Origin of the sequence: Clostridium sp. BJN0013, from assembly GCF_040939125.1 — a bacterium.
GTDB lineage: Bacteria > Bacillota > Clostridia > Clostridiales > Clostridiaceae > Clostridium_B.
The window spans coordinates 55,663-113,333 of sequence record NZ_CP162495.1; the positions used below are offsets into that span (position 1 = coordinate 55,663).

Annotated in this window: 63 protein-coding genes, 3 tRNA genes and 5 pseudogenes (2 of these 71 only partly in view); 49 read left to right on the forward strand and 22 right to left on the reverse strand. The window is 30.0% G+C overall.

Going from position 1 to position 57,671, the window contains the following annotated elements; translation table 11 throughout:
* From AB3K27_RS00385 to AB3K27_RS00415, 7 genes are all read left to right on the forward strand, one after another.
* A protein-coding gene (locus tag AB3K27_RS00385) for a DUF3383 family protein (protein ID WP_368489317.1) crosses the window boundary here: on the forward strand, nucleotides 1–86 show its 3' portion. The gene continues 1,390 nt to the left of window position 1, outside the view; the window shows 86 of its 1,476 coding nt (coding positions 1,391–1,476); the start codon falls outside the window, past its left edge; it ends in the stop codon at nucleotides 84–86.
* Between the two features lie 12 nt (nucleotides 87–98).
* Nucleotides 99–539, forward strand: a complete 441-nt coding sequence (locus AB3K27_RS00390; RefSeq protein ID WP_368489318.1) for a phage protein — start codon at nucleotides 99–101, stop codon at nucleotides 537–539.
* 11 nt (nucleotides 540–550) lie between these two features.
* Complete coding sequence (locus tag AB3K27_RS00395) at nucleotides 551–1,006, forward strand: phage tail assembly chaperone (RefSeq protein WP_368489319.1); 456 nt, start codon at nucleotides 551–553, stop codon at nucleotides 1,004–1,006.
* A gap of 184 nt (nucleotides 1,007–1,190) precedes the next feature.
* A complete protein-coding gene (locus AB3K27_RS00400; protein WP_368489320.1) occupies nucleotides 1,191–3,068 on the forward strand; it encodes a hypothetical protein in 1,878 nt (625 codons plus the stop codon).
* Nucleotides 3,068–3,640, forward strand: coding sequence for a phage baseplate protein (locus tag AB3K27_RS00405; protein WP_368489321.1), 573 nt, complete (start codon nucleotides 3,068–3,070; stop codon nucleotides 3,638–3,640). The genes AB3K27_RS00400 and AB3K27_RS00405 overlap by 1 nt, the downstream gene beginning before the upstream one ends.
* A gap of 53 nt (nucleotides 3,641–3,693) precedes the next feature.
* A complete protein-coding gene (locus tag AB3K27_RS00410; protein ID WP_368489322.1) occupies nucleotides 3,694–3,843 on the forward strand; it encodes a hypothetical protein in 150 nt (49 codons plus the stop codon).
* Between the two features lie 16 nt (nucleotides 3,844–3,859).
* Complete coding sequence (locus AB3K27_RS00415) at nucleotides 3,860–4,114, forward strand: hypothetical protein (protein WP_368489323.1); 255 nt, start codon at nucleotides 3,860–3,862, stop codon at nucleotides 4,112–4,114.
* Here the strand turns inward: AB3K27_RS00415 and AB3K27_RS00420 are convergent.
* The gene (locus AB3K27_RS00420) at nucleotides 4,095–4,394 is read right to left on the reverse strand and encodes a hypothetical protein (RefSeq protein WP_368489324.1); all 300 of its coding nucleotides are present in this window, start codon (nucleotides 4,392–4,394) and stop codon (nucleotides 4,095–4,097) included. The two genes, AB3K27_RS00415 and AB3K27_RS00420, sit on opposite strands and share 20 nt — an antisense overlap.
* Nucleotides 4,395–4,472: 78 nt before the next feature.
* On the opposite strand from AB3K27_RS00420, the gene AB3K27_RS00425 reads away from it, so the two are divergent.
* The 18 genes from AB3K27_RS00425 to AB3K27_RS00510 all read left to right on the forward strand — a co-directional run bounded on the left by AB3K27_RS00425 (nucleotide 4,473) and on the right by AB3K27_RS00510 (nucleotide 20,890).
* Nucleotides 4,473–5,957 (forward strand): cell wall-binding repeat-containing protein, encoded by a 1,485-nt coding sequence (locus AB3K27_RS00425; protein ID WP_368489325.1) that lies wholly within the window; start codon nucleotides 4,473–4,475, stop codon nucleotides 5,955–5,957.
* 589 nt (nucleotides 5,958–6,546) lie between these two features.
* A complete protein-coding gene (locus tag AB3K27_RS00430; protein WP_368489326.1) occupies nucleotides 6,547–7,413 on the forward strand; it encodes an ORF6N domain-containing protein in 867 nt (288 codons plus the stop codon).
* Nucleotides 7,410–7,565, forward strand: a complete 156-nt coding sequence (locus AB3K27_RS00435; RefSeq protein WP_368489327.1) for a hypothetical protein — start codon at nucleotides 7,410–7,412, stop codon at nucleotides 7,563–7,565. Before AB3K27_RS00430 ends, AB3K27_RS00435 begins: the two co-directional genes overlap by 4 nt.
* Nucleotides 7,562–7,897, forward strand: a complete 336-nt coding sequence (locus AB3K27_RS00440) for a hypothetical protein (RefSeq protein ID WP_368489328.1) — start codon at nucleotides 7,562–7,564, stop codon at nucleotides 7,895–7,897. Before AB3K27_RS00435 ends, AB3K27_RS00440 begins: the two co-directional genes overlap by 4 nt.
* 71 nt (nucleotides 7,898–7,968) lie before the next feature.
* The gene (locus AB3K27_RS00445) at nucleotides 7,969–8,295 is read left to right on the forward strand and encodes a hypothetical protein (protein WP_368489329.1); all 327 of its coding nucleotides are present in this window, start codon (nucleotides 7,969–7,971) and stop codon (nucleotides 8,293–8,295) included.
* Nucleotides 8,296–8,306: 11 nt separating this feature from the next.
* Nucleotides 8,307–10,274, forward strand: a complete 1,968-nt coding sequence (locus tag AB3K27_RS00450) for a phage tail tip lysozyme (protein ID WP_368489330.1) — start codon at nucleotides 8,307–8,309, stop codon at nucleotides 10,272–10,274.
* An 11-nt stretch (nucleotides 10,275–10,285) separates the two neighbouring features.
* The gene (locus AB3K27_RS00455; protein ID WP_368489331.1) at nucleotides 10,286–10,846 is read left to right on the forward strand and encodes a Gp138 family membrane-puncturing spike protein; all 561 of its coding nucleotides are present in this window, start codon (nucleotides 10,286–10,288) and stop codon (nucleotides 10,844–10,846) included.
* Between the two features lie 109 nt (nucleotides 10,847–10,955).
* Nucleotides 10,956–11,249, forward strand: a complete 294-nt coding sequence (locus AB3K27_RS00460) for a hypothetical protein (RefSeq protein ID WP_368489332.1) — start codon at nucleotides 10,956–10,958, stop codon at nucleotides 11,247–11,249.
* 15 nt (nucleotides 11,250–11,264) lie between these two features.
* Nucleotides 11,265–12,470 carry a baseplate J/gp47 family protein gene (locus AB3K27_RS00465; protein WP_368489333.1) on the forward strand — a complete coding sequence of 402 codons (1,206 nt, stop codon included), beginning with the start codon at nucleotides 11,265–11,267 and terminating at the stop codon, nucleotides 12,468–12,470.
* Nucleotides 12,471–12,480: 10 nt separating this feature from the next.
* Complete coding sequence (locus AB3K27_RS00470) at nucleotides 12,481–13,119, forward strand: DUF2612 domain-containing protein (RefSeq protein ID WP_368489334.1); 639 nt, start codon at nucleotides 12,481–12,483, stop codon at nucleotides 13,117–13,119.
* 13 nt (nucleotides 13,120–13,132) lie between these two features.
* Nucleotides 13,133–16,030: an SGNH/GDSL hydrolase family protein gene (locus tag AB3K27_RS00475; RefSeq protein WP_368489335.1), complete on the forward strand. Its 2,898-nt coding sequence runs from the start codon at nucleotides 13,133–13,135 to the stop codon at nucleotides 16,028–16,030.
* A gap of 574 nt (nucleotides 16,031–16,604) precedes the next feature.
* Complete coding sequence (locus AB3K27_RS00480) at nucleotides 16,605–17,408, forward strand: hypothetical protein (RefSeq protein WP_368489336.1); 804 nt, start codon at nucleotides 16,605–16,607, stop codon at nucleotides 17,406–17,408.
* A 116-nt stretch (nucleotides 17,409–17,524) separates the two neighbouring features.
* On the forward strand, nucleotides 17,525–18,211 hold the full coding sequence (locus AB3K27_RS00485; protein WP_368489337.1) for a hypothetical protein: 687 nt from the start codon (nucleotides 17,525–17,527) through the stop codon (nucleotides 18,209–18,211).
* Between the two features lie 15 nt (nucleotides 18,212–18,226).
* Complete coding sequence (locus AB3K27_RS00490) at nucleotides 18,227–18,364, forward strand: hypothetical protein (protein WP_368489338.1); 138 nt, start codon at nucleotides 18,227–18,229, stop codon at nucleotides 18,362–18,364.
* Between the two features lie 201 nt (nucleotides 18,365–18,565).
* A complete protein-coding gene (locus AB3K27_RS00495; protein WP_368491136.1) occupies nucleotides 18,566–18,937 on the forward strand; it encodes a holin family protein in 372 nt (123 codons plus the stop codon).
* Between the two features lie 16 nt (nucleotides 18,938–18,953).
* A complete protein-coding gene (locus AB3K27_RS00500; RefSeq protein WP_368489339.1) occupies nucleotides 18,954–19,724 on the forward strand; it encodes an N-acetylmuramoyl-L-alanine amidase in 771 nt (256 codons plus the stop codon).
* Nucleotides 19,725–19,737: 13 nt separating this feature from the next.
* Nucleotides 19,738–20,475, forward strand: a complete 738-nt coding sequence (locus tag AB3K27_RS00505) for a site-specific DNA-methyltransferase (protein ID WP_368489340.1) — start codon at nucleotides 19,738–19,740, stop codon at nucleotides 20,473–20,475.
* 1 nt (nucleotide 20,476) lies between these two features.
* Nucleotides 20,477–20,890: a hypothetical protein gene (locus AB3K27_RS00510; protein WP_368489341.1), complete on the forward strand. Its 414-nt coding sequence runs from the start codon at nucleotides 20,477–20,479 to the stop codon at nucleotides 20,888–20,890.
* Between the two features lie 30 nt (nucleotides 20,891–20,920).
* Here AB3K27_RS00510 and AB3K27_RS00515 read toward each other — a convergent pair whose 3' ends face one another.
* Nucleotides 20,921–21,349 (reverse strand): very short patch repair endonuclease, encoded by a 429-nt coding sequence (locus tag AB3K27_RS00515; RefSeq protein ID WP_368489342.1) that lies wholly within the window; start codon nucleotides 21,347–21,349, stop codon nucleotides 20,921–20,923.
* A gap of 110 nt (nucleotides 21,350–21,459) precedes the next feature.
* Between AB3K27_RS00515 and AB3K27_RS00520 the strand changes: the two genes are divergently transcribed.
* The 4 genes and pseudogenes from AB3K27_RS00520 (at nucleotide 21,460) to AB3K27_RS00535 (ending at nucleotide 26,514) form a co-directional block, all read left to right on the forward strand.
* Nucleotides 21,460–22,464 (forward strand): DNA cytosine methyltransferase, encoded by a 1,005-nt coding sequence (locus tag AB3K27_RS00520; protein ID WP_368489343.1) that lies wholly within the window; start codon nucleotides 21,460–21,462, stop codon nucleotides 22,462–22,464.
* Nucleotides 22,464–23,423, forward strand: coding sequence for a HaeIII family restriction endonuclease (locus AB3K27_RS00525; protein WP_368489344.1), 960 nt, complete (start codon nucleotides 22,464–22,466; stop codon nucleotides 23,421–23,423). The genes AB3K27_RS00520 and AB3K27_RS00525 overlap by 1 nt, the downstream gene beginning before the upstream one ends.
* 458 nt (nucleotides 23,424–23,881) lie before the next feature.
* Nucleotides 23,882–24,933, forward strand: a pseudogene (locus AB3K27_RS00530) (nucleoid-associated protein).
* Nucleotides 24,934–24,963: 30 nt separating this feature from the next.
* Nucleotides 24,964–26,514: a hypothetical protein gene (locus tag AB3K27_RS00535; protein WP_368489345.1), complete on the forward strand. Its 1,551-nt coding sequence runs from the start codon at nucleotides 24,964–24,966 to the stop codon at nucleotides 26,512–26,514.
* Between the two features lie 695 nt (nucleotides 26,515–27,209).
* Here the strand turns inward: AB3K27_RS00535 and AB3K27_RS00540 are convergent.
* From AB3K27_RS00540 to AB3K27_RS00550, 3 genes and pseudogenes are all read right to left on the reverse strand, one after another.
* Nucleotides 27,210–27,332, reverse strand: coding sequence for a hypothetical protein (locus tag AB3K27_RS00540; protein WP_368489346.1), 123 nt, complete (start codon nucleotides 27,330–27,332; stop codon nucleotides 27,210–27,212).
* A 277-nt stretch (nucleotides 27,333–27,609) separates the two neighbouring features.
* A pseudogene (locus AB3K27_RS00545) lies at nucleotides 27,610–27,714 on the reverse strand (IS3 family transposase); the annotation flags it as partial.
* 9 nt (nucleotides 27,715–27,723) lie between these two features.
* Nucleotides 27,724–27,864 (reverse strand): annotated as a pseudogene (locus AB3K27_RS00550) (IS3 family transposase); the annotation flags it as partial.
* A gap of 329 nt (nucleotides 27,865–28,193) precedes the next feature.
* Between AB3K27_RS00550 and AB3K27_RS00555 the strand changes: the two are divergent.
* From AB3K27_RS00555 to AB3K27_RS00565, 3 genes are all read left to right on the forward strand, one after another.
* On the forward strand, nucleotides 28,194–28,637 hold the full coding sequence (locus AB3K27_RS00555; protein WP_368489347.1) for a helix-turn-helix domain-containing protein: 444 nt from the start codon (nucleotides 28,194–28,196) through the stop codon (nucleotides 28,635–28,637).
* An 81-nt stretch (nucleotides 28,638–28,718) separates the two neighbouring features.
* Nucleotides 28,719–29,915 carry an MFS transporter gene (locus tag AB3K27_RS00560; protein WP_368489348.1) on the forward strand — a complete coding sequence of 399 codons (1,197 nt, stop codon included), beginning with the start codon at nucleotides 28,719–28,721 and terminating at the stop codon, nucleotides 29,913–29,915.
* Between the two features lie 236 nt (nucleotides 29,916–30,151).
* A complete protein-coding gene (locus tag AB3K27_RS00565; protein WP_368489349.1) occupies nucleotides 30,152–30,598 on the forward strand; it encodes a hypothetical protein in 447 nt (148 codons plus the stop codon).
* Between the two features lie 214 nt (nucleotides 30,599–30,812).
* Here AB3K27_RS00565 and AB3K27_RS00570 read toward each other — a convergent pair whose 3' ends face one another.
* Nucleotides 30,813–31,301: a DUF6803 family protein gene (locus AB3K27_RS00570; protein WP_368489350.1), complete on the reverse strand. Its 489-nt coding sequence runs from the start codon at nucleotides 31,299–31,301 to the stop codon at nucleotides 30,813–30,815.
* 309 nt (nucleotides 31,302–31,610) lie between these two features.
* Here AB3K27_RS00570 and AB3K27_RS00575 point away from each other — a divergent pair, with 309 nt between their 5' ends.
* The 10 genes and pseudogenes from AB3K27_RS00575 (at nucleotide 31,611) to AB3K27_RS00620 (ending at nucleotide 36,637) form a co-directional block, all read left to right on the forward strand.
* Nucleotides 31,611–31,853, forward strand: a complete 243-nt coding sequence (locus tag AB3K27_RS00575; protein ID WP_368489351.1) for a hypothetical protein — start codon at nucleotides 31,611–31,613, stop codon at nucleotides 31,851–31,853.
* Nucleotides 31,854–32,297: 444 nt separating this feature from the next.
* Nucleotides 32,298–32,429, forward strand: coding sequence for a transposase family protein (locus AB3K27_RS00580; RefSeq protein WP_368489352.1), 132 nt, complete (start codon nucleotides 32,298–32,300; stop codon nucleotides 32,427–32,429).
* 121 nt (nucleotides 32,430–32,550) lie between these two features.
* Nucleotides 32,551–32,712: pseudogene (locus tag AB3K27_RS00585) on the forward strand (ISAs1 family transposase); the annotation flags it as partial.
* A 214-nt stretch (nucleotides 32,713–32,926) separates the two neighbouring features.
* Nucleotides 32,927–33,121 carry a sulfur carrier protein ThiS gene (thiS, locus tag AB3K27_RS00590; protein WP_368489353.1) on the forward strand — a complete coding sequence of 65 codons (195 nt, stop codon included), beginning with the start codon at nucleotides 32,927–32,929 and terminating at the stop codon, nucleotides 33,119–33,121.
* A 23-nt stretch (nucleotides 33,122–33,144) separates the two neighbouring features.
* Nucleotides 33,145–33,297, forward strand: coding sequence for a ThiS-like ubiquitin domain-containing protein (locus AB3K27_RS00595; protein WP_368489354.1), 153 nt, complete (start codon nucleotides 33,145–33,147; stop codon nucleotides 33,295–33,297).
* Between the two features lie 49 nt (nucleotides 33,298–33,346).
* The gene (locus AB3K27_RS00600; RefSeq protein ID WP_368489355.1) at nucleotides 33,347–33,550 is read left to right on the forward strand and encodes a hypothetical protein; all 204 of its coding nucleotides are present in this window, start codon (nucleotides 33,347–33,349) and stop codon (nucleotides 33,548–33,550) included.
* 72 nt (nucleotides 33,551–33,622) lie between these two features.
* Nucleotides 33,623–34,399: a thiazole synthase gene (locus AB3K27_RS00605; RefSeq protein ID WP_368489356.1), complete on the forward strand. Its 777-nt coding sequence runs from the start codon at nucleotides 33,623–33,625 to the stop codon at nucleotides 34,397–34,399.
* A gap of 40 nt (nucleotides 34,400–34,439) precedes the next feature.
* Nucleotides 34,440–35,615 carry a 2-iminoacetate synthase ThiH gene (gene thiH / locus AB3K27_RS00610; protein WP_368489357.1) on the forward strand — a complete coding sequence of 392 codons (1,176 nt, stop codon included), beginning with the start codon at nucleotides 34,440–34,442 and terminating at the stop codon, nucleotides 35,613–35,615.
* A gap of 13 nt (nucleotides 35,616–35,628) precedes the next feature.
* Nucleotides 35,629–36,219: a thiamine phosphate synthase gene (locus tag AB3K27_RS00615; protein WP_368489358.1), complete on the forward strand. Its 591-nt coding sequence runs from the start codon at nucleotides 35,629–35,631 to the stop codon at nucleotides 36,217–36,219.
* Nucleotides 36,220–36,560: 341 nt separating this feature from the next.
* A tRNA-Arg gene (locus AB3K27_RS00620) sits at nucleotides 36,561–36,637 on the forward strand.
* Nucleotides 36,638–37,144: 507 nt separating this feature from the next.
* Here AB3K27_RS00620 and AB3K27_RS00625 read toward each other — a convergent pair.
* Both AB3K27_RS00625 and AB3K27_RS00630 read right to left on the reverse strand, forming a co-directional pair.
* Entirely contained in the window at nucleotides 37,145–37,840 is a 696-nt protein-coding gene (locus AB3K27_RS00625) for a LysR family transcriptional regulator substrate-binding protein (RefSeq protein WP_368489359.1), read from the reverse strand.
* Nucleotides 37,841–37,857: 17 nt separating this feature from the next.
* Nucleotides 37,858–38,049, reverse strand: a complete 192-nt coding sequence (locus tag AB3K27_RS00630) for a LysR family transcriptional regulator (RefSeq protein WP_368489360.1) — start codon at nucleotides 38,047–38,049, stop codon at nucleotides 37,858–37,860.
* Between the two features lie 836 nt (nucleotides 38,050–38,885).
* Here AB3K27_RS00630 and AB3K27_RS00635 point away from each other — a divergent pair.
* Together AB3K27_RS00635 and AB3K27_RS00640 are read left to right on the forward strand one after the other, a co-directional pair.
* Complete coding sequence (locus AB3K27_RS00635) at nucleotides 38,886–39,284, forward strand: GtrA family protein (RefSeq protein ID WP_368489361.1); 399 nt, start codon at nucleotides 38,886–38,888, stop codon at nucleotides 39,282–39,284.
* A gap of 36 nt (nucleotides 39,285–39,320) precedes the next feature.
* Nucleotides 39,321–40,187, forward strand: a complete 867-nt coding sequence (locus AB3K27_RS00640; protein ID WP_368489362.1) for an FRG domain-containing protein — start codon at nucleotides 39,321–39,323, stop codon at nucleotides 40,185–40,187.
* 126 nt (nucleotides 40,188–40,313) lie between these two features.
* Here the strand turns inward: AB3K27_RS00640 and AB3K27_RS00645 are convergent, their stop codons facing one another.
* The 6 genes from AB3K27_RS00645 to AB3K27_RS00670 form a co-directional block, all read right to left on the reverse strand.
* Entirely contained in the window at nucleotides 40,314–41,375 is a 1,062-nt protein-coding gene (locus AB3K27_RS00645; RefSeq protein ID WP_368489363.1) for a metallophosphoesterase, read from the reverse strand.
* 179 nt (nucleotides 41,376–41,554) lie between these two features.
* Nucleotides 41,555–42,244: a response regulator transcription factor gene (locus tag AB3K27_RS00650; RefSeq protein ID WP_368489364.1), complete on the reverse strand. Its 690-nt coding sequence runs from the start codon at nucleotides 42,242–42,244 to the stop codon at nucleotides 41,555–41,557.
* 86 nt (nucleotides 42,245–42,330) lie between these two features.
* Nucleotides 42,331–43,767: an ATP-binding protein gene (locus tag AB3K27_RS00655; RefSeq protein ID WP_368489365.1), complete on the reverse strand. Its 1,437-nt coding sequence runs from the start codon at nucleotides 43,765–43,767 to the stop codon at nucleotides 42,331–42,333.
* A 13-nt stretch (nucleotides 43,768–43,780) separates the two neighbouring features.
* Nucleotides 43,781–44,533, reverse strand: a complete 753-nt coding sequence (locus tag AB3K27_RS00660) for an ABC transporter permease (protein WP_368489366.1) — start codon at nucleotides 44,531–44,533, stop codon at nucleotides 43,781–43,783.
* A complete protein-coding gene (locus tag AB3K27_RS00665) occupies nucleotides 44,520–45,245 on the reverse strand; it encodes an ABC transporter ATP-binding protein (RefSeq protein WP_368489367.1) in 726 nt (241 codons plus the stop codon). Before AB3K27_RS00665 ends, AB3K27_RS00660 begins: the two co-directional genes overlap by 14 nt.
* 95 nt (nucleotides 45,246–45,340) lie before the next feature.
* Nucleotides 45,341–46,600 (reverse strand): hypothetical protein, encoded by a 1,260-nt coding sequence (locus AB3K27_RS00670; RefSeq protein ID WP_368489368.1) that lies wholly within the window; start codon nucleotides 46,598–46,600, stop codon nucleotides 45,341–45,343.
* Between the two features lie 320 nt (nucleotides 46,601–46,920).
* Here AB3K27_RS00670 and AB3K27_RS00675 point away from each other — a divergent pair, with 320 nt between their 5' ends.
* Complete coding sequence (locus AB3K27_RS00675; protein WP_368489369.1) at nucleotides 46,921–47,082, forward strand: hypothetical protein; 162 nt, start codon at nucleotides 46,921–46,923, stop codon at nucleotides 47,080–47,082.
* Nucleotide 47,083: 1 nt separating this feature from the next.
* On the opposite strand, the gene AB3K27_RS00680 is transcribed toward AB3K27_RS00675, so the two are convergent.
* The 6 genes from AB3K27_RS00680 to AB3K27_RS00705 all read right to left on the reverse strand — a co-directional run bounded on the left by AB3K27_RS00680 (nucleotide 47,084) and on the right by AB3K27_RS00705 (nucleotide 53,931).
* Nucleotides 47,084–48,172, reverse strand: coding sequence for an endospore germination permease (locus AB3K27_RS00680; protein ID WP_368489370.1), 1,089 nt, complete (start codon nucleotides 48,170–48,172; stop codon nucleotides 47,084–47,086).
* A gap of 281 nt (nucleotides 48,173–48,453) precedes the next feature.
* Nucleotides 48,454–48,606 carry a Ger(x)C family spore germination C-terminal domain-containing protein gene (locus AB3K27_RS00685; RefSeq protein WP_368491137.1) on the reverse strand — a complete coding sequence of 51 codons (153 nt, stop codon included), beginning with the start codon at nucleotides 48,604–48,606 and terminating at the stop codon, nucleotides 48,454–48,456.
* A gap of 75 nt (nucleotides 48,607–48,681) precedes the next feature.
* Nucleotides 48,682–49,953 (reverse strand): IS110 family transposase, encoded by a 1,272-nt coding sequence (locus AB3K27_RS00690; RefSeq protein WP_368487573.1) that lies wholly within the window; start codon nucleotides 49,951–49,953, stop codon nucleotides 48,682–48,684.
* A gap of 219 nt (nucleotides 49,954–50,172) precedes the next feature.
* Nucleotides 50,173–51,300, reverse strand: a complete 1,128-nt coding sequence (locus AB3K27_RS00695) for a Ger(x)C family spore germination protein (RefSeq protein WP_368489371.1) — start codon at nucleotides 51,298–51,300, stop codon at nucleotides 50,173–50,175.
* A 3-nt stretch (nucleotides 51,301–51,303) separates the two neighbouring features.
* A complete protein-coding gene (locus AB3K27_RS00700) occupies nucleotides 51,304–52,902 on the reverse strand; it encodes a spore germination protein (RefSeq protein ID WP_368489372.1) in 1,599 nt (532 codons plus the stop codon).
* A 138-nt stretch (nucleotides 52,903–53,040) separates the two neighbouring features.
* Nucleotides 53,041–53,931: a phosphatidylserine decarboxylase gene (locus AB3K27_RS00705; RefSeq protein ID WP_368489373.1), complete on the reverse strand. Its 891-nt coding sequence runs from the start codon at nucleotides 53,929–53,931 to the stop codon at nucleotides 53,041–53,043.
* Between the two features lie 203 nt (nucleotides 53,932–54,134).
* Here AB3K27_RS00705 and AB3K27_RS00710 point away from each other — a divergent pair.
* A pseudogene (locus AB3K27_RS00710) lies at nucleotides 54,135–54,707 on the forward strand (TetR/AcrR family transcriptional regulator).
* A gap of 11 nt (nucleotides 54,708–54,718) precedes the next feature.
* On the opposite strand, the gene AB3K27_RS00715 reads toward AB3K27_RS00710, so the two are convergent.
* Together AB3K27_RS00715 and AB3K27_RS00720 are read right to left on the reverse strand one after the other, a co-directional pair.
* Nucleotides 54,719–56,320 carry an ABC1 kinase family protein gene (locus tag AB3K27_RS00715; protein WP_368489374.1) on the reverse strand — a complete coding sequence of 534 codons (1,602 nt, stop codon included), beginning with the start codon at nucleotides 56,318–56,320 and terminating at the stop codon, nucleotides 54,719–54,721.
* Between the two features lie 32 nt (nucleotides 56,321–56,352).
* Complete coding sequence (locus tag AB3K27_RS00720) at nucleotides 56,353–56,655, reverse strand: phasin family protein (RefSeq protein WP_368489375.1); 303 nt, start codon at nucleotides 56,653–56,655, stop codon at nucleotides 56,353–56,355.
* 141 nt (nucleotides 56,656–56,796) lie between these two features.
* On the opposite strand from AB3K27_RS00720, the gene AB3K27_RS00725 reads away from it, so the two are divergent.
* From AB3K27_RS00725 to AB3K27_RS00735, 3 genes are all read left to right on the forward strand, one after another.
* A tRNA-Arg gene (locus tag AB3K27_RS00725) sits at nucleotides 56,797–56,873 on the forward strand.
* 176 nt (nucleotides 56,874–57,049) lie between these two features.
* On the forward strand, nucleotides 57,050–57,487 hold the full coding sequence (locus AB3K27_RS00730) for a nucleoside deaminase (protein ID WP_368489376.1): 438 nt from the start codon (nucleotides 57,050–57,052) through the stop codon (nucleotides 57,485–57,487).
* Between the two features lie 117 nt (nucleotides 57,488–57,604).
* Nucleotides 57,605–57,671 (forward strand) — tRNA-Ser (locus AB3K27_RS00735) (it continues 22 nt past the right edge of the window).

Sequence of the window (57,671 nt, forward strand, 5' to 3'; positions counted from 1 at the left end):
CAAGAAAAGCCCCACCGGTATACGTGCTTGCTAAACTTGCAGGAGCTTTTCATAACGCACAAATTGGCGTATATATCAATAGATAAGGAGGGGTAGAAATGGCATTAACTTTCAATACCTATAGTTTTCAAGATGTTACTGTAACATTTGACCATACGTATGGAAAAAGAAGTTCTGTTGGGGCAGGATTAGGGAGTATTACAGTCGGAATGACACAAACAAAAACTGTGCAAGAAGTCGGAGCCGATGGAGTTGTTATGGTAAGTAAAGTTTTAGGAGAAAATGGAACTATTACAATTACTGTACAACAAACTAGCCAATTACACAAATATTTGATTAACTGGTATAACTATATAAATGATTCATCAATTCCTACAAACGAATGGGCTTCTATGACAATAACCATTATGTCTCCAACAATGGGGGATGTAATTACAGCATACGGAGTATCCCCTCAAAAATTAGCAGATAGAGTATATCAATCTCAAGGGCAAATGTATTCGTGGTCATTGATGGCAGCTAAAATTATTCATGAATAGAGGGTGGTTAAATGGAAGATGTAAATAAAAGAATAACATATAAAGATATAAAAATAGGAACCAGAACATTTAAACTTAATAAGTTTGATGCGCTTACAGGTTCCTATATGCTTTTTAAATTAATTGGATTAATTGCACCTTTGTTTAAAAATGCCGAATCTAAAAATAGCAAAGATGCAAATATAGATGATATTGATATTTCAGAAGCATTAAAAACTTTAACGAGTTTGCCTAAGGAAGATTTTGAATATATACAACAAAATTGTCTTAGAGTAGTAAATGAAGTTCATCCAAATGGCATGTTGTCTCCATCCGTTTTGGATGAAAATAATAATTTTGGAATAGCAGACTATGATTTGCCACTTATATTGAATTTAACTGTACAGTCTTTGATATTTAATGTTAGTGGTTTTTTCAACGAACCCCTCTCGGGATTGAACCTAGAGGGGTTGAATATATTCCAGTAGAATTTCAAAATATAAATGCTTTCGTATATGCTCCGGTAGTAGCTAAGATATGGAAACAACATGAGGTTTGGGACGGAACATATACATTGGATGATCTTTTGGATGCACATGAAATATTGGCTATAAAGTCAGAAAATGAAGCAAGAGCTATGGAAGCATCACAACAGGAGGGGGGAGTATATTAATGGATCTTAATGTAATAAAAGAGTATTTGATCGGAATTGGTTTTAAGCTCAATGAGGATTCTTACAATCAATTCCAACAGACAATGAAAAATGCAGAAGGAAACATAAAAAACTTTGCTAATAACAACAAAGACAATATGTCTTCTTTACAGAAATTCTTTCAATTATTTAATGGTTCTTTAAAAGACAATATGGGAATAATAGCTAAAATTCTTCCAGAAACCAAAGCCCCTTTCCTGCAATTAATTGCTTTCATAGAATTATTACATAAGGGTGTCAATAAAGTTTCGACGGGATTCAAGGGCATAAAAACAGATACCATAAAAGGTGACAATGTTAAAAAAGCTTCTGAAACCATGGAGGAACTTTCAAAAAAAACAAAAGAAACTCAATCGCCCTTTGTTCAATTAATAGAACTAGTTAAGATATTAAATATAGAAATAAATAAACTTTCTTATAATTTACAAAATATAAAAACTCCTGATATGTCAGAAGTTGGCTTAAAACAAATGGAATCTGGATATTCTGTTCCTCAGAATGGTGCTGATTCGGGAAAAGAAACTCTTAATAAAATGCCAACTGAATTAAATAAAACTTCTCAAGCTTTAGAAAGTGTATCTAATAAAAGTAATGATGCTAAAACATCTTTATTATTGTTGAAAGAAAATGGAGGAAAAGCTATAGAAGATTTAGCAAAGACCTCAAAAATATCTTTAGGATTAATCGCAGGGGCATTTGCGGGTATTGCGGCTATAGCAATAGCATCATGGAAAACACTCACAAGTTTAGCCAGTCAGGATTTAGGATATCAGAAATTAGCCATGCGGTTATGGACTACAACAGAAAATGCCAAGGAAGTAGATATGGCTCTGAAAACTATGAAAATATCCATGCAGGATCTTTGGCTAAGTCCAGAATTATTACAGCAATTTAACCAGCTAAGGCAGGATTCGGCACAGTTAAAGCTTCCGTCTGATGCAGAGGATAAATTGAAACTCGTAAGGAGTATAGTTTTTGAATTTAAAAGATTAAAGCAGGCAGGAAGTTTGGCCTTTCAATGGATAGGGTATTATATTTCAAAATATGCCGGTGGACCTTTGGCTGATATTCATCAAGCATTAAATGGATTTGTTGATTGGGTGCTCAAAAATATTCCAGAGGCAGCAAAAATTATTGGAACAATTCTGGGTGTTCTATTTAGATTGATTTTAGATGCAATACAAACAATAGGAATTGTGTTGAAACCTATTATTAATACAATAAGTTTAATTATAGAAGTTATTGGGAAAATACCAGCGCCAATCAAGGCCATAATTGCTTTAGTAGTAGCCTTGCAAATAGCCTTAGCAACGGGACCTTTGGGAGTTTTGTTTCTTATAATAGCAGCTTTAGATGATATATATACTTATTTTAGGGGAGGAAAATCGGTTATAGGAGGCTTCTTTGATAAATTTAAAGAGGGAGCTAATGCAATAAAAGATATCAAAGATGGATGGAATGGCTTTTGGAGAGGTATAGAAAATTTTGTAGATAGAATTAGAGCAAAAATTAAGAACTTAATTAATGATATTAAAAATATCCCATTAGTTAAAGGTATAAACGAAATTAAAAATATCCCAGATGATATAAAATCAAAAATAAAAGGATTTGCAGGGAGTGTAAAGAAAGGTGTATCTTCTGTAACCTCGTATATATTACCTCGAAGTAGTACTACAAATAATAAAAATTCTACCATGAATAATACTAATCACAATAATACTACTAATAATTTTAATATTTACGGAACTACGCCTACAGGTACAGCCAATGCAATAGATAGTAAATTAAATAAGACTAAAACTAGCATTTTAACACGTAATCTAGGGGGGATCTATTGATGGCTACAGAAAAAGCTACAACATATATAGATACTAACCCTGGAAGTTCCACAGAAGGCAAATATATATTTGATGCTTTCTTTAATATACAACATGATACTACATTAACTATAACTGAAAGCCCTGTACAAACAGGAGCAAGTATTTCAGATCATGCTTACATGGAACCTAAAGAATTAACATTTGAAATAGGCATGAGTGATGTAATGACAAGATCTAGAGATTGGCAATTTGAAGCTGAAAATGGAAGTACAAGATCCATAACAGCTTATCTTTTTCTAAGACAACTACAGGAAGACAGAATACCTTGTACAATTGTCACAAGATTAGGAACATATAATAATATGCTTGTAGAAACCATAAGTGCTCCAGACGACAATACAACAGCTTTCGGACTTAAAGCTACGGTTACAATGAGAGAAATACTTGTCGTAGCTGTAACTACTGTTAAAATATCTGCTAGGCCTCAAACTAGTACTACAACTAACAGCGGAGATCAAAAAGCAGAGAAAGCAGATGAGAGTATATTGAAAAAAATAGAGGGTTTATGGGATCAGGTAACTGGAAAATAAGCAATATAAGAAAATTAGCACATTGAAAAGGTACTTTTATATTTAAAAGGGAAGTGATAACTTTGAATAAAGAAACAGAAGAAAGATTGAAATCACTAGAAAAAAGAGTAGCTGTACTTGAAGATAAAATGCAAGTACAGCCATCAGAAAAAATGATCAACAACATTCCTAGAATTGATGAAAGGGTTGCAATAAGAGGTTAATTAATGAGGTGGAAATATGATAAATGAAACAACATATAATAAATGTATTGATATAAAAGAAATGATTGCTCCCGAAGTACCAATTCAGGAACAACCCAAAGCAAAAAAATATGATTTTAAACAAATCGCTAGTGAATTGCAAGAAATTTTGGTTAAGCATGATATATATTTAGATCAATTCGATCCGTTAATACAATATTTAAAATCAAAAATCATGCATGAAACTAAAGCTCAAAAAAGAAATAACGAGACTAGGATTCAAATTCTTTGATGAACGCTAATCCTTTATAAGATAATCTTATTTCACGTTGAATACTTGGAAATAAGTTTCCGCAAGCATCTTTTTGAAAAGATAGACCTTCTATTAATCCAATATCAACGCATCTAAGTATTGCATCATCAAAATTTATATCACCGAGTTTTGACAATACACTTTTAGGATCTTCATTATCACGAATTTGAATTAGGATTTCATATATTAGTTTGTCAAATTCTTCTATGCTTTTGAACATAGTTATCACCTCCATGGTGATAATTCTACAAAATAACACAAAATCCTCTTATGTCAAAAATAGTTTAAATCCTCTTTGAAATGTTGTATTATGGAATTAAAAAGGGGGATTTTAACTATGAAAAGAAAACTCATAGAATTTATTTGTGTAGTTGCTGTTACTTTACTTTTTGGAATTAGTGTTAAGGCTGATTCTTTGCAAGTTAATAGGTTGGGTGGATATAGCAGATATGAGACAAATATTAATGTTGTACAACAAGGCTGGCAAAAATCAGATTATGCAATTGTGGTAGGAGGAGAAAATTTTCCAGATGCTTTAAGCGCTACAGTTTTAGCTAAAAAGTATAATGCACCTATATTTTTAACATTACCTACTGGAATAGATTATACCATAGAAAATGAATTTGATAGATTAGGAGTAAAAAAAGTTTTTATAATTGGTGGTCCTGGTGTAATATCCACTTTAACAGAAGATACTCTTGATCAAAAAGGAATAGAATACGAAAGAATATATGGAACAAATAGATATCAGACATCAATAGCTATAGCTAATAAAATAGGTACTCAAAATGGTGTGGTTGTTGCTACAGGAGATGATTTTGCAGATGCTTTATCAGTAGCACCTATAGCAGGAAAATTACAGATGCCTATAATACTTTCTCAACAAGGTGTTTTGGATTCTATACAAAAGAAGTTTATTTCAGAAAATACTATTTCTAAAACTTATATAATAGGTAATACAGATATAATAAGTGATAATGTAGCTTCTAAATTTCCGAATGTCCAGAGGATAGCTACGGAAAGCGATAGATTTTCTAGAAATTTAGATATAATAGCTACTTTCGGCAATGATATTGATTTTAGTACAGCAATATTAGCTTATGGTGGAGATTTTGCAGATGCATTAAGCGCATCTGCCTTGGGAGCCTTAAATGGAAATCCAATAGTTTTAACAGGTGAATATTCATTATTCAAATATACAGAAAAGGCAAATAATAATCTTATAGAAACTTTATTAGGAAATGTCGGTGTTAAAAACATATATAAGCTATCATTTAAAGGAAGTATAATTGATAGTGGCTTAGATAATATAATAAATGGAACTAATGCTTTAAGTACTATAAAATCTAAAGTAACACTTGGATCAAATTTAGTATTTGGTTCTACGGGAACTTATAGTTATGATGGTAGTAATTATTATCGTATATCTTTATATCACGAAGTGAATAATAAACCAGTAAATAATTTTTATCAATATGACTTTCTCGTAGATGCTCTAACAGGGGATACTTATAAAATAGATAATACTACGAATGAAATAACGCCATTAAATATTACTAATATAGAAGATACAACTTCTGCCAGTATTTTAACTCCTGAACAAGCATTAGATTTAGTTAAATCAAAAGTAAAATTAGATGATGGATATAGTCTTGATATTTCGTCAGATGAATCGTATAGAATAGCTAATTATAATGATGAAAACTATTATCGTGTGGTTGAAAATTATAAAGATTATTATGAAGTATGCGAATATCTAGTTAATATGAAAACAGGACAAATTATAAAACATACTCAAGAAGGATATGCTCCAATGGACTGATTTAGAAAAATAAAAATATATAAATTAGAGAATCACTTAAATGTGGTTCTTTTTTACTATGTAAAGAAGTGAAGTATCATCCAATATGAAAAGATGTCAATAGCATTTAGTACCCTTTAAAAAATTTTTAAAATAAAATTTATCCTTGTAACCATTGATATTACAAGGTTTAACGTAATATCATGTAAAGAACACTTTTAGAAATAGTAGAGGTATTAAAAAAATCTATGATACAATATTTTTTGTGAAGAGAATTAAAAATACTCCTTAACTTCTTGACTTTATAGTTTCATGAAACTATAATAATAATAGGAGGTGAGGAAAATTAAACAAATAAGTGTAAGATTTGATGATGAACTCCATAAAAAGGTAAAATATTTATTGGTAGATATAGAAAAAAGTTTTAACGAATATATATTGGGGTTAATCAGAGAAGACTTACTGAAAAGAGAAAAGCAAAAAAAATAAAGATAATCTTAATTCTTTCCACGGAGCAAGATTATCTTTACGCAGAGACTATTCTCTGTGAAATATTGTATCATAAAGGATAGTCTCTTTCAAGATTGAAAAAAGAAGGAGAAGATGCAATGTGAATGAAGTTATAATTGTTAATAGTAATCAATTGAGGATTAAAGAATATAAAAATCAAAGAGTTGTTACAACGTGGGATATTGCCAGATTGCATAATATAGATTCTAAAATAATAAGAGATAATTTTAGAAATAACAAGTCGAAGCTTATAGAAAATGAAGATTATTTTCTAATTCCGAAGCAAAGTAATTTTGCTAGCGATTTAATCGTCAGCAAAGAAGTTGATTACCATGCTTTAAATGCAGCTAAAGAAATAGTAGCATTCACAGAAAGTGGATATTTGATGATAACAAAGCCAATGCAAGATGAACTATCTTGGCAAGTACAAAGGCAATTAGTTAAGGGGTATTTTAAATTGCAGGAAATCAAACAAAAGGTTGAAGAAAATTTTAATGAAACGTCAAATAAATCCCCAAATAATCAATTGGAAAAACTTGAAAACGTAAATAAGTCATTAGAGTTTCTAACACCATTATTAGATTATGCCGGAGTAGACAATACTATTAAATTATTAGTAGCTAAATCCTTTTTCTCAAAAGCTGGAATTGATATACCTGTAGACATACAAGCAGATCAAAAATATTACGATACTAAACAAATAGGTAATATGATAGGGATGTATTCTAAATCAGGTAAGCCAGCATATATGGCAGTAAATGAGATATTAAAATTATTAGACATTGAAGAAAGCGAAAAAACAGCAGTATGGGAAACTAATGGAGCGTGGCAAGGAACAGTTACTAAGTATAGTGATTCGGTGGTAAATAAAGTAAAGGAATGGCTAGAAGAAAATGATCATCCCGCAGATATACCAAGTAAGAATAAAACTTTCCACGTATCATATAGTGGAGGTGTGCAATTATGAACACAGCCATCAAACAAACTAAAAGCTTCAAATTTGCTTCTAATGTTATCGGAAGAGATATTTGCAGCACAGATGAATTGACAAGCAAAGACTATTACGCGCTTATACGATTCTTTTTTAAAGATAAATTGGGTGAGGTAATGGAAGCATGAATAAAGAATTTGATAAAAAGAATAGAGTCCCAATGTGGGGCAGAACTGACTATCACTGTGAATATTGTGGTTGCCCTATTAATTTATGGACACCAATGGAAACATATAAAAGTGATAGATGTTGTGAGTTATATAGTGACTTTTATGATGTAATAGATGAACTAGAAGAAAGAAAAATACCATATAGATATAGAGATATTTTAAAAGAATGTTTGAAATTTAAACATGAATATCCTGATATTCCAGATTTTGAAGCAAGTTTGCATGAAATGATTGAGGAAGATGTAGACACAGGTGTTATTTCAGAATTATATATACAAGAACCCAATTAAAAGTAATTAAATAAAACATTTTAAAATACTCAAGTCCACTTTTTAGTGGGCTTTTTTAGTGTGGTGATTATATGGCAAATCAAGTAATACCTTTAACAACAAGCCCCAACAATACATTTACATGTACTGTAGCTGTAAATGGTGAAAAGAAGAAATTCTATTTTTTCTTAAGATACAATACAGAAGCCAGATATTGGGTTATGGATTTATCGGATGAAAATAAAGTTCCTATAGTTTCATCAATACCTCTTATAAGTGGAATAAATATTTTAGAACAATATGAGTATTTACAAATAGGTAGAGCTTATATAGTTAAAACAGATGATAGTTTACTTGCAGATATACCAGATACTACTAATTTAGGTACAGATTTTAAACTTTTATGGATTGACAATTGAGGTGATTAAATGTGAGTATACAACAAACGGTTTGGAGTTTTTTAAGAGGCAAAGGCCTTCCTGAGAAAAGCTGCAGTGCGGTTCTTGGCAATATACAAGCGGAATCCGACTTTGATGAAACAAAAATCGAGGTAGGTAGCGGGAATGGCTTTGGATTATGCCAATGGACTGGCGAAAGGCGAATTCAATTAAAAGCTTACGGAATAGATTTAACACATCAATTAAATTTCTTATGGGCTGAATTATCAGGAGATGTTGGAAATACAGGAGCATCATTACAATGGATAGATAGAAGTGGATACTTGTCTCATAGTGCTTTTATGAGTGGAAATGGGAGTATAGCAGATTTAACAGCGGCAATGTGTTACTGTTGGGAACGCCCTGGGATAGCTCGCTTAGCTATAAGGCAACAGTCAGCACAGGATTACTTTAATCAATTTACAGGCGCAACAGGTACCCCTAGTGCTAATAACCAACAAACTATGGCCATAGAATCTACAAATTACGAGGTAGTATCAGGAAGTCAAAAACAAGGTCAAATTTTATATGGTAGAAGATATAGAGTTACAGTAACCGATGCACAAGGGAATGGAATAGATGTATCACAGTTAAGATGTGTATTTCAGGTTAAAAAGACTATTCAAATGGAACCTAATTTTTCTCAAATAACTATTTATAATTTAAATGCCCAGACTGAAAATGCAATAATGCTATCTGCTACCAGGGTAACACTTGAAGCAGGATATGAGGGAAAACAATATGGCTTAATCTTTGATGGAGACATATTGCAAACAATAAGAGATAAAGAAGATAGTACAACATATAGGCTTACAATAATAGCCTTGGATTCAGATAGAGCCATTAATTATGATATAGCAAATTATTCTGTCTTAAGAGGACAGACCGCTAGAACACTTGTGGATCACATAATAAATAAAGCTCAATATCCCGTAGCTTTAGGAAGCATTTCAAGTCAATTAGATAATGCACCAAAGTTAACCAGGGGTAAAGTATTCTTTGGAAAATCCAGCGATTATTTAAGACAAATAGCTGAAAGCAATAAATGTAAGTATTACATGGAAGATGGAAAATTAAATATTATAAATGTAGCAGACTTGCCAGAAGGAGAAATATTTGATTTAAGTCCTTCATCTGGATTAATAGGTACTCCCGAACAAAGTGAATATGGAATAACAGGAAAATGCTTATTAAATCCTAAAATAAAGGTAAATACACTTATACACATAGATAATAGTTTAGTTAGAGCAAGACAAATAGACACAACAAATAGTTCAAATACTGTGCCAGCTTCATCTAATAATGCTAGTAGTGGAACAAGGCAGACAATTATAGCTAAAGCCGCAGAGATAGTACAAAAATGTCAAGAAGGTAAAGCTATATACGTACTTGGTGGAAGAGGTACCAATTCAGCAGGTCAAGAGATGTATGATTGTTCTATATTTGCAGAAACTTGTTATGCGGCAGCAGGAATAACAATGACTGCTCCGAGCGGAAGTCAATATTCTAAGTGTTCAGGGAGTGGAGGTTTTGTATCTACAGATTTTAATAGATTAAGGACAGAAGGAAAAGCTGGAGATTTATTGTTTGTAGGTGCTGGAGGTAATACTCATGTTGCTATTTATGATGGAAACGGCGGCCAATATGCAGCACATAGCCATTACCCTAATGATACTACAAAAGATATAAGGCATGATAGCACTATCGAAGGATACCATTTTACTTCTTGGGGACGTCTTGCAGAATTAGCTAACTCAGATAATGGTATAGCTCCTAGTGCAAATGGAAATACAACAGGAACTAATGCTGTTCAAACTTCACCATTCAGATCGCTTGATCAGGACGGTATTTACAGATGTATAGCTTGTACCTATTCAGGAGACACACGGGGTGATCAGTGGGAATGCGAATTTATCACTATAGATCAATTAGGGGGAGCGATCCCTATCGTTACTAATTAGGTGGTGTTTAAATGGAATACACGAGAAATATACCAGAATTAATAGGGTCAAATGATGAATTTTATAGGAAATTTAAAGAAAATATACAAAGCACCTTGAAAGTTTGTTCGCCTGGCATAATACAATCTTTTAATAAAGATGAACAGACCGTTACTGTGCAAATAGCGTTAAGAGAATTAATTACACAACCAAATCAAACTAAAGTGTGGAGTAATGTACCATTACTTTTAGATGTGCCTATACAATTACCTCGAGGCTCGAATACTGTCTTGACAATGCCAATAAAAGAGGGCGATGAATGTTTGGTGATTTTTAGCGATAGATGCATAGATTCATGGTTTAGTTATGGTGGAGTGCAGAATCAAATAGAAAAAAGATCTCATGATTACTCGGATGGATTTGCCCTGGTTGGAGTGTGGTCGCAACCTAATGTAATTCCTGATTATTCTACAGAAGCCACAGAATTACGTACTATAGATGGAAACACCAAAATTTCTCTAAAAGAAGAAGAAATTAATATAAATGCTGCAACAATAAAAATGAATGGAATTGATGTAACCCCTAAAGAATAGGGGATTTCTTATTTCCAAAATTAAGGTGGTGATAGAACATGAGGTATAGGGTGCTTGATGAAAACTCTGATTACTCATTCGGGAGATCACAGCAAAACATTACCTATGGTTGAAAGGAGCTTATGCATGCGGTCAGGCAATTAAGACTAATTTTTTATTACTTAAGGGCGAGTGGTGGGAGTCGATCGATAAGGGTTTTTCTTTATTCCAAGATATTGTAGGAAAATTTACTTCTCAAACAAGTGTAACGTTAGTGGATTCTTTAGTAAAATCTTATCTCTTAGGCATAGAGAATGTAACAGCAATAAAATCTTTTGAAAGTAAATTAGAAAACAGAACTTATAGTTTCACAGCAACTGTTATAACACCTTTTGGAAATGTAACAGTTGCAAAAACTTTTTAGAAAGGAGTGGCATATATGGCTTACTTTTCCCCTTTCGTTGATCAAAGCGGATTAAACCTCACGACCTATGTAGATATCAGAGATAACTTAATTGCTATGTGTAAAAATATCTTTGGCCAAGATCTTTATCTAGGCGAAGATACGCAGGATTATCAATGGATAGCAACAGTTGTGGAGAAAATCTATGATACTTTACTTGCGTCACAATTGAGTTATAACAATAGAAGCCCAGCCACAGCAGTAAGTACAGGATTAGATGGTATTGTAAAAATAAATGGAATAAAAAGAAAAGAAGCTACATATAGTACCTGCCCTGCAAGAATAACAGGGAACCCAGGATCTATAATAACAGGTGCTATTGCAGTAGATAAAGGTAACATCAAATGGGATTTGCCATCATCTATAATTATCCCAGAATCAGGGGTAGTTGAAGGACTAATATTAACATGCGAACTACCTGGACCTATTGCCGCTTCACCTGGAGATATAATTCAAATGTTCAATCCTCAATATGGCTGGACTGGAATAACAAATACAGATTCAGCAGAGTTGGGTTCATACGTGGAGACAGATGCAGAATTAAGGCTTAGGCAGCAAATAAGTACAGCATTACCTTCACTTACAGTACTAGATGGGATAAAAGGTGCTATAGCAGGACTTACAGGAGTAACAAGAAGTGAAGTATATGAAAATGATACCAATTTAGTTGATTCAAGAGGATTACCGCCTCATTCAATTACAGTGGTTGTAGAAGGTGGAGTAGATCAAGAAATAGGCAATGCTATTTATATTAAAAAAACTCCAGGATGCTATACCAACGGAACCACAGAAGTACAAATTATAGATTCAAATAATAATTTGATGTGGGATGCCTTTAACGAACCGGTGATACGTAGATTTTATAGACCCACATATATCGATATAGATGTAACTATAAATGTAAAAGCGTTAAATTCTACTTATACAACACAAAATACAGCAGATATAAAAAGCACAGTGGAATTATATTTAAATAGTTTAAAAATAGGGTCAGATCTTTCGTTATCAGCTATATGGGGTTCTGCTCTTTCTTCAATGTCGGATTTAAAAAATCCGGCTTTTTCTATTGTTTCTGTTACTGCGGCACGACATGGGCAATTCCAAGGCACTTCTGATATAGATATAGCTTTTAATGAGGTTACTAGAGGAAACGTGAATTATATAACTGTCAATTTAAGTTAGAGGTGATGTAATGGCTATAGATGCTTATTTAAATCATATAACAAGTCAACATAGAGATAAACCTAAATTTATTGCATGGTTAACAGCTTTCTTAAATAAAGTTGATGATGCCTATAATTGCATAAAGGGTTTTGACAATGATTTTGATATAGATTACGCAATTGGAAATCAACTTGATATCTTAGGACAAATTATTGGCGTTAATAGAGTCCTTAATTTTCAACCTACGGAAGATTTTGATCCTAAATTAGATGATGATACTTATAGACTTGTCTTAAAGGCAAAAATAGGAAAAAACATGTGGCAAGGCACTCTGCCAGAAATTTATACAATATGGAGTAATATGTTTCCAGATCTAAAATTAAATATTATAGATAATCAAGATATGTCCATGACAGCAGTAATTGAAGGTGTCATAGGGCAACTAAAGGAACTTCTAATTGCTAATGGATATATAATCCCTAAGCCTTCAGGAGTTCGTATTAATTATGTAGGGAAATCGGCTATAAATTTTAAAACTTACTCTTCTATGGTTGTATGTGGAAATACAACTACTACTATTCAAATGATGCAGCCTAAATATCCTATAAACTTTAGAACATATCAAAGCATGATTGTAAATGGAAACGTGACAAACATAATATCTTAAAGGAGAGGTTAAGATGGCTATATTTAATAACATGGTTATAACAACAAAAGGAGAAGCTTTATATAACAAAGTTCAAGCAGGAATACCATTAAATTTCACAAAAATGAAAATAGGTTCAGGGCAATTGGCAGAAGGCGATAATCCCGAAACTTTTACAGGTTTAAAAAATTATAAATTTGATGTTTCTATAAGTTCTGTAACTCAAAACACACAACTTCAAGTAGCTGTAATTTCAGGAACAATAAATAATACTAATATTACAGAAGGACAATATATATGCGAGCTAGGTTTATTTGCAGAAGATCCAGACGAGGGCGAGATTTTATATGGTTATGCAAACGCAGGCACACAAGGAGATTATATAGCCCCAAATAATAAAGGAGCTTTTGCTTGGAACTATCAAGTGAATGCGGCGGTAGGAAATGCTACAGAGGTTACAGCTATGGTATCAAGTACTACATTTGATTATGCTGTAGCAAGCTCAAGTGCAACCTTTGCAATAATAAGCGGAACAAATCAAAAAGAAATAAATGAAAGTATAGATACAACTTTGGGTTTAATACAAAACACAGTAAATTTTGAACCTGGAAGTCATATAGCTACACAAGATAATACTACAAGTTTTATTATAGATGTTCCATATAATCCGGGTACAGATCATGTGGAACTTTTTTATTTGGGTAATCAAAGAATGGAACCGAATGATAATTATACATTAACTGGAACAAGAGTTGATTTAGTAGACTGGTCTTTAAAAAGTGGAGAAAAAATTACTTATAACGTATGGAAATTTGTAAATAATGTTCCAATAATGGCAGATGGTTCAAACCTACAAGATAATAGCGTAGCTATAAGAAGCTTAACAGAAGATGTGCAAGAAAATGTAAATCAAGTGCCTATACTTATGTCGCAAATGGCAGATAAAGCGCAAGATAGTGACGATAATAGAACTACAACAGATAAGACTGTGACAGGTGCTATTAATGAGTTAAATAATAATAAAGTTGAAAAAACAGATCTGGATTCAACTAATGCAGCAGTTGAATCTAAAGCTCCTCAGACGCAAGTTGATTCATTACAAGTGCAATTGAATACTTTAGTATTAGCCGCTGGTTCAGAAAGTGAAAGCTATGCAGAGATTGTACAGGCAAGAAATAATGAGGATACAATGAATGACAGAATTACAAAGATTGAAACGGGCGAAAGAATAGAATTCACTGGTTCGGCTATAGAATATGGCTATAGAAAAAGGATTCCGCTAAAATGGATTAGTGGACAGACGGTAAGTGGCACAACTGGCGCAATTACAACTTCTGCTTCAAATGTTCGTTCAGAACCGATATATATACCATATACCGATTGTTTTGTACTCAGTTCTGAAAGTGTATTGCGTAGTATATATTTTCATAAGTACCCTAATATAAATTGTAACGCCGCAGAATATCAAGGTAATAGTGGTTTTTATCTAACAAGTAATGGAGTGAGTGACTCAAGTATAACAGGAAAAACAGTACGGACAATAACACCAGGATATTATATTATAACTGGTTCTATTGATTTAAATACAGCGGCAGTAAAATTGTATTCCGGAAAAAGCACGATTTTTGATGATATTAACGCTTTAATCTCAGGTATACAATCTCAGATTACAAATGGTATTAACGGAGAATTATTGGACTCAAGAAAAGATACATTAGGTAATACTTATACAAAAGTAGGGGATATAATAAGAACTAACTCAGCTAATACAATAGAACTTGATGCGGTTTTAAATATAGGTTATAAAGCTGAAATAAAACCTATATGGAAAGCAAAAGGTTTGCGTGAAGATACCGGAGCGGAAGTAACAGACGACGCAAATATATGCACCGACTTTTTATCATTTCCGTTCGTTGAACTTATGATGACTTACAATGTAAAAACAGTTGTAAAAATATTGAAATATACAACATCAAAGGTATTTGTTGGCATGGCAACAAACGCCTATGTGTATGGTGATGCTGGAACACCATTAAAAGTTACATTAGAAGCTGGGTATTTGTACCGTTTCAAGATGAACTCATCATACGATATTTCACAATTTCATATATATTGTGGCGTTTCTGATATAGAGAAAAGAATAAAATTACTTGAAACCAATCCAACAAAATTTTCCGATTGGAAAGATAAAAAATGGATATCCTATGGTGATTCTCATGTACGTTCTGGTAATAACTTAGAGACAGGTACATGGCAACAACAAGTACATGATTATTTTGGATTCGCGGAACATTTAGGTTGCGGTGTTGGAGGTTCACCTGTCCAATGGACAGATACTACTTTCGGGTGGAATGATATACAACACCCTGCGGGATGGTGCTCGTGGGAAAGGATAAAGGCGCAAATGACTATGGCTGCTCCTGATTTAATTTTTATTATGGGTGGGTCAAATAGTTTTTCGCTTAATGGTGTTGATGCTCCAGAAGGAGATTTTACATGGAGTACAGCAAATACTACTGATGAAGAATGGATTTCAGACGGAAATGCAGGGGATTTTGGTTTAACAACATTCAAAGGTGCTTTATCTTCTGTGATTATTAAAATTCAAAAATTATACCCCAATGCTGTAATTGTCTTAGGCACTATGCCTAACGCTAGAGGCTCAAATGTGGATGGTTCTTATCCAAATTTAACTGCTACAGTAGTAAATGCCTTAGGATTTACTGAGAGGGATTATGCAAACTGGATGAAAGAAACTGCTGAATACTGGGGCGTTGAATTTGTAGATTTTTACGGAAAATGCCAAGCTAATGTATTTAATAGGGCTAATTATTCAACCGATTCAGTGCATTTTAACACTGACTTAGGTAAAAAAGCAATTGGCAGGGTTGCAATTGAAAGTCTATTATCTATAATGCCTTATCAAAGTTAATCCATAATATGAATAGATTCGTATTAACGAATAACTCAATGAATTAAACACTCTAAAGAATAGAGATTATGGTATTGCTTTTAAAGATATAAAAATTTCAAAGAAAATTAATATAATTTTCTTTGAATACATATCCACTAATTGGTTAAAATACAAAAGTATTAGGGGGCGAAAACTTTGAATTTACAAATAATATTTCAGTGGCACAAACTATTACATCTTATATTACCAATAATTATTATTCCTATATTTCAGAAACGAGTAGGATTATTGAAAATTTGTATTATTGTATTTATAACTGGTTTACTTAAAGAGATACGTGATATTGTAATCATAATGGACCCTCTATTAGAATCAGTAATAGATATGATTTCAAATATGATTGGTATACTACTAGGAATTATTACGGTTAAAATAAAAATGAACTTAGTTAATATTTAGTATGCAACAGAAAACTAATACAACATAACACATTAAGAGTTTTGGAGAAATCCAAAGCTCTTTTCCTAATTATAATATTAAAATAAATTCGGTAAGCCGAGAAAATATATATCTTTAGAAAGGACGTGTTATTATGGGAAAGCCTTATCCTTCTGGCGAAATTGATCAACTTACTCTAGATATTTCTGCTTTGCAAACAGGAAAGTTAGATAATCTTTATGCGGTATCAACTAATTTAGGGAATGTATATTCGATTACTTTAGCAAATGTAGAAAGCTTATCAGATATAGAAGGTATACCTATAAGAGTAAAATTCAATACTGAAAGTACAGGTAATGTTTCAATAAAAGTAAATAATTTTGATGCAGTTGATTTAATGGATTATTTTAATCAGCATGTGACCAACGTAAGGCAAGATTTAATCGCCAATATAGTTTATTGCATACCTTCGACCGGTAGCCCAAATTTTCAATTATTGGGTAAAGGAGGTGAGGGAAATGCAACAGCGGGAGATATTATAAAAGATAAAACTGCCACAACATCATTAGGATTTATAACAGGTACAGCTACCATACAAAGCTTAGGAGGCAAATATTATGCAAGTGGAACAGGGACAGTAGATGAAAATGGAATAGCTACAGTTGAAAATTTGAGTTTTCAACCATCTAAATCTATAATAACAATACCTGGAAGTGGAAGCACTTATTATGACTATATTATGTTAGATACTCCTATAGGCTCATGGTTTTCTTGTATATGGAATGATACAGGAACGGTAAGTAATAACGCACCTGTTATGCGTTCAGGGGAGATAGTCACATATAATAGTTCTGGGTTTTCCTGCCAAATTACTGAGGCTGACACTCAAAGTGGTGGCAACATTCCGGCAACTCAATATGCTGGAGCTACTTTTAACTATATAGCAATAGGGCAATAATCATAAAGCAAAATAGAAGCTAGAGGTAGCTTTTTTATTTTGCTCTATAAATTATGTAAAGATATAAAAGGGATATTGTCTCTGATTGTTTAATTAACTATTTGGGGGCGATACAAATGAATAAAGAAATAAAGGATAAAATAAAAAATAATTTTGAAATAGCTTTGGATGGAGGGACAACTCTATTAGGGGAGTGTTTAAAAGATGTTCTTGTAGCACACATAGCTCCAGGAGTAGTTACAACATATCTGTCATATAAACAAAAACGTACAGAAAAAAATATTATGGCTATGCTAGATGAGCTTAAAAACAGATTAAATATAATTGAAGAACATTTGAGGGCTATGGAAGAAGATGAAATTAATCTTATTAAAAATAAAGTGTTTCCTATGATTTTTGATTTTGTCATTGATGAAGCTCAAGAAAGAAAAATTAAGTATATAGCAAATGGTATCGAAAACATAATTGCATATAAGATTACTGATGAAGATCTAATATTAACTTATTTCGATGTTTTAAGTGAATTAAGAATGATTGACTTAAAAGAATTGTTGTATATTAATAATTACCTGATGGCGGGAAATGAAGTGTACAGTTCATCAAGTGAATTTACCGAATCTGATGCAGTAAAAAGACAAGTATATATTAAATTGCAAAAGTATAATTTAATAATAATTCAACCAATAATAGCAGATTTTGAAGGAAAAGAAATGACAATGGATAGACATAGGGCTAAAATAAGTGCTTTTGGTAGAAATTTTTTAAAATTTATTTTAGGCCAGGATAAAAATCATAATTTATAATTTGGAGGTTTTATAATGGATGAAACCATGAATGATTTTATTAAATGTTGTCTAGAATTAGGGAAGGAATTGCTAGATAAAGATGTGTTAACTCCAAAAGAAGAAGAATTTATTACAAAATTAAATAATATAATTGAAAATTATTTAAACTAAGATCTAAATATTAAGGGGTCTTGAAATAATCAAGGCTCTTTAATTTTGCTTAAAACAGGAGAAAATTTATATGTCATAACACATTAAGAGTTTTGGAGAAATCCAAAGCTCTTTTTTGGCGTTTAAGAATAACTGTAAGGGAGGTTTAAAGTGGAATACCTTATAAATTATTTCAAAGAATTTACAGGAAAATTACTAGCTATAGGGTTTACAAGTTCTACACTGGGGGCATTACTTACCTGGTGCTTTGGTGGGTGGGAAATGGGGATAAAAGTATTGGTGTCCTGCATGGTTTTAGACTATATTACAGGGCTTATGTGTGGATGTAAAGAAAAACATCTGAATAGCTCCAGGGGATTTAATGGCCTTAAAAAGAAATTTACAATACTGTTTGTTTTAATACTGGCGGTACTTTTAGACAGGCTCCTTGGGCAGTGCTGGACATTCCGTACTATGGTTATATATTTTTATGTGGCAATAGAGGGAATAAGTATATTAGAAAATTCGATTAAATTAGGTGTTCCAGTACCTAAAAAGTTGGAAAATGCACTGGAACAGTTGAAAAATAAATAGGAAGGAAGTAATGTAAATGGTAATCACTTATGATTTTGGGCATGGATGTGGTCAGGACAGAGGGGCTTCTGGATACCGTAATGAGGAACATGACTGTAGGGAATATGGAGCATTGGCCATAAAGAAATTACAGTCTCTAGGACATACTTGTTATGATTGTACACCAGCATCTAGTCCAGCCTTAAATTTAGGACAATCACTGGCCTATAGGGTGAACAAAGCTAACTCTATAGGTTCACAGTTACATTTATGTTTTCATGTCAACGCCTTTAAAACAGATGTGGCTACAGGCTGTGAGGTAGAATATGCCAGTGCCGCAGGACAGGCTTATGCAGAAAGGGTATCATCTGAAATTTCTACAGCTTTGGGATTAACCAATAGAGGTGCAAAATTACAAAGTAGCTTATACGTACTTAGATATACGAATATGGTTGCAATCTTGATTGAACCTTTCTTTTGCGACACCAAGACAGACTGCGACAAATACAACGCTGAAAAACTGGCAACAGCTATTGTAAAAGGAATCACTGGAATAGATACATCTACACAAACTACACAGACTACTGAACCAATAATACAAACAGTGCCAACCTATGATGAAACTGTACCTACAGGGCCAAATATTTGGCAGATACCAGGGATGAACTTCTATGTAGAACAAAGAGCAGATGGTGATATGTCTATTCACCTAGATAGAGGAAATTATTTAACACTAAGAAAAGGTGGAGCACCAGAGGTATATTGGAATAACAACCAGGGAGCTGGTGGATCTAAGAGATTATTTTAACTAAGGTGATTACATGCAAGATTATATGACATTAATACATGGTGAATGTTTGAACGAAATGGATAAATTGATAGAGCAAAAAGTTAAAGTAAATTTAGTCTTAACAGACGAGCCTTATGGGACAACTGAATGTAAGTGGGATGAAGTAATTCCTTTTCATGAAATGTGGCCCAGGATAAATAATCTTAAAAGAGATATACACACACCTGTAATTTTATTTGGCAGAGAACCATTTACCAGCAAGCTTATTAATAGCAACATGAAAGAATATAAACATAAATGGATATGGAATAAAAAGCAGAGTGGGAGTCCTCAAAATGCAAAATATATGCCACTACAAATAGATGAGGATATCATTGTTTTTGCTAAAAGCAGGGTAAATTATTATCCTGTAATGAGAAAAGGCAAAATGCGAAAAAAGGGAGGATGTAAAAAGCCTATACAGACTATGGGAGAATTTAAAAGGTTAGATTTCTCAAGATATAGCGATCTATATTATCCTACAAATATAATTGAAATTTATAATCCACGAATTGGAAAAGTCCATCCTACTCAAAAACCAGTGGAATTGATGGAATATTTAATAAAAACATATACCAAAGAAGGAGATCTGATATTGGATTTTGCTATGGGAAGTGGAAGTACAGGAGTTGCGTGTAAGAATTTAAATAGGCAATTTATAGGTATAGAGAAAGAAAAGAAATATTACGACATTGCAGTTAAAAGAATAAAATTATTAGGAGGTATATAACATGTTAGGAAAAGAATTAGCAAATATAATTACGAGTGGAATTTTAAGTATTTTAGGGGCGTTGGCTTCTTATGGTGTTACTGTAGGCATAGCTTATCTTAAAAAGAAAAAGGAATCCCTTGTTAAACAAATAGAAATAGACCAATACAACAAGGATTATAAAATAGCACAAGACATATTCTATATAGCAGAGCAACAATTTAAATTCATCCCAGCAGCAGGGGAACAGAAGAGAAAAGAGTTCGACAAGCTTTTGGTAGAGAAAATTCCAGGAATATCTCAAGAAGAAATCGATCATTTTAGAGAGACTATTTGTGGAAAGATAAATTCAGAGGTCAAAGATAGTGGCATATTAGCACCTGCATTTATAGAGGGAAAAGATCTTGCAGATGTAGTTACAACTACAACATCATAGAAATAATTATTGCCCCGGTTTTCCGGGGCTTTATTTTTTTGAAGATGATTTATTTATAGTATCTTCAATTTTATTTATGCAATCCTGAAGGTTTTTTTTCACATCTTTATCCCAAAAGCGAAGGATCGTCCAACCTTTACTTGAAAGTTCTCTGTTTACATTTTCATCCCTTCGTATGTTCCTCTCAATTTTAGGTATCCAATAATCCCTGTTTGTACCAATTTTGTTTTTCTTCTCTTCCCAATTGTATCCATGGAAAAATTCCGAATCTATAAATATTGCAATTTTTAGTTTCGGAAAAACTATGTCCGGTTTTCCAATAATTTTATCATAGTTTTTCCGATAATTCCTGTGACCGAGTTTCCATAATTCTTTCCGCATAATTATTTCTGATTTTGTGTCTTTACTTTTTATTGATTGCATTATTTTTCTGCGCTGTTGTTTGGTTATTTTATCCATATTCTATTTCATCCGCCCTTCTCAAAACCATATATATATAATATAATACAATTAAATAGGAAATAATAAAAATCTATAATAATATATTTTGTATTGGAGGCTGGTATTTAATGTCAGTTATAGATATAAATGAAATGCTTACCACAAAACATTTTTCAGCGGTATCATTATTTGCGGGTGCAGGTGGGCTGGATTTAGGTTTTGAAAACCGAGGGTTTAATATAATTTGGGCTAATGATATAGACGAAGATGCTTGTAAAACGCACCGTATTTGGTCAAACGCTAAAGTTGTTCAAGGCGATATTGGTAGAATTGACTTTGAGGATATCCCTAGGTCAGACATAGTGTTGGGAGGATTCCCATGCCAAGGTTTTTCATTAGCAGGTCCAAGGAAAATTGACGACAAAAGGAATAAGCTTTATAGGTATTTTGTTAAGCTAGTAGGGGCTAATCACCCATATGCTTTTGTTGCAGAGAACGTAAAGGGTATTTTAACTTTAGGCGGTGGAAATGTGATAGAAGCAATAATAGAAGATTTTTCACAAAAAGGTTATACTGTATACCCAAAGCTTGTTAATGCAGCTGATTATAACGTCCCACAAGACAGGTGGAGAGTAATTATGGTTGGATTTAGGAAAGACCTTAATGTTAGCAGTTTTGAAATGCCGAAACCTAATGAGTATAAGGTGAAACTTATAGATGCGCTGAAAAATATACATAACCCTAATTATAAAGATATTTGCCATGCTTCGTATTCATCTAGATTCATGAGCCGTAATAGAAAACGTGGCTGGAACCAAGTTAGTTATACTATACCAGCAATGGCTAAGCAAGTGCCATTGCACCCATCAAGCCCGGATATGGTTAAGATAGGGGAAGATAAATGGAGGTTTGGAAATAATGGTAAAACAAGGCGTTTAAGTTGGCAAGAATGTGCAGCTATACAAACGTTCCCACCTAACATGGAATTTGCAGGTAACCTTACAAGCAAATATAAACAAATTGGCAATGCTGTACCTGTTAAACTTGCTGAGGCAATAGCATCTAGTATTTTTGATGTATTGAATGCATGTGTACACCTTGAAGGAGCGCAAGAAGTATTGGGGGTAAAATAATGGCAATCCAATCTAAAAACGGGAAAGGGTTTGAATATGCTTGTTTAAATGCTTTTGAAGAATATTTAAAAGGCAAAAATAATATTGTATTAATAGAAAATAATGAAGCTGTAGAAATAGCACGGAAAGATTATTATAAACTGTTACCTACACTGCGGGCTAAAATGGATAAGGCGGCACAGGCTGCAGCCCGCGTTATATCGCGATTGGAACCAAGGCTCCAGAACCCGATAAACGAGGACAATCTATACCTTACCCTTCAATCGGATAAAAAGGGAATAGAGGGAGATGTACGAGATCTTATTGCTATAAGGAAAAAGGATGATTGGGAAATAGGGATTAGCTGTAAGCATAACCATTCTGCAGTAAAGCATTCAAGGCTTTCAAGAACTTTGGATTTTGGTAGTAAATGGCTAGGTATACCATGTTCAAGTAAATACTTTAATGAAATTTTACCAATATTTGATAGATTAAATGAATTAAAAAGACAGGGAAAGGAATGGAAGGAAATATTAAATAAAGACGTGGGAATATATATGCCTGTATTAAATGCATTTATGAAAGAATTGAAAAGGCTTGAACAAGAGAACCCTAATATTGTGCCACAGAAATTTTTAAGCTATTTATTAGGCAATAGGGATTTTTATAAAGTTATAAGCATTGATAATAAAAAATTAACTCAAATTGTAGTATTTTCTATGTATGGCACTTTAAACAAAAGCTCAGGGGAAATTAAACCGCAAGTAAAAATACCACAATTGATTTTACCAGCAAAATTTTATGATATTAGCTATAAAAATAACTCTAAAAATACAATAATAGCTACGTGTGATAATGGCTGGTCAGTATCAATGAGGATACATAATGCAAAATCATTGGTAGAACCGAGCCTTAAATTTGACGTCAATTTGGTTGGAATACCACAAACACTATATACTCAGTCTGAACCATGGCAGTAATATGTATACCCAATTTACTATATTTAAAACAGAAGAAAGCTTTATGTCTGAAACCATTTACATGTCTTATAAAATCATATATCATATACTTATAAGGTTAATTGCCTTAACTGATTTTTTACAACCAATATAATTTAATTTTTTTCGAATCCACACTCCAAATAGTATGATTGATTAATGATCATACTATTTTTTTGAAAGTTTAAAGGAATTTTTAATTATACGTAGAATATATACAATATAAATAACAAATAATGTAATTACGGTGAATTAAGTATATTTTTGTCGAATTTGTTGAATATTTGGTAAGCATGTCCTATACTAAAGAAAAAACCTATCATAAGCCCATTAAACTTATGGATAGGTAAGTGCTTTCAAATCATTTGACTATCTCCATTATATAATAATGTTTTTGAAGGTGCAAGAATAAATATATATTGGAGGTATATATTATGGATATGCGAAATGTCTCAGAATTAATAATTGAAAAAGCAATAATACATATTTTAGATAATAGAAAAGAAAACCCAGTACTAATTGACTTTCCGTTAGAACTAACGGAGGATATATATTTACTTTTTGAAAGACATATTAAAAATTCTATCAATGATGAAAGCACAAGAATTGCAAAATTTGATGGTAACATTAATGTAGTAAAAGAATGCTGTAAAAATATAATTGAATCACCTGATAATAAATTTGTATCTGAATCAAAGGAAATAGCAAAATATTTATTTGATGCTATGAAAAACAGCAATATATCTCCCGCAAATTTTGCAGTATGTATTTATTCAGTTAATAATGAAAAAACATTGCATTGCTTAAAATGGATTTTAGTAAATTGATACAAACTAAAGTTGAAAATGTAGATGGTGGAAAAAAGAAAATAAAAGTGATTGTAAGTAGTGATGGAATTCCGAATAATAAGCAAAAGCTTCAGAAATGTGTCTTTGTAAGACCAGATAATCCCCAAAATGATTATGATATAATATTATTGGATAAGCAAGCTGTAAAGTCAAAGAAAGATGATATGGTTGCAGATTTCTTTTCTAATACTTTTTTGCATTGCAAGCTAACAAAAACGGATCGAGATAACACAAGGATGTTTAAAGCGTATACTCAAAAATTTATTGAAAAAAATTATAGTAGTAATATCGAAAAATCGGAAGATATTAGGTCGCATCTATTCTCAACATTAAAAAGTGCTGAGGAAATTAATATTAAATCGTTTGCTGAAGAAGTTTTTGGCGATAACGAGGAAAAAAGAAATGAGTATATTTCTTATATATCAGAAAATTTAGGAGATCTAAAATTTAATATTGATAAACAATGGGTGGATACTCATGTTAGAAGAAAAAAAATAAAAACAGATACAAATGTTGAAATAAATATTGATTTTGATACCTCACAAGACAAGGAAAAATTTGACATAAAAAAGCATGAAGATGATGATAAAATGGATATAATAATAAAAAATATATCTAATTATTCTGAGGTTGTAACCAAGTAAATTTTATGAGTAATAATATGGAGTGATAATATGAATGGGGTGATAGCTGAATTAAATAAATTTTTAGCTTATATGGACTGGGGAAATGTAGATAACTTAAAATTTACAGAAAATGCAAATTACTTTATTTACAGAAAACAATGCATTAGTTCTGAAATAAGAAATATCATAAATTATAATTTTGAAAATTTGTTTCTTATTTTTGATTCATCATTAAAAATAATTTTTAGTCATATAAATGAACCAACCCCGTTTATTATATCAGATAAATTTAATAAACAGTATGCAAATGAATATATTGAAGAAATGTTTATTGCACATGAAACAATAAATGTTGAATTGAATATAAATAAAAATATTCTTAAAAATAAAATTCTTAACTCTGAATTTAAGGATAAATTTAATATAAACTTATTTTTTACTGATAAAATGTTTTTAGAATATGTAAACTTATTATCATATAGAAATTTAGAAAATGAGTTATATTCACAGACTCAAAAAACAATAATTATTATTTTCAATAAAACAATATTATTTTATAATGATTTAGTTTTAATTATTGGTGGAAATAAAATTATAGAATTAGAAAATTATATAAAAAATAAATTTAATTCTATTTTAGATATGGAATTATATAAAAAAATTATTCGAATGCGAAATGAGCAATGTAATTGGATAGATTGTCCTGAATGGTTATGCCCAGAATATATGTATTTTAATTTTTCTGAGGATGATTTTATTTATAATTACGAGCTTAAACAATATTTTCTTTATATGACTGTAAATTTAGCTATACCATTTATTGCTAATTACACTAATAAAGAAAATAATAAGATATGTAGCTATATAAATGGGTATAAAAAGATAAAAATATATTATATGGATAATATAGTATATGATAACAACATGGTATACTTTTTATTTAAACAATATAATTGGGCATATGAAGGTAATAACTCTGATAAATTGAGTATGTTAAGAAATTTAATGACTATATTTCTATGTGAAGAATGTGAAAGCTCATATTATCAATTAATATTAATTAATTCAGAAGATATATATAAATCTGTCAAAAATAATTTTGATATTTATCTTAAAAATAATGTTAAAGAATATTTTACAGAAACTCACAAAGTTAGAGAAATGGTTTCTAATAAATTAAAAGAAATTTCGGATGAAATTAGCGATCTAATTGGTAATATGAATAAAAACTTTCTAGCAACAATTGGGGTAATATTAGGAGCAGCAATTGGGTATTTGACTAAAGGTAATATATATATATTAAAAATTTCAGCTATGGCTTATGGAATATTTATTTTTTTGAATGCAAGTCTAACTATTCCATATTATAAGAAAAGAATTAATGATATTCAAAATGATTATACAGAACATCTTAAAATGTTTAGCAAAATAGTATTGCCTAAACATATGCCTGAATATGGAATAAGTGGTAATGTTAAAGTTTTTAATAAATATTGGTTTATATATATAGGTATCAATTTTATAATTTTAGTATTAACATTTATTTTTGTAATAAAAACTACTTATGCAGTTGACTTTATAAAAAATATTTTACAATAAAAATTTGAAATAATTTTAATGCAGAGATACAAACTGCAGGTTATAGACCAATAAAAAGATAAATAAAAGCCCCAGACCAATCCAGGGCTTTTACCAATCAAAACTATTTGGTGAAATAATTATTTTCATGGTATTAAGCATTATGTCCGAGTTACCATATTTTATACTTGGTTCCTAATTATATTGATATTTTCATGAACCCTGTTATAATAATAATTGGATGGAATTTTAGACTACCTATAAGGAATTGAAACTATGAGCCATAGAGGTATTAATTTCGCATTTTAGATAATTTTAGACTACCTATAAGGAAAATGTAAAAAGCTGACCAAAGGCCAGCTAAAAAATTTGAAAGGAATAACTATAATAATAGTATGACCAAAATTTTTAGGTCGCATACAATAACATAGGAAACAATTTTAATTAAAATATAAGGTATTCTTTAAATAAAAATTTTTATAATAAAAGCTCTGGCAAACACCAGGGCTTTTTAAGACAGTTCATTTATTATATATTATAATTAGGTAAAAACTCCAATTGAATTTTAACTGAAGTTTCTTTAATGTTTATTAAAATTAATTGATAACGTAGTAAAAACTGTAGTAATTTGATTAATATATTTCTATAAGTTTAGATATATCAAAGTGTACCAGATTTTTATTATTCAAATCCCTCTTTCTCCGCCATAGTATTCATTAATTAGTATCTCTGCTTTCAAATATTAAATTATCTACATTTTCCAAGATGACCTTTATCCTTGATAAACCTATCTTGCATACAACCTCAAAAATTTCCTTCTCTATACTGTTGAAATTCAATTCCAATTCATCTAAAATTATTATTCATACTAAAGCTCCTTTCTATATTTGTTTTCTCAAAATTAATTATAAAAAGTCTCTAGTATCAATAAAAGGCCTTTCAGCTAGGTAATTGCTGGCGGTCTTTCCTTTTTTTCTGCCTAATAATATTTTACTGTGACTTAATGATATTACGATAAATTTTTAAAATGCATTATAAAATATAATAGGTTATTTCTGTCCAAAATGAAAAAGGAAAAATATTGATGTTGAAGAAAAATTTGCGCAATATAAATTTTTACTGTGACGAGATATATCCCAATGAGGAATGCATTCTTTTAGTATTATAATATAATTCAATATATTTAAAGATTTCTTTTTGAGCTTGTTCAGGTGACTCATATCTTAGCTTTTTTATTTCATACTGACACGAATAGAGCGCGGTTCCATGACAGGGAATGAACTTCTCTCCGCATTCTTCATATTCACTTATCCAACGATATAAAGAATTATAATTAATAGATAATGCTTTTGTTGCATCAGCAACAGACATCTCATCTTCTTATACTAACTTAACTGCTACAATTAATTGTTTATCATAACTTCTTCTCATAAAGCAAACCACCCTTTCACGTTTTTCTCTTATCTTAGTGTTTATTTTATTGTACCATTTTCATTTTTTAATCTGTCTATCTTAAGAGGAACATATCAAAAACTCATGTAGTAATTTTTTATTTATATTAAATTGCATTGTAATTACAATGAATAGTTTACTGTTAACTACATCTAACTGTATATTATGTACAATTAATTGCATACTATATTCATTTATGTATTGCATTAAAAATAGATTTTGCTATAATATATATGAGGTGAAAATACATGGATAATAATATATTAAATGTTGAACAAGCAGTAGAGTTCTTAGGTGTAAGTGAAAAAACACTAATAAAATTACTTAGGGAAGAACATATACCGGCCAGAAAGATAGGTAGAGAATGGAGGTTTAGTAAAGAGGCTTTAATAAGATGGTTGTCTTCTGGTGATTCATGCAATTATATTAATAAAGCTGAGATCTATCAGATTTCTGTAGATGAATCTGGTAAGTGTGAGCAACTATTAGACAATATTTGCTCACACTTATCAAGTCTAAAAAGTACTAATAATATCAAACTTATTTTAAAAAAACTTGATAAGGATGTAAATATTCCTGAAGATGTGAGTTTAAGGATGAGTTATAAACAACAAAGAGATATTGAAAAGCTTGAATTTAAGATATACTGGCCTCAGAGAGAGGAGTGTAAAATTGATATAAATCAAAAATAGAATTTTAGAGGAAATTAGGAAAGCTTTTTGAAAATATAGCAACATAACAGTAAATAATCTGGGAACAAAGGTGGGATGGGTGTGTATATTAATAATGAAAAAAATAAGAAAGTTTTAGGACTTGAACGCAACATCTTTTTTATTGGTATAACTAGTTTTTTAATGGATACAACAACGAAAATGATATACTCTATTATGCCCCTATTTTTAATGTCTATAGGTGCATCAAAAACAGAGGTATCTCTTATTGAAGGAATTGCAGAGAGTACAGCTTCAGTTCTTAAAGCTGTATCAGGCTGGTGGAGTGATAAAATTGGCAAAAATAAACCTTTTATGATTATTGGGTATGGCTTTACAGCTATTTTGTCTCCATTGTTTTCAATAGTAACTTCGCCTTTTCAGGTGCTAGTTATCAGATTTAGCGAAAGGGTTGGAAAGGGAATAAGGACTGCTCCAAGAGATAGTCTTGTAGCTGGCTCATCAAGTAATAGTGAAAAAGGAAAAAATTTTGGATTTCACAAAGCTATGGACAATAGTGGAGCGATAGTAGGACCTCTACTTACTTTTATAATTTTATCAGCATTTCCTAGTGATTATCGGAAAATATTTATATTTTCAGCTTTACCTGGGATACTTGGATTACTTACTATAATTTTCTTTGTAAAAGAGGCTAAAAAAAGTAAAGACGCTCTTCCTAAAAAGATTACCCTTAAGGACTTTTCATATAAATATTATATGTTTCTAGGCATTGCTTTTATATTTACCCTAGGTAACTCAACCGATGCCTTGTTGCTAGTAAAGGCTAATGACGTTGGTATAAAAGCTTTATTTATACCAATGGTATACTTGATATTTAACTCAGTATCAGTAATATTTGCTGTTCCTATGGGGATTCTCTCTGATAAATTTGGTAGAGAAAGACTTATTATCTTTGGATATTTACTTTATTCTGTAATATACTTCAGTTTTGGAAGAACAACTAATAAAATCCTGGTAATTTTGCTATTTGCATTATATGGACTTTACAGTGCAGCAACAGATGGAGTACAAAAGGCACTAGTCTCAGACCTTATTGATGAAAATAAGAGGGGAACAGGACTGGGAATATATAATTCATTAATAGGGATAACCTTACTCCCTGCAAGTCTTATAGCTGGTATATTATATGACAAGGTTAATAATAGTGCCCCTTTTTATTTAGGTGCAGCAATGGCTTTAATTGCTACAATACTAATGTCCTTATTTTATAAGAGATTTGGCAAGATGAGTCAAATATAATCTGCAATAAGTAATATGAAAAATTAAAAAAATAAGTAATATAATAATTATTTTAAGAAATGATTTTAAAGTCTTTTATAGAATTATATATACTAATAATAATTTAGGGGAGATAGTTATATATGTTACAATTAAGCAAAAATGATAAGAATAAGGTGTTAGGTGCTATAAAAGAATGAAAAATTGATGCTGCAGATGTAAGCTTTCCTAATTTTATAGACGCAATAATATTAAAAATGAAGAATATGGGAATTATAGGTAAGTTAGGTAAAAGCTTTGAAGATAAGAGAAAGCAAAACAAGCATATGCCTTTAGATATACTTATTACGCTAGCAATCACAGCAAAGATGAAACTTAAAACAAGCCTGACAGATGTAGCATTTGCAGTAACTGATTGTGAGTTATTATCAGAGCTTGGATGGAGTATGTGGGATACAGATAGAAACCTTGAAGAAGGCTTATTTGCAGAAGGTGTTATGAGAAATTTGATTCAAAAATATGATGCCAGGGAATTTATAGGTTCTTACAACCATTATGTTCAAGATGTAGTTATGCCATCCCTTGATATAGCTCCATCTATACATATCCTAGACTGTACTAAAATACGGGTAAACTTAGATAATGTAAATTATGAGAATTCTGATGTATGCCAGCTATCCCTCAGAAATAAGAGCACTTCTTGATCCAACCTTGGTTTTAGTATAGCGAGATTGGAGGCTTATATCCAAATCACGAATTGCAGGTTATAATCATAATTGAAGTCATCCTTTAATGATATTTTTCTGTTTTTTAGTGAAAACATTATATCATAAAGTGATGACTTATTTAATTTTACAATTACTGTTATTCCACAAGCTATTATTAATATAAATATTATACAATTTTATATTAATAGGTTTAGTGCATGTTCATTCCTGGCATATTGCTTATTATTTCAGGATTGACCATACCAAAAATCATTGCAATATGTGCAACTATTAAAAATCCACTTATGAGTATAAAGTGAATTTTTAATTTATCGTTAGAGGATTTAGTTTTAAAGAGTATCCCTAGTTCTATTAATGTTATTGGTACTAGAAATATTACACCACTTAAATAAGATAGTACTGCAATTACATCTACCCATGTGTGCCATCCATTATTAGTTGTAAGAGGAATTACCACATTTACAAAAAGATATATAAATATTCCTGTAAAATAAATACCGTCAAATATTCCAATGATTTTATTTAGAGTTTTTATACCTCCTTTTTCAATTTTATTATAAATTATAAAAAATTCTGTAATAGTAAGTAGTTCAGCACATACTACAGGTATAACCATAAAAATAATTAAGTTCCAGGGTTGATTATCCATTAATAAAGACATATAATGTGTCATGTTCATTAGTATTACCTCCACAATAAATATTTTATTAATAATACCAAGGAAATATGAAGATCGTATGAAGATTGTACAAAGCGATCAGTATAATTATAGTTGAATGTGAAAGAACAATAAATTACAAAATATAGTTAAAATCTGATTTATTAATTATAGTATAAGAGTACGATTACTATGGGATTTCCATCACGACAAAAGCATGAAGGTAAGTTTGTGCAACAAAAAATTACCAGTAACTAAAGTAGAAATTTTATAGTGAAATGACCTTGTAAACATAAACCTACTGAAGTTAAAGAATATTTTAGAGATTCCATGGCAGACAAGGGTAAAAATGAAAATATGGAGTGTCATCATACTTTGGAGAAAGGCCATGGACGGATAGAAGAAAGGAACTATTATTACTCTGGTGATGTTAGCTGGATGCAGGATAAAAAAGATTGGATGAAATTAAATAGTATTGGAATGGTCATAAGAAAATGTGAAGAAAATGGAATTAAAACAGAAGAATCCAGCTGCTATATTTGTAGTGTAGCAAATGTAAAAGATTTTGCATGATCCGTTAGAAAACATTGGGGAATTGAAAGTATTCACTGGAGTCTTGATGTAATTTTTAGGGAAGATCATAATCGGACGCGAACAGGAAATGCGCCGCAGAATCTTGGTTTACTAAAAGGGCTTGCCCTCAATATGGTTAAAAAGGACGTAAAAAGGTATCCTAAAAAAGTTTGAAATCCAGAAGATTTCAGGCTCTGCCCAGCCGGGAATTATGTCGCAAAAACATGACATATCTCATAACATAAATGATCTAAAAGCATTTAAAAAAATTCTTGAAAAAGAGTTTTGGAAAGACATGGGTTTATGCTTTTTCCGTGGGGATTTCTACAGGGAAAACGCATGAATAAATAAACTGTAAAGAAGTCTGAAATCATGGGTTTAAGACTTCTTTAATTAATTATTATAGTATGATAATTCATATAAATTATATGAGGTATGAATGCTATGATAAAAAATAAAATGATAGATTATTTTGGAATTATAACAGATCAGAGACAAAAAGCAAAAATTAAACACAATCTAACAGATATATTATTTATAGCTGTAGTTGGTACGTTGGCAAACTGCGATAGTTAGGTTGCCGTAGAAGATTTTGCAAATAACAGGAGCAGCTTTTTCAAAAAATATCTTACTTTGCCTATAGGATACCTTCTCATGGTACCATGCAAAGAGTTTTTGAATGGATTGATCCAAAGGAATTCCAGAACTTTTAAAGCTTCTGGATATAAGTGGGTGTATTGTGACTACCGATGCAATGAGATGTCAGAAAAAAATAGTAAAAGCCATTGTAGATAAAAAATCAGACTACGTATTAGCAATTAAAGGTAATCAAAAACTATTTTATGATGAAGTAAAATAGCTGTAATGGTTATTTTTTAAAAATCTCCTATTGTGGATGTGATTAAGAAAAATATTCATGCGTAACTCCTGGGGATTTCTATAATTTTTATTGACATTTTATATATTTTATGATAAGCTGAATGACAAAGAATGTAAATGGGGTACACCACCTCGGGTGTAACTTGTTTACATTCTTTTTTGTTACTAGTTAAAATTTAAAAAGAGGTGAAAAAATGAAAGTAAATGGAATTGTTATCCCACTGAAAGAAGGAATAAACTTAGTTTACTTCCTGCAAAAAAAGGGATATGATCCGAGGAAAATCGCTGTAGAAGTTAATGGTAGAATTATTCCACGAGAAACGTATGCAGAAGTACAATTGGGGGATTCGGATACATTGGAAATTGTACATTTTGTTGGAGGAGGATAACTTTAAGGTAGTGTAAAGTGAGAATGGAGATAACTATAAATGGGAAAAAGCAAATAGGTGATTGGAAAACTGCTTTTGAAGTAAGATCTTTCGTTGGAAAAGAAGATAATGTTTTAATTATAAATGGATTTCAAGTTCAAGAAGATTGTATTTTACATCTACAAGATGTAATTTAATAGTTATGATATAGTCTGCGAATCATTTAATGATTCGAAAGCAAAAGCCATGCTAGTTAATACTTTGTTTATAGAACTTCCAAATTGCAAAATTGTTTGTGCTTCTGGTATGGTAGGCTACCACAACTCAAATCTGATTAAAACTCAAAGGAAAATGAAAAATTTATATATTTGTGGAGATTTGAAGAGTTCTGCATGTCAGGGCAATGGTCTTGCCCCCACGGGTACAAATTTATGCAGGACATCAGGCTAATATGGTTTTACGTTTGCTTATTGGAATTGAAGAGGTATAACAAAATGAAATTCACAAAAGGAGAAACTTAATATGAAACAGAATGATGATAAGATTATAATTGGTGGGCATGCATTTAATTCCCGTTTTATTTTAGGATCAGGCAAATTTTCGCTTGAAATGACAAAAATAGTTATAGAGAATGCTGGTGTAGAAATGGCCACATTGGCACTTCGTCGTGCTAATGTTGGAGGTGAGGGAAATATACTAGATTACATGCCAGAGGGTATTACATTGTTGCCAAATACTTCTGGAGCTAGAAATGCACAGGAAGCTGTAAGAATTGCAAGATTGGCTCGTGAACTTGGGTGTGGTGATTTTGTAAAAATTGAAGTAATTCATGACTCAAAATATTTACTTCCAGATAATTATGAAACAATTAAGGCTACAGAAATTTTAGCAAAAGAAGGATTCATTGTAATGCCATATATGTATCCTGATTTAAATGTAGCACGTTCACTGGTTAATGCAGGTGCTGCTGCCATTATGCCTCTCGGTGCACCCATTGGCAGTAATAAAGGACTTCTAACATATGATTTCATTAAGATATTGGTAGATGAAATTGATATTCCAATTATTGTAGATGCAGGTATTGGAAGACCATCTCAAGCTTGTGAAGCGATGGAGATAGGGGTTGATGCAATAATGGCCAATACGGCTATTGCTACAGCAAAGGATGTGGGGCTTATGGCAAAATCATTTAAATTTGCTATTGAAGCAGGTAGACAAGCATATCTTGCAGGATTAGGACGTGTACTTGGCTATGGAGCAGAGGCTTCCAGCCCACTTACTGGGTTTTTAAAATATTGATTTTTAAACAATTTAATTTTAGTAGGCATGTTAAAATTGAATGTCGGATAGGAGAAAAATAGTGAAAAAGGTTAAAACAGATCATATGAAGTATAAGCCAAATATGGAGATAGTTGATTCAAGTATTATGGATACTGTGTTATATATGGTAGATAGCTATGATTATAAACGCTTTAGTAAAGAAGAAGTAAAAGAGGCTCTTACAAAAGATAATTTAACAATTGAAGATTTTGGTGCATTGTTATCACCGGCAGCATTTCCATTTTTAGAACAAATGGCTCAGAAAGCTAAGAATGAGACACAAAAACACTTTGGAAATTCTGTGTCTGTATTTACTCCGCTTTACATTGCAAATTATTGTGAGAATTATTGTGTTTATTGTGGATTTAATTGTCATAATAAAATACGACGTGCAAAGTTGACTATGGAGGAAATAGAGAAAGAATTAAAAAATATTTCTGCAACAGGACTTCAAGATATATTGTTGCTTACAGGAGAATCACGGCGAATGTCAGATGTAAGATATATTGGAGAAGCAGTAAAGTTGGCTGCAAATTATTTTAACCTAGTTGGAATCGAAATATATCCGTTAAATACTGATGAGTATGATTATATACATGATTGTGGTGCAGATTATGTTTGTGTATATCAGGAAACCTATAGTACAAATAAATATGAAAAAATTCATCTCAGTGGTAATAAACGTATTTATCCTTATCGTTTTAATTCTCAGGAACGTGCTATAAAGGGTGGTATGAGAGGTGTAGCATTTGGAGCGTTGTTGGGATTAGATGATTTTAGAAAAGATGCTTTTGCTACTGGAATTCACGCTTATTTTATACAGAAGAAATATCCACAGGCAGAAATTTCTTTTTCTTCTCCAAGGTTACGTCCGTTTATTAATAACACTAATGAAGATCCACATGGTGTCTATGAAGCGCAGTTATTACAGGCCATGTTGTCCTATAGACTTTTTATGCCATTTGCAGGTATTACAATTTCTACTAGAGAACGTGCTGGTTTTCGTGATAATGTAGTTGGAATGTGTGCAACAAAAATTTCGGCAGGTGTGAAAGTTAGTGTGGGAGGTCATGAAGAAGATTCAAAAGGTGATGAGCAATTTGAAATTTCTGATTCAAGAAGTGTGGACGATGTACACAAAATGCTTTTGAAACGCGGTCTGCAACCAGTATATACTGATTATATTCGTGTATAGTAGGTATGATAAAATGGTGATTTGTGTAACTAATCGATTATTGTGTAAGGATAATTTTTTAAATAGGATTGAACAAATTGCAAGAGCAAAACCTGAGGGAATTATTTTACGAGAAAAGGATCTATTAGAATATGAATATGAACAGCTTGCATATTTGTGTCATGAAATCTGTTTACAGTACAAAACATCGTTAATTATTCATACATACATTGAAGTAGCAAAAAAACTTGGAATTTCAAAAATTCATATGCCTCTAAAAACTTATCTCAAAAATCATGAACAACTTACTGACTTTACAATAAAAGGTACCTCTGTTCATACCATAGAAGAAGCTATTCAGGCACAAATATATGGTGCAGACTACATTATTGCTGGACATATTTTTCCTACTGATTGTAAAAAAGGGATGCCTGCACGTGGATTAGATTTTTTAGAAAGTGTATGCTGTGCTGTATCTATTCCTGTGTTTGCCATTGGTGGAATTAAATTGGAACGTATGATAGATGTATATAGAGCGAAAGCATCAGGAGTTTGTATAATGTCTTATTTTATGGAATGTAGTGATCCCGAAAAGGCATGTGATTCATTTAAGGTATTCGATTAGTCATCTCTTAGTCTTTTTATACAATAGCTAAAAAGTAGCTAAAATAATTTTGTTTAAATATTTAGGATGTATGGTAATTAAAGTTTCTTATAGCGAAAATTAAAATAGATTTATCCGAAGGCGGCAATTAGCTAATCCCCAGCTTCTTTAAAGTGGAGGATGATCACTACTATGCCCTTTATAAGTTCTCTTAAGTTTTAGATGGGGAAAAGCACCTCTTATGAGTAAACTTCATCTGGAACCTAATTGGAGGATCAACTTGGCTTTAGATTAGAAAATACATCTAAAAATATTAAAATTGATTTTAAATATTATTTGTGTTAATATAATATTTATGATATGCATCAGTAGCTCAGTTGGATAGAGCAGTTGGCTACGAACCAGCGTGCCGGGGGTTCAAATCCTCTCTGATGCACCAAATTTATTGATATAAGCGGATTTCCAGAGTTGGAAATTTGCTTATATTTTTATTTTAATACAATGGCATAAAAATATTAAATCTATTCCTTTTATTTTTTAAATCTAAAAGTTTTTCGGTTTTCTTTTTTATAGTATAATTTAAATTTTCCAACTATATATCTCTAATAATGTGTTGTAAGTAAACTTGATATTTGCTTATGCAGAAGGATATGTTAAAGTCATATTGAAAATAAGATCTTTTTATGTAATTTAAGAAAAATTTACTATTTAATACTTGATTTTCTATTATTTTACATATATAATAATACTTGTCCTAGGGTAAAAACTTAGAGAAAAAAATAGGCATTTGGTTTAATTCCAGGTGCTTATTTTTTATTTTTATTAAATGATTCTAAATTCAAGTGGTTGCTATTAGGAAATGTTTTCATCTGAATTTTAAAAGAGCTTATTTAGAGCATAGCAGTGTTCATATGGCCATTTCAAAGAAACTAAGTTACTCTTTAGATTATGATATTTTATGTTTTGAGTCTGTATTATTTGTGCATATCATATTTTTTAATGCATTTAAAGATGGAGATATCCATTTTTGTTTATGATATATCATTTTAGCACATATAGAAATGTTACAATTTTCTATGGCTAGAGTAGCAAGCTCACCTTTATTAATTTCTTGTTGAACTGCAATTTTTGGTAAAAGGGAAATTCCAAGTCCTATTTTTACACATTGCTTTATAGCTTCTAAGCTACTAAGCTCCATAATGGTATCTATTTTTATATTATGCTCTTTTAATAATTTCTCTAGTTCTACACGATAGCAACATTCTGCTTCTGGAAGAATAAAAGAATGATTTTCAAGTTCATGTATTTTTATTCTTCTTAAATTAGCAAGGGGATGATCTGGAGCTGAAATAAAAACTGTAGAATCTTTAAAAATATTAATTTGGGAGATATATTCATGTTGTGACTGATCATGAAGACTAAAAGCAACGTCAATCATATTATGAGATAACATTTTTGGAAATTCAGTGCAATCAGCCATTCTAAGTGTTACTTTAACATCCGGATATATAATACAATATTCTTTAAGAATAGGAGGAAGCCAGAAAACAGAAAGAGTCTCAGCAGCTCCTATTCTAAGTAATCCAGAAATTTTCTCATTTTTATTAAATAATTCTTGAATTTTTTTTTCATCTTGAATCATTTTTTCAGCTAGAGAAATTAATTTTTTCCACTTTCATTTAGAAATACTTTTTTTCCGAGACGCTCAAAAAGTTTTGTATTAAGTTCTTTTTCTAAGTTACGTATATGATCAGAAACAGAGGATTGCGAGTAATTAAGTTCTTCTCCAGCTTCTCTAAAATTTAATAATTTAGCAACAGTAATAAATGTTTGAAGTTGTTTAATATCCATTAAATCACATCCAATCGTAAAAAGCGATTAAATTAATTAAAATAATCGACTTATCACTATACATATTTTATGCTACATTAGAAACAAGAGGAATTCAAGTATTACAATCTTTTATATTTATGATTGCAAACTATTTATTTTAAATTTTTATAGTTTAGCTTTTAAGTTTATGTTATAAAGTAATTATTTTGTATTTTTACACGTAATTATAAATTATAGATATATTATACTATAGTTTAATATATAGGCATTAAATATCTTTCGTACCCTTTTTTATATTAGATTCATTGTATATTTTAGGAGGTAGTGCTGTTGTTTTATGTATAAGACTAGTTTCTTACCTGTAATCATAAGTGGATTAAATGTTTTATTGAAATATAAAATGTATATTTTAAGGGGGAATTTTTTATGAAAAAAATTATAGGAACCATATGCATTATATTAGTTATAGTTGCAGCTTTATATTTAATGTACATTATTCAATAATTTTTGTTATAGAATAATATTGAGAAATTTAATATCTACAGCATTAATAATATTCATATTTTTAAAGATAAATAATATATAAATAGAACATAAGATATAATAACTATAATATAAAAACAATATAATAAAGCTACCTCCTAATAAAAATATTAATACAAAAATATAAGTTTTTAAGGCACTTTAATTCATAGGAATATTTTTCAAAAAATAGGAAAACCTAAAATAATAAAAGTTATTTTAGAGGCTCCTATTTTTTATATTTAGTTATAATGTTATAGTTATATTAAATATTTAATTTTAAGTGATTATTAAGGTTAATATAATATTTTATAGTAATGATATTATAAATTATGGAGATAAATATGGTATTTGATTTATTATTAAAAAAGCAAGAATTTATAAAATATGCTATTTCAGGAACAATAAATACATTAATAACATTAATTGTTTATAATATTCTTATACAAATTGGTGTTAATTATATGATATCAAATGGTATAGCATATTTTCTTGGAATCGTAAATGGATTTGTACTGGATAAAATTTGGGTATTCAAGTCTAATAAAAACGTAGTTATCTTATTTAGTAAATTTATTATTGTTAATATAATTTCTCTTTTTTTTAATTCTACATTGTTATTTATATTAGTAAATAATATTGGTTTAGATAACATACTTTCACAGTTAATATCAACCATTTCTACAGGTATGTTTAATTACATAATGAATAGGGTATGGACATTTTCTTAAATATTTGTATGAATTAATGAAGTGGGATGTGTATATATGCCTATAAATCAATGCAAAAGGTATTTTTTAAAGGAATGTAATAGTATTGATGAATTTTGGAAGGAACTATGTCCTGAAAAGCCTTTAGGACATAAAAGAGGAAGATTTATTTATAGAGGTCAAAGAGATGATACATGGCCTTTAGTTCCCAGTATATTAAGAATTAATGAAAAAATTAATGGTAAAAGTCCTATAAGATGTGAAGAGCAAGTACGTAATGAACTTATGATATTAAATTATTTTGTGGATCAATGTGATTTGATTGGAATCAGTATCATAAATGATTCTTTGGAATTTCGAAAAAAATACTTAGATTTTAAAGTAGGGAATGGAAATGATAAATCTTTTATTGATCCATCAAATTGGCCCAGTGAGGAATTGTTAGAATTAATGGCATTAGCACAGCATTGTGGAGTGCCAACTAGTCTGATTGATTGGTCAAAACGTTCATATGTAGCTGCATATTTTGCTGCTTCATCAGCTTTGAAACATTATGAAGAAAATAATGATAAAAAATTGGCAGTATGGGCTTTGGATATAGAAAAGATTAAGTTATATAAAAATATTAAGTTAATTAAGGTTCCAGGTTCAACTAGTAACAACCTTGCTGCTCAGTCTGGTCTATTTACTTTTCTTAAACAACCAGGTAAAATGGGGGATATATTTTCCCCTAAATTTTTAGAAAATGAATTTAAAAATACACCAGATACTCCTTTATGGAAAATAACATTACCTGTTAAATATTCTGTAGAAATACTTAAGTTGTGTAAGTTATATGGAGTTTCAGGTGCAACCTTATTTCCTAATTATAATGGTGCTTCACGTTCTGTTCTTGACTATATAAACACTATTTTAATAAAGTGAATCTTATAAAGGAACTTTATTCAAGAGTATAACAATGCCTAAGTGCCTACACTCACTTTAAAGAAGCTGGGTGTGGAATGTTAGCTAATTGGGAAACCTTGAATAAATATAAATTAATTAAGATATTTATTTTCTAAATTTTACAATAATATTTACTACCTCAGAGGTTGACCCTATACGTATAGGTGGTCCCCAGGTACCGGCGCCACAGGATACTATAACCTGTAATCTTCCAGTTTTAAGATATCCGTAATGAATTTTAAAAAGTTTATTTGTTATAATATTAAAGGGAAAAAATTGTCCTTTATGAGTGTGACCGGATAATTGTAAATCAATCCCAGCATTTTCTGACTCATGAATATTTATGGGCTGATGATCTAGCATAATTATAGGTAATTTATTGTTTATTCCTTCCATAAGTTCTGATAATTTCATTCGTTTTTGTTTACTTATCATTTCATAAGACTTATCTTCACGTCCAATAATATAAAAGCTGTTTGCTATTTCTACTATATTATCCCTAAGTACATTAATTTTTGCTTCATTAAGTTTATCTACTACATATGATAAATCTCCACTTAAGTAATCATGGTTTCCTAGGCAGGCATATACACCATATTTACTGTTGATTTTATGAAAATCATTTATTATTTTATGCTTTATAAAAGGTAATATATCGTCTAGTATATCTCCTGTAATGAAAACAATATCTGGATTTAAATTGTTTATAGTATTAATTATTTTGTTTTGTCTTTTGTCATTTATATTACTAATATGTATGTCAGATATCATAACGATGTTAAGTTCTTTTAAAATAGTTTCATTTTTAGGTATGGTTAAATTATATGATGTGATTTTAAGTTTTTTGCCATTAAATGTGCCATATATCAGTAAGATTATTATTAATATAATAACAGATAGTACAAATAAATTAGCAAATATATAAGTATTGTTACTTAGATTTTCAGAAAAATGTATCAACTTATTTAAAAAAACAATAATATTGAAAATTACAATGGAAATTATAAAATAAGATAAAATGACTAGCCAATAGGAACCCAGAGTATAAAAAATGCTTCGGAGAGAATAAGGTAGAAATTTATTTGCAGCGATTCCAATAATTACACATATAACAATAATAGAAAAAAATGCCCAGTAAATATTTTGATTTAAAAAAGCTATATTCATACTAAGAAGATGCCATCCACAAAGTCCTATATAGTAATTCAATGCTCCAAATAATAGTATGAATATACTTGTTAATACATAATAAGTCAGTTTAATGCACCCACTTTCAAAAATATTTAGTGTGTCTATTTTAACCTTGAAATATAGGTAATTTAAGTATATTAGAATATAACTTTATATCAAACCCTAAGTCTATATCCTGCACCCCATACCGTTTCTATGTATTGGGGCTTAGAGGCATGAAGTTCTATCTTCTCACGTATTCTTCTTATATGTACTGTAACAGTGGCATTATCACCTATGGAGCCAAGGCCCCATATTTTTTCAAACAATTCTTCCCTGCTGAATACTCTGTTGGGATTCTCCGCCATATATAGTAAAATGTCAAATTCTTTTTGGGCCAAAGTTACTTCCTTGCCATTTACAAAGACTTGTCTGGAGTCTTTCAATATTTCCAATCCTCTTATTATTAATTTATTGCGTTTTAAATTAAATTTACTTTTGATTCTTTCATAATTTTGAATATGTGATTTAACTCTTGCAACTAGTTCGCCGGGGCTAAAAGGTTTTGTAATATAATCATCTGCCCCTAAGGTGAATCCCTTAATTTTATCAATTTCCTCTTTTTTAGCAGAAACTAAAAGTATGGGGATATCCTTTTTATCCTGTATACTGCGTAAAATACTGTAGCCATTAATTTTAGGGAGCATTATATCTAGAATCAATAAGTCGAATTTATTATTATTTAAGATATTTAAGCCTTTTACTCCTTCTGTGCATATAGTGACTTCGAATCCTTCTAATTCAAGATAATCCTTTTGGAGTTCTGCTATGCTTAAATCATCTTCAATTATTAAAATCTTTCTCATAAATAACCTCTTTCATACATTTGGTATTATGTATTTGATTTGTTTTTTATATTGATTAAAGGAAAGGTTGTCCTGATATAGATCTCTTAACTAACTTTTCCAATGGATATTAGTATACTTGTTCCTTTGAGTTCATTAGATACAGCCCATATCTTACCATTATGGCCTTCTACAATTTGTTTTGATATAGCAAGACCTAAACCACTTCCTGAAGCATTGCTTCTTGAAGAATCTCCTCTATAGAACTTATTAAATATTTTATTTACATCATTTTCATTAATACCACATCCATTATCTTTTATTTCAATTATTATACTTGAAGCAGTTTCCCTGAGAAATATAATTATTTTTCCTTCTTCTTTATCCATATATTTTCTAGAATTATCAATTATATTTAATATGACTCTCATGAATCTCTCTTTATCTATCATAACATATTTTGAATTTTTCAAGTGACTTTGTAAGTTTATTTTTATGTTAAATTTATTAAGTTCTGGTTCACTTTCAAGAATACAGTAATTAAAATAGTCCACAACATCTGTCTTTTCGTAGTTGAAGGGAATCTGTTTTAAATTTAACTTAGAATATAAAAGCAGATCATCTATCATATTGTTAATTTGCATTGTTTTTTTATGTATAGTTTTCAAATAATGTTCTAGTTTTTCAGGAGTGTTAGCTACACCGTCTAAAATCCCTTGGACATATCCTTCTATAGAAGTTATTGGAGTCTTTAAATCATGAGATATACTGGAAACAAGTAATTTTCGGTTGTCGTCATATTTTATTTTTGCATTAATTGAATCTTTCAATTTTATCCTCATCTGTTCAAAATCAGTACAAAGTTCTCTTATCTCTTTATCTCCCGTTTCTGCAATTTCAAAATTTAATTCTCCATTTCGTATTTTTGACATGGATTCTTTTAGCAATGTTATAGGAGTCAATATTTTTTTGGAAAATATATATGATACAAGAATACTTGTTAGAATAGACGAAATCAAAAATATAGCTAAAATAGCTATTATAAAGTTTTTCAAAACGTCCGTTTCTTTTCTTATAGGAGTTAAAAATATTACCTTTCCTTGTAATTCATTATTAAATTGAAGAGGAAAAGATTTTACGGAATAATAGGTAGTTCCTATAGTTACCAGATTTTTTGAAGATTTATTATTTGCCTCACTTAATGAATTTTCTATATCCATTTTATCCATATTATCGGAATAAAATATAATAGCATCATTTTTTATTATTATAATCTTACCATCTATAAGTGCAAGTTTTTGATTTAAAAACTTTTCAAATTCTGTACCTTTTATATTTTTAATATTAGATTTGGATATTTCTTTTATCGTATTTAATAATTCAGACCTTATGTATGCAGATTCTTTAAATTTATCATAGTTTATACTGGTGTCAAAAAATTTTGAAGATATTGATACAAATATAATTGCAATTATGCTTGCGATTATAAAAGGAATTATTATTGTTAAAGTATTATAAAGAATCATTCGTCTTTTTATGTTCATATAAATTAACACCTCAAAAATCTTTTTTATCAAACATATAATAAGCTGTTGTAAATAATATTATAATATAACTTAACATCATTATAAAATTACGAAATACTTTTATAAACGGTATATTATCCATAATCCATAGAGTATGCCACCCCATAATGGATGTAAATAAAATTCCCGAATAAGATGGAAAGAAAATAGCAAGTACTTTAAATGAAATAAATACTAGTACAGAAAGAAAAAATACGGCTATTCCACTTTTTAATATATTTGTGAACAAAACAATCATAAGACATAGGATTATCATAGGTATTAAAGTTACTATGTAGGAAATTACTATTTTAATAATATTCTCCCAAGTAAAAGAATTAGCATTAAATATTAGTCCTGATATTATAGAAAAGACCATTATAATCATTAAAGTTATAAATATAATTATAATTATTGCACTTATTTTTACAATAAAAAGCTTTAATCTTGAGATAGGTTTTGTTAGACATATTTTCATAGTATTATGAGAAGATTCACCAGAAAAACTATCAATAGTAATAAGAGCTATGAGCAAAGGTAACAGTGTGTTTATAAATACAGAAAGAACCAGCAGGGAAAATTCTGTGCTGGAAACACCTCTGAGTCCAAAATTATTTCTTACCACTAAAATAAAAACTTGTCCAAGTATAATAAATATTATGGACAATATAGCTACTATTAAAACTTTTTTATTTTTATATAATTTTTCCAATTCATTTATTAGTGTTGCTTTAATTCCTGTCATTTCTATCTACCTCACTTATAAAATAATTTTCTAAAGAAGCATAGTTGTTTAATATATTCTTAGTAGTATCTACATTAATAAGATTTCCATTATACAGAACACCAATATGTGTACAAGTTAATTCAATATCATGTATTAGATGACTGGAAATAAAAAAAGTAGTATTTTTATTTTCTGCTAAATTTTTTATTATGTTTCTTACATCAATCATCCCTTCCACATCCAGACCGTTTAAAGGCTCATCCAAAATTATAATTTCAGGATCACATAAAATTGAAGATGCAATTCCAAGTCTTTGTTTCATTCCCAGGGAAAATTTTTCAGGTTTTTCATCTTTATATTTTAAAAGGCCTACCATATTTAAAACCTCTTCAATTTTAGCATCATCTATATTATCATAATATCTAGAAAACTGTTTTAAATTTTGAAAAGCGGTTAGATAAGAATAAGCTTCTGCATTTTCTATAATACACCCTACTTTATAAATAGCCTTTTCAAATTCTTCCAATATACTGTAACCTAATATTTTAACATCTCCTCTATCTGGTTTCACAAGTCCTGTCATTATTTTCATGGCAGTGGTTTTTCCTGCACCGTTCGGCCCTAAAAAACCAAAAATCTGGCCTCTGTATATATCTAAATTAATATTTTGTATACCTCTTCCGTTTTTGTATACTTTAGATAAATTGATTAGTTCAATAACTTTTTCCATTTAAATCCCTCCTAAAATTTGGTTTTATCTATCTGAAAACAATTTGCCGGTAATATTCCGGCAAATTGTTTTTAATATATATTTTATCCTAGGATCTAGTCTAATACTTTTCTATAGGTACCATCTAATATTATATTTGAGTTTGTATAATTGTTAATATTGAAATATATACTCGCATTATTAGGTTGAATATAAATATCTCCAGATACATTTTCATTAGATTCTGTTGTGCCATTGAATTTACCACTGAAGTTATCCTGGTTTTCACCTAAAGTTCCAGTGAATTTTATACTTTCATTACCATTTGCATAATTTTCATATCCTTTTAAATACTCTTTAGAATAACTTCCAGTTATAGTCTTATTATCTATTTTTTCAATGTTCACAACAGCTTTTCCTATTTTTGTAAATTTATCATCATCTTCTACTATAATATCTGATGTATATTTTCCCTCATATTTCTGAGGATTAGTTAATTTAGTATAATCTCTTTCTATATTTTTTATTACTTTTTCTTTAGATAAATCAGGTTTTGTTACAGTAGTTGAATTTATATTTTCTATTTTTACTAAAACTTCTAAAGTAACCTGATGTTCAGCACCATTTTTGTCCGTACCATTTAAAGTTCCAGAAGCCAAAATATTTTTAATTAAACCATTTTTATCCGTAGTCATATTGCCTTTTACACCATTTACAAAAATATTTTTTGTGAGTTTAGGTATAACATCTTCACTGCTATTTGTATTGCCATAGGAACTTTTAAACTGAAAAGATGTAAGGGCATTTATAAGAGTAGGAATTTGAGTATTATTTAAAGAGCCAGATATCTCTTTAGTCCCATCCTGCTTTTCAGTAACTGTTACAGAATCCTTTAAATTTCCTACAAGGGCATCTGCTATTTTTTCGATATCAGCTGCCTTATCTTCCTTAAAAGGATTTTCTAATACACTATGATTTTTATCTTTTTCATTAGAATATTCAGTTAAATAGTACACATTTTCATTGGCATTGGGACTTTTAGTTATATAACCACTTTTATCTCTATAAAAATAATTTTCTGTTTTAGTGGAGCCTTTAATACTGGCATTTGTACTTTCCTCTGAATTTTTAGATATATCATACTTATTAATTAAACTTTCTGATATTATTGTATTTCCATTATCTTTTACCACAAAGGATGCATCTACGGTGAAGTTTGAAAGGGTGCTAGTACAATTTTCTGCAGTATATTTTAAAGAATCTTTTAATTGATCATAACCACTTTTAGATGCTACTTCAGCCATAGCAGTAGTGGCAAACATCATAATTCCCACTGTAAAACTTATGGTCATAGCTGTTTTTTTCTTAAGTTTCATTTCTTCATCTCCTTTTTATATTTTATGGGGAAGTACTTCCTAATTATATTTTAAAATATGTATCTCTATTTTATCTAAACTAATTATAAACAAAATCTAAACTTTTTAGGGTGATAAGATATAATAAATTAGGTGTAATTTATTTTGTTAAATACATTAAATATAAAAATTTTAAAGAAATATTAGAAGTTTATTTATAAATTTGAAAAATTTGATTTATATAGTCTGGTGTGTTATATTTAACAGTAGCTTAAATAACCAGTAAATGATTTAAACACGGATATATTTTAATTATCACTGAAAGTAAGGAGAGTATAAATATGGAAAATATAGGCATTAACAATTTTATTTCTATTGTTATAGGAATATTTTTAGTTTTATTATGTTGTATAATTTCTTATCTTTTTCAAAAGCACCTATTTAGTAAATATAAAAATAAAGTAAAAAATATAGTAGATAAGGATGATAAACCTATATCTTAAGTTATCCTCTTTTCTTTAAAAGTAGTGCTGTAAAAAAAAGAAACATTTCCAATCCACTCTCAACCAATATAGCCATAAAAGGATATGAATAAAGACCAAAGGCTACTAACTCCATGCTATTTTTAAATGAGGTCATGCTGATAACAAAAGAAAGTAGTACAGTCGGCAATACAAGAGGTTTATATGTACTTAATCCTATAATTTGAGATATCCCTAAACTGAAAGCCCATATCATATTTGATGAAGCTATAATCCCCGCTCCAATAAAAATCATGAGCCAGATAGCTTCCACACGTTCAAAAAATTCACCAATGTGGACAAATCTTGTGATTTCAAGGATAGCATTAAGCATATTTTTGGCTTGTGGATAACTAAATATTCCTATTGTACTAATAATAAATATAATAATAATGAAAGTACCTATGCTCACAGCAATAAATTTTCCAATAAAGCCATTCTCAGGGTGATTACAAATGGGGATGTACATTCCCATGATAATACATATTCCTATGAAAGATAAAATAATGGGAGTACCTGTTAAAGTTGGATATAGACCAACCTCAAACTGTGGTTTAAGCCTATCTATTTTTATATCCGGGATAATAAATAAAAAAAGTACAATGGAACTAAATAAATATACCGGTCCTAAAATTTCACACACTCTTCCTATTACTTCTATCCCTTTTATAACAGCATAACCAATTACAATATAAGAAGCAATGAGAAATACCAATTCTGAAGTTTTAGGAAAGAATACTACATTAAGAATCATACTTAATGCCCTTTGTAATGTAGCAGAAACCAGTAAAAAGAAAATAGGAAATAATATTCCTATAATTTTACCCAACTTTTTTCCAAGAATAGTCATACTGTATTGCACCATGTTCTGCCCTGGAAATCTTATGCCCATATAAGCATAGACCACAGCTAAGAGAACATCCAAAAACCAGGCTAAAATTGCAGCTAACCAGGCATCTCTTCTTGCCTGAAAGATTAATAGTGATAATACTTGCAAGCCGGTAAAAGAGGTAATAATACAAAAAAGTAACCATATAAATTGATTTGTACTAATAACTTCTTTTTCATGCATATTTTATTCATCTCCCGTTTATAATTTATTAAAAAATATTTTTCCTAAGGGTTCAAATAATTTTCCTATAAGATTTATTGGAGTCATTATACCTAAGTTTTTACCAATTTGGAGAAATAAGCATATTAATAATATAAACCCCACGGACAATAATTCTTTCCACATTTTTTTTTTCATTAAAGGGATTCCTTCCAGTATACATATTAGCAATATTGAAATAATTATAATTGCTGTCATTTAGCTTTTTCCTCCTTAAGGTACCTTAAAACTAGTTAGTATACTTAATCATTTGATATAACAGAATCTTTAATTATACCTATATTAGTTATTTTAATTTTAAAAGTAATTTTATAATTTATATTTGGAAATATTTTATCCCAATTATTTTTCATAATAATCCACTTTTGGGGATGATTAACTTGAAAGAAATTCAGGTGTTTTTGAACATGACAAAAAGACCTATTAAAATGAGGTCAAAAAAAGAGACTTATATTATTTATAATTAAAAATCAACTTATTTTCGGTGATATCTCTTGACTTACTTTTGTTACTTCAAAGCCTTGAGCTTGAAGAAATAAAATAATTCTATCTATATCAGGTTGAAAATGTCGAGAAGTGTTTTCTCTTTTTAGATATTTTTCATAAATAGAATTATCAAAGGCTTCATTTTTTAAAAGCATATTATAAATACAGGTTAAAAGCATTCTTGCTATAGCAATAATTGCTCTTTTGTGCCCACGTCTTTTCTTTATACTTTCATAACGATATTTAAAGTATGGGCAGGACTTGTTTTTTATTGCTGCATTAGCACACTGAATAAGTATTGGCTTTAAATAAGCTCCGGCACGGCTTATACGAACACTTTTCTTTTTGCCAGCACTTTCATTATTTTGTGGTGTAAGACCTGCCCAAGAACACAGATGTTTAGCATCTGGAAAGACTGACATATCCACTCCAATTTCAGAAATTATAGTTGTAGCAGATTGTGTAGTTATCCCAGGGGCAGAAGCAATAAGCTCAATTTGTGACTTAAATTCACTTGAAATTAATGAAATGGCAGTATCAAGTTGAGAAATACAATTGTTAATATAATCATAATGATTCAAGCATACAGACATCTTTGCTGTTTGATTTTTAGAGATGCTTCCTTGCATAGCAATCTTAATTTCGTCAGCCTTAGATAACATACTCTTGTGTAGAAATTGAGTATAGTCTATATCTAATTTATCAGGATGCTCCATGGCATATTTAATTATAGCTGATGATGATTTACCAAAGGTATCTGATACTACGCTTGAAATCATGATATTTGAAACTGTTAATGAATTTTGGAATCTGTTTTTCTCACTTGAACGGAAATTTGTAAGTTTAAAGCGATAGCGCATAAGGTCTCGTAGTTCTCTTATGGCCTTTGGAGGAATAAAACTTCCTTTAACTAATCCATGCTTATGTAAGTCTGCAAGCCATAGAGAATCTTTTTTATCAGTTTTTTTGCCGGGAATGTTTTTAACGTACTTTGGGTTAGCCAGAGTAATATTACAGGAATCTTCAAGTATGTTATAGATAGGTATCCAGTACTTTCCGGTGCTTTCCATACAAACTTCTTTACAGTTATGCTCAGATAACCACTCTTTTAAATGGAAAAGATTCTTTGAGTAAGTACTGAATTGTTTGGTTGCATAGGTAGTGATGTTATTCTCATTGGTTGATGTTACAGTTGCAACTACAAATTTTTTGTGAACATCAATACCGCAACAAATAGGATAAACGATTTTTAACATTTATATCACCTACAAATAAAAAAATAAAGTACACAGGTGTTGACTGAATACTCATACTTTTAAACGGTCTTTGTTTAAACAAAGATTAACTTACGTGCCCTAGGGCACACTTATTTGTACTTAAAAGAGTAATCGGCACATGTTATTATACGGATTACAGTGAAGTGCAATCACACTCACCCCGCCGTGCTCTGTAGTACACCTGTATACTTGTCTATATTATTCACAGTAATTGGTAATTTTAATCACTCTTTCATTAATTTTTGTGCCTTGAGCACAGCGAAAGGAATGAATGTTATTATGTATTTTTGTTGAAAAACCAACAAAATCTGCATTGAAATGTTTTTGTGATTTATCTATTAATTCACTTAGCTGGTTTTTTAGTACTATTTCAATATTATGTTCCATTTTCTCTATTATTTCAGGGCTCACATCAATGTTTTGTATTTCTTTAATAAAAGCATCTCCTGTACATTGAATTTCTATATTAACCCCATCTTCAGTCATATGAGGAATTATTTTATTAGATTTTTTTAAAACTTCTACAGTTATATTCTCATTATTTTTTACTGATTTAGTGAGAGGCATAACCATATGGCCTTTTGAATAATCGATTAACCACAACAAATTTTTGGATTCTTCATTTGTTAATATTCCAATTAAACGGCTATTTTTAAAAATAGCTGTTTTTTCAATTATAATTTTTCCATTAATATCATCTTTTGATTTTTCAAGTTCAATTACAGGGGCAAAGCTTGTTCTTGATTCCTTTTTTGATTCTATAATAAAGTCGTTTAGACTGACAGGTAAAATAGATGGATACTTTTCAAATCGGTTCATCATATTAGTTATACCCCTTGAAGTAATATCTTCCCCAGATAGTCTACTCTCTAAAATTTCCCGGGCTGTTTTATTTGCAACAAGTATCCAATTAGTACTACGAATTTGACGATGTCTATTTAAATAGTCCATTACTTCAGAAACTCCTGATTCACATAAATTTCTTGAAAAAATAATTGTTTTAGCATGTGAAAAATCCAGAGTTGCAGAATTATTCTTTGAGAAGTTTTGGATTGCATCAAAAATAGAAGTTCCTGTGCTTACTGTTACAATAGATTTATTTTCTTTGCCGGATGTATTATTGTCACTTTTACCAGATCTAGGATTAATAATTTCTAATGTTAAAAGAAATGGTCTATCACCGGATATTTTATCAATACCCATACCCATTACAACAGAAACTTCATTTAGTTCAGTTTTATCGCTGCTGCAGCCATAAAGGAAAATGGAAAACATAAAAATGAAAATATTAAATAATATTAATTTATACTTTACAGTATATTTCATATCTTATTGCCTCTTCTCATCTTTTTTATTTTCATCAGGTGGCTCAGGTTTTAAATAGTTTTTTTGCCGTTGTAAGTTACTGGCATAATGGGGTCTATGACTCATATGCCACCATGGAAATCTTATTATAACATCTCTAAATTCTTTTAGGTTTAGAGGTGAAATAGGGGAAAGATAATTTACACCAAAGGATCTTAGTGATGACAGATGAATTAAAATTAGAATGACACCAAGCATAATCCCATATAAACCTAAAAATCCTCCTAGAAAAATCATACAAAAACGTAAAATACGAATAGCATAACCCATATCATAAGACGGTATGCTAAAAGAAGCTATTGCTGTAATAGCTATAATAATAACTGTAATAGGTGAGACAATACCAGCTCTAACAGCTGCCTCGCCAATAACAATTGCACCAACCATACCTACAGTTTGATTAGCGGGTGAAGGAAGGCGTATTCCTGCTTCTCTAAATGCTTCAAAGGTGATTTCCATCATTAGTGCTTCAATAAGAATAGGAAAAGGAACTCCACGTGCAGCTCCAAGAATACCAATAAGTAGTGGAGTGGGAATCATTTCTTTATGATACAAAATAATTGCCACAAAGCACCCAGGCAGTAAAAGTGAAATTCCAAAAAAAATCAGTCGTATTAATCGAATGAATAAAGCAGTTGGATATCTTTCATAATAATCTTCGCTAGCTTGTAAAAATTGAATCATAGTGGCAGGAAGTATCAAAACACAAGGTGTACCATCTATTAAAACGGCTACTCTACCTTCTAAAATACCAGCTGCTACTCTATCTGGTCTCTCACTATGTTGAATTTGTGGAAATAATGTATAGGAAGTATCTTCTATTAGTTCCTCTATGTATCCACTTTCCAAAATAGAATCTACATCTATTTTTTTAATTCTTTTTCTTACCTCTTTAACAATATTGTCATTTACTATTCCCTGTAAATAAGTAATATTTATTTTTGTTTGTGTCTGTGTGCCTACTATGAATTCTTCAGTCTTTAATTGATGGGATTTAATCTTTCGTCTAAGCTGAGAGATGTTTATGGAAATGTTTGCTGTAAATCCTTCATTGGATCCCCTAAGTACCTTTTCCACATTTGTCTCTGATATATTTTTTTCTTTCCAGCCTGGGGTTACGATTTTTAAGGCTTTAATGTCTCCATCTAATAAAAATACAGTATTTCCATTTAATAAAGCATATACCACTTCTCCAATAGTTGATATTTCACTTGTGTTAGCAATCCGAAGAAAATGTTTCTTAGTTATTTCTATAATATGGTTTGATGCTAAATCTTCTGGTGGTATTTTTTTAATACCCATAATTGATGTTATTATATTTTCATTAATTAATTTAACATCTGCCAGGCCATTTATGAAGATAAGCACAGAGGAGCGTTTAATTGTATCTATAACAAATTCGTGATAAACTATATCGGTGCAATTGGAAAATAAGTTATATAAAATATTTAAATTATCTGAAAGAGATTTATTTAAAGGCAAATTTTCTTCACTATAAGGTAATTTCTGTTCATAAATAGGGGTTGAAGTTGAAATATTGTTAGAATTAAAGAATTTTTTCACAATTAAAATCACTCCAATAAAAATTATATTTTATAATTTATGATTATTCTTTGCATTATGGAGGAAAATATTCAATTAGATATTATTATGGACTGCACTTCTTGAATATTGTAATAAAGCATCTGAAAATAAATATTTTTAATAATATCTGGTACCTATACTTTCTCCCATAAGTACCTTAGTTTCATAGCCAATTCTTGATTGTTCTAGTAAGTCTTTATGAATTTTTACTTTATTTTGCTCAAAAAATAATATAATTGTAGAGCCGCCAAATTTAAAATAACCTTTTTCATCTCCTTTTGATACATGTTTTCCCGGAAAATATGTCTGTACTATACTTCCTACACAGGTAGCACCTATTTCTATATAAAGTATATCTCCAAAATTTTTTGAATGAAAAATGCTCCACTCTCTTTTATTTCTACAAAAAATGTTAGGAATGTTTCTTAAGGCAATTGGATTCACAGAGTAATAATCTCCTCTAATTTTATAAGTAGGATCACATACTCCATGATCTATAAAGTGGAATCTATGATAATCGGTTGGACAAAGTCTTAGTATTAAGCAGGTACCTTTATGAAATCTTTTGGCAATGTGAGTATTGTCTATAAGATTATATAAACTATATGTACATCCTTTGATTTGAACAATTTTATTCAAATTTATATTTTCATAGATTTGTAATCTGCCATCTCCAGGGGATATTAAAACTTTTTTATTCATATCAATAGGTCTGGCATTATTTTTAAGGGTTCGTGAAAAAAAATCATTGAAACATTTAAAATCATCTGCATGTTCTTCATAGTCATCCATATTTATATTGAAATTTTTTATAAAAGAATAAATATTTTTTTTACTGTATTTACTATTACAAAAATAACCATATAGTTTAGAAAATATTTTCTTTTTAATTACAAGTTCTAAAAGTTTCATTCCAAGGGGAGAACAGTAAGTCCATTTTAAATACTTCTCACTTGCTACTTGTTCAATCTCATATTGTTTTGTTTTTCTATTAAAATATTTAATCATTTTTACCTACCTCTAGAGTTATTTTGATTTTTATTTTAAATCTTTTATAGTTTATTTTAACATTATAGTCAGTGTATAGAAATAGTTTACATAGCTAATATTTAAAAAGTTGTTGAGTTGTTTTAATAACGTAAGTATAATAAAGTTATATATAATTGTACTCACCAGTCGATAATTAATAATAGAAATCTGGGGTGGTCTTCATGAATGATACAAAGAGGATAATTTTTGAATCTGCTATAAAGATTTTTTGAAAAAATGGATATAATGGAGCAACTATGGATGCTATAGCTGCAGATGCTGGTGTAGCAAAGGGAACTTTATATTATCATTTCAAAAGTAAAGAAGAAATATTTAAATATATAATAGAAGAGAGAATGAATATACTTATAGAAAAAATAGAAATTGATTCTAAAAAAGAAAAGAAGGCTCTAAATAAGATAAAAATTTTGTGTAAAGCTCAATGGGGATTAGTCTATGAAAATAGAGATTTTATTAAAGTAGTAATGAGTCAACTATGGGGGCAGGAAATAAGGCAGATAGAACTGAGAGAATATATAAGATCATATATAATTTATACACAGAACTACCTGGAGCAGTCTATGGTGAAAGGCAGTATAAAAAAGTGTGATTCATCCTTTTTAGCTTATACTTTATTTGGAACTATTTGTTCTGTTGCCGTTTATGAATTAATGAATGAAGATAAGAAGGATTTGGATGATATGATAGAAAATCTCATGAACTATATTTTAAATGGAATAAAAAAAGGAGAGTGATTTAATCTCCTTTAAAGTTTACCTGATTTTAGTATAGAAATTATAAGTGTAATACCAATAAATATAAAAAGCATGAAATCTATAATACCGATTAAAGGTATATTGTAAATTTTAGGACCTATATTCAGATTTAATATTAAAGAGGAACTTATAATCATAGAACATACTATGAGGGAAATTGACAGTCTATTTACCATTCTATTTAATTGATTTATAGAATCGTCAATTTTATTAAATTTTAGCTGAATTTTAGCTCTTCCATTGAGTATACCATCTATTAATTCTACTGTTTTCATTGGAAGCTTTGAAAAATTTTTAGTAAAATTATAAGAGTTTATAAGTATATCCTCTAAATTTATACCTTCAAAGTAATAAAATTTATTATTTTGTTTTAAAAAAGGTATGGCTATGTCTAAAATGTTGATTTCAGGTGAAATTTCAGTTATCAAACCCTCTATTATAATTAGGCTCTTTACTAATAATATCAAATTTTTAGGCAAAACTATCTTATTATTTTTTGCACACTTGAAAATTTCTGTCATTAATACTGAAATTTTTATGTTTTTAAGTGATGTAGATAAGTAATTTACTAAAAACATTTCTATATCTTCATATAGTTTATTTCTATCTATAAGCTCTTTTTTTACGCCTAAGGATATAATTGAAGATACAAGCATATCTGTATCTTTTTGTACTATGGCTATAATAATTTGGTTCAAAAGTAACTTAAGTTCAGGTGAAATTATACCCATTATCCCAAAGTCTATAAAACATATTTTAGTGTTAAGTATCATTAAATTGCCAGCATGGGGATCTCCGTGAAAAAATCCATCAGTGAATACCTGCTTGAAGAAAAATAGGGCAAGCTTTTCACCTAAATCCTGTAGATCATAATTCTTCTTTTTCAATTTAGCCATATCATTTATTTTAAATCCATGAATTTTTTCCATTGTTAATACTTTAATTCCAGAGAGTTCTTTTACTACATAAGGGGTATAACAAAAATTAATATTTTTGTTTAGTTCTTTAAATTTTATCATATTTTCACATTCTAATTTAAAATTTAGTTCCCGTTTAGTGGAGAATAGTAATTCATCTAAAGCTTCTTCAGGATCTATTAAAACATTTTTAAATTTATTTCTGCTAAGTTTTATAATTTTATATAATAAAGATATATCAGTTTCCATTTTTTCTTTTATTCCAGGTCTTTGTATCTTTACAATAACTTTTCTTCCATCTTTTAAAGTGGCATTATGTACTTGGGCTATAGAGCCAGAAGCTAAGGGAGTTTCTTCAAAATACAAAAAACAATCTTTTATATTTTTGTTGAACTCATTAAAAAATACTTTGTCTATGTGTTCATACTTTTCAGGAAGTACTTCATCTTGAAGTTTTGAAAGTTCTTCAATATATTTTAGGGGTAATATATCCGGCCGTGAACTCAGTATTTGACCTATCTTTATGAATGTAGGTCCTAAAGTTTCAAATGCTTTTCTAAGATTTTCAGGGGATTTTTTATTCCTAGAATTTTTAGTATCTATTAAAAATTTAAAACCATATTTAGTTAGTACTTTTAGTATTTCTTTAAATCTCTTTGAAGATTTTTTATTCATAAATATATTGGATAACTAAAGCCATAAAGGCTTTAGTCATCATTATCTGTTTTACTTTCAAGTTTAGTCAATCGTTCATTTAAAGATGATATGTCATCTTTAGTGGCAAAGTTCATACTAGCTAATATGGATGTGAGTTCATTTTTAGTTAAAGGTTTTATTTGTTCCTTTTTAGCTAGGGCAGTTTTCTTTAGTTCTTCTGATAACTGCTTTCCTTCATCCACCGTTATCTTTCCTTTTTGAACCATTTCTTGAATTAGTTTTAATGCCTTTTCATAAGTATATGCAGCAGAGCCTATTCCTGCTAAAAATAAATTTTTTAATTCATTAATCATAATGAACCTCCTTGTAAAATAATTTTTAATTTTGTGGACGGATATATACATTTTTATAGGTATCATCATAAAAGGTAAAAACAAATTGACAATTATTATAAACTATATTAAAATATTAAAGTAGCAATTTTACATAAGTATGCGCTCGTAGCTCAGTAGGATAGAGCAGCGGTTTCCTAAACCGCGTGCCGGGGGTTCGATTCCTCTCGGGCGCACCATAGGTCTTGTAAATGTATTATTTACAAGATATTTATTTTATGATATATATTTATTTCTAGTATACCCTTATTTTATATTTTATTTATTATTGGCAATTTATATGTTTGTTTATTAAAAAAGTATTTTTATTGAGTTTGAATTGTTAAACACAGAATAATTTATTTTTGAGGTATTTATGGATAATTTTATACTTGAAGCCATAAAAGAGGCTAAAGTAGCATTAGAGTTAGGGGAAGTTCCAGTAGGGGCTGTTATAGTGAAAAATAATAAGATAATATCAAGATATCATAATTTAAAAGAAACATTGAAAGATAGTACTGCCCATGCTGAAATACTTGCTATAAGAAATGCTTCAAAAGTACTTAAAAATTGGAGATTAAAAGATTGCAGTATGTATGTTACATTAGAGCCTTGTCCTATGTGTGCAGGAGCTATAATGCAGTGTAGGATAAATAAGCTATTTATAGGAACATTTGATCCTATTATGGGTGCTTGTGGCTCCGTAGTTAATATATTGCAAAATAACTTTCTGAATCATTGGGTAGATATTCAAAGGCTATATAATGACGAGTGTAGTAATATGTTAAAAGAATTTTTTAGAAATAGAAGATAGGGTATCAGCTAATTCCTGTCTTTGGATAAATTTTTATATGGAAGCGTATCGAAGTGGTCATAACGGGCCTGACTCGAAATCATGTTACTTGCTCCAAAAACTGAATAATTATTAAATGGAAGCGTATCGAAGTGGTCATAACGAGCCGCACTCGAAATGCGGTAGTCCGCAAGGGCTCGTGGGT

Excerpts from the sequence above, each read along its gene's own strand:
- AB3K27_RS00625 (WP_368489359.1), bottom strand. The coding sequence starts at position 37,840 with ATGATTCAAGATGAAAAAAAAATTCAAGAATTATTTAATAAAAATGAG.
- AB3K27_RS00390 (WP_368489318.1), top strand. The coding sequence starts at position 99 with ATGGCATTAACTTTCAATACCTATAGTTTTCAAGATGTTACTGTAACA.
- AB3K27_RS00605 (WP_368489356.1), top strand. The coding sequence starts at position 33,623 with ATGAAACAGAATGATGATAAGATTATAATTGGTGGGCATGCATTTAAT.
- AB3K27_RS00640 (WP_368489362.1), top strand. The coding sequence starts at position 39,321 with ATGCCTATAAATCAATGCAAAAGGTATTTTTTAAAGGAATGTAATAGT.
- thiS (WP_368489353.1), top strand. The coding sequence starts at position 32,927 with ATGAAAGTAAATGGAATTGTTATCCCACTGAAAGAAGGAATAAACTTA.
- thiH (WP_368489357.1), top strand. The coding sequence starts at position 34,440 with ATGTCGGATAGGAGAAAAATAGTGAAAAAGGTTAAAACAGATCATATG.
- AB3K27_RS00465 (WP_368489333.1), top strand. The coding sequence starts at position 11,265 with ATGGCTTACTTTTCCCCTTTCGTTGATCAAAGCGGATTAAACCTCACG.
- AB3K27_RS00395 (WP_368489319.1), top strand. The coding sequence starts at position 551 with ATGGAAGATGTAAATAAAAGAATAACATATAAAGATATAAAAATAGGA.
- AB3K27_RS00645 (WP_368489363.1), bottom strand. The coding sequence starts at position 41,375 with ATGAATATAGCTTTTTTAAATCAAAATATTTACTGGGCATTTTTTTCT.
- AB3K27_RS00690 (WP_368487573.1), bottom strand. The coding sequence starts at position 49,953 with ATGTTAAAAATCGTTTATCCTATTTGTTGCGGTATTGATGTTCACAAA.
- AB3K27_RS00435 (WP_368489327.1), top strand. The coding sequence starts at position 7,410 with ATGAACACAGCCATCAAACAAACTAAAAGCTTCAAATTTGCTTCTAAT.
- AB3K27_RS00630 (WP_368489360.1), bottom strand. The coding sequence starts at position 38,049 with ATGGATATTAAACAACTTCAAACATTTATTACTGTTGCTAAATTATTA.
- AB3K27_RS00485 (WP_368489337.1), top strand. The coding sequence starts at position 17,525 with ATGAATAAAGAAATAAAGGATAAAATAAAAAATAATTTTGAAATAGCT.
- AB3K27_RS00660 (WP_368489366.1), bottom strand. The coding sequence starts at position 44,533 with ATGACAGGAATTAAAGCAACACTAATAAATGAATTGGAAAAATTATAT.
- AB3K27_RS00575 (WP_368489351.1), top strand. The coding sequence starts at position 31,611 with ATGGCAGACAAGGGTAAAAATGAAAATATGGAGTGTCATCATACTTTG.
- AB3K27_RS00400 (WP_368489320.1), top strand. The coding sequence starts at position 1,191 with ATGGATCTTAATGTAATAAAAGAGTATTTGATCGGAATTGGTTTTAAG.
- AB3K27_RS00525 (WP_368489344.1), top strand. The coding sequence starts at position 22,464 with ATGGCAATCCAATCTAAAAACGGGAAAGGGTTTGAATATGCTTGTTTA.
- AB3K27_RS00480 (WP_368489336.1), top strand. The coding sequence starts at position 16,605 with ATGGGAAAGCCTTATCCTTCTGGCGAAATTGATCAACTTACTCTAGAT.
- AB3K27_RS00500 (WP_368489339.1), top strand. The coding sequence starts at position 18,954 with ATGGTAATCACTTATGATTTTGGGCATGGATGTGGTCAGGACAGAGGG.
- AB3K27_RS00730 (WP_368489376.1), top strand. The coding sequence starts at position 57,050 with ATGGATAATTTTATACTTGAAGCCATAAAAGAGGCTAAAGTAGCATTA.
- AB3K27_RS00600 (WP_368489355.1), top strand. The coding sequence starts at position 33,347 with ATGCTAGTTAATACTTTGTTTATAGAACTTCCAAATTGCAAAATTGTT.
- AB3K27_RS00635 (WP_368489361.1), top strand. The coding sequence starts at position 38,886 with ATGGAGATAAATATGGTATTTGATTTATTATTAAAAAAGCAAGAATTT.
- AB3K27_RS00655 (WP_368489365.1), bottom strand. The coding sequence starts at position 43,767 with ATGAACATAAAAAGACGAATGATTCTTTATAATACTTTAACAATAATA.
- AB3K27_RS00520 (WP_368489343.1), top strand. The coding sequence starts at position 21,460 with ATGTCAGTTATAGATATAAATGAAATGCTTACCACAAAACATTTTTCA.
- AB3K27_RS00470 (WP_368489334.1), top strand. The coding sequence starts at position 12,481 with ATGGCTATAGATGCTTATTTAAATCATATAACAAGTCAACATAGAGAT.
- AB3K27_RS00515 (WP_368489342.1), bottom strand. The coding sequence starts at position 21,349 with ATGGATAAAATAACCAAACAACAGCGCAGAAAAATAATGCAATCAATA.
- AB3K27_RS00650 (WP_368489364.1), bottom strand. The coding sequence starts at position 42,244 with ATGAGAAAGATTTTAATAATTGAAGATGATTTAAGCATAGCAGAACTC.
- AB3K27_RS00490 (WP_368489338.1), top strand. The coding sequence starts at position 18,227 with ATGGATGAAACCATGAATGATTTTATTAAATGTTGTCTAGAATTAGGG.
- AB3K27_RS00580 (WP_368489352.1), top strand. The coding sequence starts at position 32,298 with ATGATAAAAAATAAAATGATAGATTATTTTGGAATTATAACAGATCAG.
- AB3K27_RS00675 (WP_368489369.1), top strand. The coding sequence starts at position 46,921 with ATGGAAAATATAGGCATTAACAATTTTATTTCTATTGTTATAGGAATA.
- AB3K27_RS00615 (WP_368489358.1), top strand. The coding sequence starts at position 35,629 with ATGGTGATTTGTGTAACTAATCGATTATTGTGTAAGGATAATTTTTTA.
- AB3K27_RS00445 (WP_368489329.1), top strand. The coding sequence starts at position 7,969 with ATGGCAAATCAAGTAATACCTTTAACAACAAGCCCCAACAATACATTT.
- AB3K27_RS00680 (WP_368489370.1), bottom strand. The coding sequence starts at position 48,172 with ATGCATGAAAAAGAAGTTATTAGTACAAATCAATTTATATGGTTACTT.
- AB3K27_RS00505 (WP_368489340.1), top strand. The coding sequence starts at position 19,738 with ATGCAAGATTATATGACATTAATACATGGTGAATGTTTGAACGAAATG.
- AB3K27_RS00570 (WP_368489350.1), bottom strand. The coding sequence starts at position 31,301 with ATGAACATGACACATTATATGTCTTTATTAATGGATAATCAACCCTGG.
- AB3K27_RS00720 (WP_368489375.1), bottom strand. The coding sequence starts at position 56,655 with ATGATTAATGAATTAAAAAATTTATTTTTAGCAGGAATAGGCTCTGCT.
- AB3K27_RS00510 (WP_368489341.1), top strand. The coding sequence starts at position 20,477 with ATGTTAGGAAAAGAATTAGCAAATATAATTACGAGTGGAATTTTAAGT.
- AB3K27_RS00715 (WP_368489374.1), bottom strand. The coding sequence starts at position 56,320 with ATGAATAAAAAATCTTCAAAGAGATTTAAAGAAATACTAAAAGTACTA.
- AB3K27_RS00670 (WP_368489368.1), bottom strand. The coding sequence starts at position 46,600 with ATGAAACTTAAGAAAAAAACAGCTATGACCATAAGTTTTACAGTGGGA.
- AB3K27_RS00565 (WP_368489349.1), top strand. The coding sequence starts at position 30,152 with ATGAAGAATATGGGAATTATAGGTAAGTTAGGTAAAAGCTTTGAAGAT.
- AB3K27_RS00475 (WP_368489335.1), top strand. The coding sequence starts at position 13,133 with ATGGCTATATTTAATAACATGGTTATAACAACAAAAGGAGAAGCTTTA.
- AB3K27_RS00425 (WP_368489325.1), top strand. The coding sequence starts at position 4,473 with ATGAAAAGAAAACTCATAGAATTTATTTGTGTAGTTGCTGTTACTTTA.
- AB3K27_RS00665 (WP_368489367.1), bottom strand. The coding sequence starts at position 45,245 with ATGGAAAAAGTTATTGAACTAATCAATTTATCTAAAGTATACAAAAAC.
- AB3K27_RS00455 (WP_368489331.1), top strand. The coding sequence starts at position 10,286 with ATGGAATACACGAGAAATATACCAGAATTAATAGGGTCAAATGATGAA.
- AB3K27_RS00405 (WP_368489321.1), top strand. The coding sequence starts at position 3,068 with ATGGCTACAGAAAAAGCTACAACATATATAGATACTAACCCTGGAAGT.
- AB3K27_RS00705 (WP_368489373.1), bottom strand. The coding sequence starts at position 53,931 with ATGATTAAATATTTTAATAGAAAAACAAAACAATATGAGATTGAACAA.
- AB3K27_RS00555 (WP_368489347.1), top strand. The coding sequence starts at position 28,194 with ATGGATAATAATATATTAAATGTTGAACAAGCAGTAGAGTTCTTAGGT.
- AB3K27_RS00595 (WP_368489354.1), top strand. The coding sequence starts at position 33,145 with ATGGAGATAACTATAAATGGGAAAAAGCAAATAGGTGATTGGAAAACT.
- AB3K27_RS00415 (WP_368489323.1), top strand. The coding sequence starts at position 3,860 with ATGATAAATGAAACAACATATAATAAATGTATTGATATAAAAGAAATG.
- AB3K27_RS00440 (WP_368489328.1), top strand. The coding sequence starts at position 7,562 with ATGAATAAAGAATTTGATAAAAAGAATAGAGTCCCAATGTGGGGCAGA.
- AB3K27_RS00535 (WP_368489345.1), top strand. The coding sequence starts at position 24,964 with ATGAATGGGGTGATAGCTGAATTAAATAAATTTTTAGCTTATATGGAC.
- AB3K27_RS00695 (WP_368489371.1), bottom strand. The coding sequence starts at position 51,300 with ATGAAATATACTGTAAAGTATAAATTAATATTATTTAATATTTTCATT.